This window comes from Actinomadura gamaensis, assembly GCF_042652125.1.
Lineage (GTDB): Bacteria > Actinomycetota > Actinomycetes > Streptosporangiales > Streptosporangiaceae > Spirillospora > Spirillospora gamaensis.
The window spans coordinates 1-43,752 of the sequence record NZ_JBHSIT010000024.1 but is presented as its reverse complement, the minus strand read 5'-3'; the positions used below and the strand labels follow the sequence as shown (position 1 = coordinate 43,752).

At 74.3% G+C, this 43,752-nt stretch carries 40 protein-coding genes, 1 rRNA gene and 1 pseudogene; 17 read left to right on the top strand and 25 right to left on the bottom strand.

Going from position 1 to position 43,752, the window contains the following annotated elements; all coding sequences use genetic code 11:
- Both ACFPCY_RS42810 and ACFPCY_RS42805 read left to right on the top strand, forming a co-directional pair.
- Positions 1–419 (top strand): preprotein translocase subunit SecY (locus tag ACFPCY_RS42810; RefSeq protein WP_378265630.1); only part of this gene is annotated, 419 nt, incomplete at its 5' end.
- Positions 420–631: 212 nt separating this feature from the next.
- The gene (locus tag ACFPCY_RS42805) at positions 632–2,809 is read left to right on the top strand and encodes an AAA family ATPase (protein WP_378265628.1); all 2,178 of its coding nucleotides are present in this window, start codon (positions 632–634) and stop codon (positions 2,807–2,809) included.
- Between the two features lie 315 nt (positions 2,810–3,124).
- On the opposite strand, the gene ACFPCY_RS42800 is transcribed toward ACFPCY_RS42805, so the two are convergent.
- The 4 genes from ACFPCY_RS42800 to ACFPCY_RS42785 all read right to left on the bottom strand — a co-directional run bounded on the left by ACFPCY_RS42800 (position 3,125) and on the right by ACFPCY_RS42785 (position 7,082).
- The gene (locus tag ACFPCY_RS42800; RefSeq protein ID WP_378265626.1) at positions 3,125–3,514 is read right to left on the bottom strand and encodes a hypothetical protein; all 390 of its coding nucleotides are present in this window, start codon (positions 3,512–3,514) and stop codon (positions 3,125–3,127) included.
- A gap of 170 nt (positions 3,515–3,684) precedes the next feature.
- Entirely contained in the window at positions 3,685–4,926 is a 1,242-nt protein-coding gene (locus ACFPCY_RS42795) for an alpha/beta hydrolase (RefSeq protein WP_378265624.1), read from the bottom strand.
- An 83-nt stretch (positions 4,927–5,009) separates the two neighbouring features.
- A complete protein-coding gene (locus ACFPCY_RS42790) occupies positions 5,010–5,876 on the bottom strand; it encodes an SCO6745 family protein (protein WP_378265622.1) in 867 nt (288 codons plus the stop codon).
- Between the two features lie 24 nt (positions 5,877–5,900).
- A complete protein-coding gene (locus ACFPCY_RS42785; RefSeq protein ID WP_378265620.1) occupies positions 5,901–7,082 on the bottom strand; it encodes a glycosyltransferase 87 family protein in 1,182 nt (393 codons plus the stop codon).
- Between the two features lie 133 nt (positions 7,083–7,215).
- Here ACFPCY_RS42785 and ACFPCY_RS42780 point away from each other — a divergent pair, with 133 nt between their 5' ends.
- From ACFPCY_RS42780 to ACFPCY_RS42760, 5 genes are all read left to right on the top strand, one after another.
- Positions 7,216–8,619, top strand: coding sequence for a sensor histidine kinase (locus tag ACFPCY_RS42780; protein ID WP_378265618.1), 1,404 nt, complete (start codon positions 7,216–7,218; stop codon positions 8,617–8,619).
- Complete coding sequence (locus ACFPCY_RS42775) at positions 8,616–9,392, top strand: response regulator (protein ID WP_378265616.1); 777 nt, start codon at positions 8,616–8,618, stop codon at positions 9,390–9,392. Before ACFPCY_RS42780 ends, ACFPCY_RS42775 begins: the two co-directional genes overlap by 4 nt.
- A gap of 175 nt (positions 9,393–9,567) precedes the next feature.
- Positions 9,568–10,653: an S-(hydroxymethyl)mycothiol dehydrogenase gene (locus ACFPCY_RS42770; RefSeq protein ID WP_378265614.1), complete on the top strand. Its 1,086-nt coding sequence runs from the start codon at positions 9,568–9,570 to the stop codon at positions 10,651–10,653.
- A complete protein-coding gene (locus tag ACFPCY_RS42765; RefSeq protein ID WP_378265612.1) occupies positions 10,653–11,282 on the top strand; it encodes an MBL fold metallo-hydrolase in 630 nt (209 codons plus the stop codon). The genes ACFPCY_RS42770 and ACFPCY_RS42765 overlap by 1 nt, the downstream gene beginning before the upstream one ends.
- Before the next feature lie 149 nt (positions 11,283–11,431).
- A complete protein-coding gene (locus ACFPCY_RS42760) occupies positions 11,432–12,187 on the top strand; it encodes a hypothetical protein (protein WP_378265610.1) in 756 nt (251 codons plus the stop codon).
- Between the two features lie 39 nt (positions 12,188–12,226).
- Here the strand turns inward: ACFPCY_RS42760 and ACFPCY_RS42755 are convergent, their stop codons facing one another.
- Positions 12,227–13,849: an adenylate/guanylate cyclase domain-containing protein gene (locus tag ACFPCY_RS42755; protein WP_378265608.1), complete on the bottom strand. Its 1,623-nt coding sequence runs from the start codon at positions 13,847–13,849 to the stop codon at positions 12,227–12,229.
- A 182-nt stretch (positions 13,850–14,031) separates the two neighbouring features.
- Between ACFPCY_RS42755 and ACFPCY_RS42750 the strand changes: the two genes are divergently transcribed.
- On the top strand, positions 14,032–14,361 hold the full coding sequence (locus ACFPCY_RS42750) for an SPW repeat protein (protein ID WP_378265606.1): 330 nt from the start codon (positions 14,032–14,034) through the stop codon (positions 14,359–14,361).
- Positions 14,362–14,443: 82 nt separating this feature from the next.
- On the top strand, positions 14,444–15,139 hold the full coding sequence (locus tag ACFPCY_RS42745; RefSeq protein ID WP_378265604.1) for a TetR/AcrR family transcriptional regulator: 696 nt from the start codon (positions 14,444–14,446) through the stop codon (positions 15,137–15,139).
- Here the strand turns inward: ACFPCY_RS42745 and ACFPCY_RS42740 are convergent.
- On the bottom strand, positions 15,117–15,644 hold the full coding sequence (locus ACFPCY_RS42740) for a winged helix-turn-helix transcriptional regulator (protein WP_378265602.1): 528 nt from the start codon (positions 15,642–15,644) through the stop codon (positions 15,117–15,119). The genes ACFPCY_RS42745 and ACFPCY_RS42740 overlap by 23 nt on opposite strands.
- A 105-nt stretch (positions 15,645–15,749) precedes the next feature.
- On the opposite strand from ACFPCY_RS42740, the gene ACFPCY_RS42735 reads away from it, so the two are divergent.
- The gene (locus ACFPCY_RS42735) at positions 15,750–17,180 is read left to right on the top strand and encodes an MFS transporter (protein ID WP_378265600.1); all 1,431 of its coding nucleotides are present in this window, start codon (positions 15,750–15,752) and stop codon (positions 17,178–17,180) included.
- Here the strand turns inward: ACFPCY_RS42735 and ACFPCY_RS42730 are convergent.
- Genes ACFPCY_RS42730 through ACFPCY_RS42720 form a run of 3 tightly spaced genes read right to left on the bottom strand, consistent with a single transcriptional unit; the run spans position 17,161 to position 19,936 of the window.
- Positions 17,161–18,552 (bottom strand): vWA domain-containing protein, encoded by a 1,392-nt coding sequence (locus ACFPCY_RS42730; RefSeq protein ID WP_378265598.1) that lies wholly within the window; start codon positions 18,550–18,552, stop codon positions 17,161–17,163. The genes ACFPCY_RS42735 and ACFPCY_RS42730 overlap by 20 nt on opposite strands.
- Positions 18,553–18,562: 10 nt before the next feature.
- Positions 18,563–19,435: an AAA family ATPase gene (locus ACFPCY_RS42725; protein WP_378265596.1), complete on the bottom strand. Its 873-nt coding sequence runs from the start codon at positions 19,433–19,435 to the stop codon at positions 18,563–18,565.
- Positions 19,436–19,936: a hypothetical protein gene (locus ACFPCY_RS42720; RefSeq protein ID WP_378265594.1), complete on the bottom strand. Its 501-nt coding sequence runs from the start codon at positions 19,934–19,936 to the stop codon at positions 19,436–19,438.
- Between the two features lie 167 nt (positions 19,937–20,103).
- Between ACFPCY_RS42720 and ACFPCY_RS42715 the strand changes: the two genes are divergently transcribed.
- Positions 20,104–20,448: a hypothetical protein gene (locus ACFPCY_RS42715; RefSeq protein ID WP_378265592.1), complete on the top strand. Its 345-nt coding sequence runs from the start codon at positions 20,104–20,106 to the stop codon at positions 20,446–20,448.
- A 62-nt stretch (positions 20,449–20,510) separates the two neighbouring features.
- On the opposite strand, the gene ACFPCY_RS42710 is transcribed toward ACFPCY_RS42715, so the two are convergent.
- The 11 genes and pseudogenes from ACFPCY_RS42710 to ACFPCY_RS42660 all read right to left on the bottom strand — a co-directional run bounded on the left by ACFPCY_RS42710 (position 20,511) and on the right by ACFPCY_RS42660 (position 34,355).
- Positions 20,511–22,709 carry an acyl-CoA dehydrogenase gene (locus tag ACFPCY_RS42710; protein WP_378265590.1) on the bottom strand — a complete coding sequence of 733 codons (2,199 nt, stop codon included), beginning with the start codon at positions 22,707–22,709 and terminating at the stop codon, positions 20,511–20,513.
- A gap of 78 nt (positions 22,710–22,787) precedes the next feature.
- Positions 22,788–23,762, bottom strand: a complete 975-nt coding sequence (locus ACFPCY_RS42705; protein WP_378265588.1) for a TerC family protein — start codon at positions 23,760–23,762, stop codon at positions 22,788–22,790.
- A gap of 208 nt (positions 23,763–23,970) precedes the next feature.
- Positions 23,971–25,119 (bottom strand): glycosyltransferase, encoded by a 1,149-nt coding sequence (locus ACFPCY_RS42700; RefSeq protein ID WP_378265632.1) that lies wholly within the window; start codon positions 25,117–25,119, stop codon positions 23,971–23,973.
- A 10-nt stretch (positions 25,120–25,129) separates the two neighbouring features.
- Positions 25,130–26,761, bottom strand: coding sequence for a murein biosynthesis integral membrane protein MurJ (gene murJ / locus ACFPCY_RS42695; protein WP_378265586.1), 1,632 nt, complete (start codon positions 26,759–26,761; stop codon positions 25,130–25,132).
- A gap of 121 nt (positions 26,762–26,882) precedes the next feature.
- Complete coding sequence (locus ACFPCY_RS42690; protein ID WP_378265584.1) at positions 26,883–27,806, bottom strand: hypothetical protein; 924 nt, start codon at positions 27,804–27,806, stop codon at positions 26,883–26,885.
- A gap of 42 nt (positions 27,807–27,848) precedes the next feature.
- Positions 27,849–28,808 (bottom strand): copper transporter, encoded by a 960-nt coding sequence (locus ACFPCY_RS42685; protein ID WP_378265582.1) that lies wholly within the window; start codon positions 28,806–28,808, stop codon positions 27,849–27,851.
- A complete protein-coding gene (gene steA, locus ACFPCY_RS42680; RefSeq protein ID WP_378265580.1) occupies positions 28,805–30,043 on the bottom strand; it encodes a putative cytokinetic ring protein SteA in 1,239 nt (412 codons plus the stop codon). Before steA ends, ACFPCY_RS42685 begins: the two co-directional genes overlap by 4 nt.
- Positions 30,044–30,252: 209 nt before the next feature.
- Positions 30,253–31,950, bottom strand: a complete 1,698-nt coding sequence (gene recN, locus ACFPCY_RS42675; protein ID WP_378265578.1) for a DNA repair protein RecN — start codon at positions 31,948–31,950, stop codon at positions 30,253–30,255.
- 236 nt (positions 31,951–32,186) lie between these two features.
- Positions 32,187–33,077: pseudogene (locus tag ACFPCY_RS42670) on the bottom strand (NAD kinase); the annotation flags it as partial.
- Positions 33,078–33,114: 37 nt separating this feature from the next.
- Positions 33,115–33,924, bottom strand: a complete 810-nt coding sequence (locus ACFPCY_RS42665; protein ID WP_378265576.1) for a TlyA family RNA methyltransferase — start codon at positions 33,922–33,924, stop codon at positions 33,115–33,117.
- Positions 33,921–34,355, bottom strand: coding sequence for a hypothetical protein (locus ACFPCY_RS42660; RefSeq protein ID WP_378265574.1), 435 nt, complete (start codon positions 34,353–34,355; stop codon positions 33,921–33,923). The genes ACFPCY_RS42665 and ACFPCY_RS42660 overlap by 4 nt, the downstream gene beginning before the upstream one ends.
- 115 nt (positions 34,356–34,470) lie before the next feature.
- Here ACFPCY_RS42660 and ACFPCY_RS42655 point away from each other — a divergent pair, with 115 nt between their 5' ends.
- Positions 34,471–34,812 carry an SCP2 sterol-binding domain-containing protein gene (locus tag ACFPCY_RS42655; RefSeq protein ID WP_378265572.1) on the top strand — a complete coding sequence of 114 codons (342 nt, stop codon included), beginning with the start codon at positions 34,471–34,473 and terminating at the stop codon, positions 34,810–34,812.
- Between the two features lie 43 nt (positions 34,813–34,855).
- Here ACFPCY_RS42655 and ACFPCY_RS42650 read toward each other — a convergent pair whose 3' ends face one another.
- Positions 34,856–35,869, bottom strand: a complete 1,014-nt coding sequence (locus ACFPCY_RS42650) for an HAD-IIA family hydrolase (protein WP_378265570.1) — start codon at positions 35,867–35,869, stop codon at positions 34,856–34,858.
- A 159-nt stretch (positions 35,870–36,028) separates the two neighbouring features.
- Positions 36,029–36,460 carry a tetratricopeptide repeat protein gene (locus ACFPCY_RS42645; RefSeq protein WP_378265568.1) on the bottom strand — a complete coding sequence of 144 codons (432 nt, stop codon included), beginning with the start codon at positions 36,458–36,460 and terminating at the stop codon, positions 36,029–36,031.
- 70 nt (positions 36,461–36,530) lie between these two features.
- Between ACFPCY_RS42645 and ACFPCY_RS42640 the strand changes: the two genes are divergently transcribed.
- From ACFPCY_RS42640 to ACFPCY_RS42630, 3 genes are all read left to right on the top strand, one after another.
- The gene (locus ACFPCY_RS42640; RefSeq protein ID WP_378265566.1) at positions 36,531–37,877 is read left to right on the top strand and encodes a DUF1015 family protein; all 1,347 of its coding nucleotides are present in this window, start codon (positions 36,531–36,533) and stop codon (positions 37,875–37,877) included.
- Between the two features lie 39 nt (positions 37,878–37,916).
- Entirely contained in the window at positions 37,917–38,318 is a 402-nt protein-coding gene (locus ACFPCY_RS42635; RefSeq protein ID WP_378265564.1) for an NUDIX hydrolase, read from the top strand.
- Between the two features lie 109 nt (positions 38,319–38,427).
- Positions 38,428–39,366 carry an MBL fold metallo-hydrolase gene (locus ACFPCY_RS42630; protein ID WP_378265562.1) on the top strand — a complete coding sequence of 313 codons (939 nt, stop codon included), beginning with the start codon at positions 38,428–38,430 and terminating at the stop codon, positions 39,364–39,366.
- A 54-nt stretch (positions 39,367–39,420) separates the two neighbouring features.
- On the opposite strand, the gene ACFPCY_RS42625 is transcribed toward ACFPCY_RS42630, so the two are convergent.
- Positions 39,421–40,161, bottom strand: coding sequence for an SDR family oxidoreductase (locus tag ACFPCY_RS42625; protein WP_378265560.1), 741 nt, complete (start codon positions 40,159–40,161; stop codon positions 39,421–39,423).
- A 28-nt stretch (positions 40,162–40,189) separates the two neighbouring features.
- On the opposite strand from ACFPCY_RS42625, the gene ACFPCY_RS42620 reads away from it, so the two are divergent.
- Positions 40,190–40,786 carry a TetR/AcrR family transcriptional regulator gene (locus tag ACFPCY_RS42620; protein WP_378265558.1) on the top strand — a complete coding sequence of 199 codons (597 nt, stop codon included), beginning with the start codon at positions 40,190–40,192 and terminating at the stop codon, positions 40,784–40,786.
- Between the two features lie 100 nt (positions 40,787–40,886).
- Here ACFPCY_RS42620 and ACFPCY_RS42615 read toward each other — a convergent pair whose 3' ends face one another.
- Positions 40,887–41,903: a tetratricopeptide repeat protein gene (locus tag ACFPCY_RS42615; RefSeq protein ID WP_378265556.1), complete on the bottom strand. Its 1,017-nt coding sequence runs from the start codon at positions 41,901–41,903 to the stop codon at positions 40,887–40,889.
- A 24-nt stretch (positions 41,904–41,927) separates the two neighbouring features.
- Here ACFPCY_RS42615 and ACFPCY_RS42610 point away from each other — a divergent pair, with 24 nt between their 5' ends.
- Complete coding sequence (locus ACFPCY_RS42610; protein ID WP_378265554.1) at positions 41,928–43,601, top strand: hypothetical protein; 1,674 nt, start codon at positions 41,928–41,930, stop codon at positions 43,599–43,601.
- 25 nt (positions 43,602–43,626) lie between these two features.
- Here ACFPCY_RS42610 and rrf read toward each other — a convergent pair.
- Positions 43,627–43,743 (bottom strand): 5S ribosomal RNA (gene rrf, locus ACFPCY_RS42605).
- Between the last annotated feature and the right edge of the window lie 9 nt (positions 43,744–43,752).

Sequence of the window (43,752 nt, the reverse complement as noted above, 5' to 3'; positions counted from 1 at the left end):
CCAACGTCAAGTGGCTGCAGAAGGTCCAGCCGTACCTCAAGCAGGACAACCCCTGGCACATGGCGATCTTCTTCGTCTTCATCATCTTCTTCACCTACTTCTACGTCGCGATCACCTTCAACCCCACCGAAGTCGCCGACAACATGAAGAAGTACGGCGGTTTCATCCCCGGCATCCGGCCCGGACGCCCGACCGCCGAGTACCTCGACTACGTCCTCACCCGCATCACGACGCCGGGCGCGCTCTACCTGGGCCTGGTGGCACTGATCCCGATGATCGCGTTCGCGCTGCTCAACGCGACCCAGAACTTCCCCTTCGGCGGGACGAGCATCCTGATCGTCGTCGGCGTCGGACTGGACACCGTGAAGCAGATCGAGTCCCAGCTCCAGCAGCGCAACTACGAAGGCTTCCTGCGCTGATCCGGCGGCTCCGGACCGCTGCGCGCACGGCGGCCGGGCCGCCCTTCGCCCGGTAGGTCCGGGCCACCGTTCGCGTGGCGCCCGAGGCGCCGGTCCCGCCCCCGCGACGGCTCGTCCGTCGCGGGGGCTCGTCCGTCGCGGGGGCGGCGCGTTTTCCGGCCTTTCCCGGCAAGCCGCTTCCTCGCCGGGACGCGCCGGTTCATGATGGCGGCGTGACCGCACGACTGGTGGACCGGCTCGACGAGGCCCGGCGGCGGGGGTTCGTGGGGCGGCGGGCGGAGCTGGCCCGGTTCCGGGCCGTGCTCGCGGGCGCGGACGACGCGCGCGTCCTGTTCGTCCACGGGCCGGGCGGGATCGGCAAGACCGCCCTGCTGCGCCAGTTCGCCTGGCTCGCCGGCCGCGCCGGACGGCGGACGATCTGGCTGGACGGCCGCGAGACGCCCGCCGACGCGTCCGCCGTCCTCGCCGCCCTCCCCACCGTCCCGCCCCGAGAACGGCACGCGGGTCATGTCGCCGCCCATCCGCCGATCAAGAAGCCCTACGCGGACGCGGCCCGAGACCCGGGCGAGCACGCGGGCTGGGGCGAGGACCTGAACCGGGGCCGGGACGGCGGCGAGGACGTGCTGCTGGTCGTCGACGCCTTCGAGGGGCTGCGCACGCTGGAGCGCTGGCTTCGCGACGAGCTGATCCCCTCGCTGCCGGATCGGTGGATCGTGGCGCTCGCGGGACGGGACCGTCCGTCGGCGGCGTGGCGCGCGGACCCCGGCTGGCGCGAGCTGCTGGCCGACCTGCCGCTGCGCAACCTCGACGCGGACGAGGCGGGCGAGCTCCTCGACCGGCGCGGCCTCGCCCCCGGGCGGCGGGACGCGGCGCTGGCGTTCACCCGAGGCCATCCGCTCGCGTTGGCGCTGGTCGCGGACCTGCCCGTCCGCGAGGGCCCGTCCTTCGCGGCCGAGCCGGAGGTGCTGGCGACGCTGCTCAAGGCGTTCGTGGACCGGGTGCCGTCCCCCGCGCACCGCCGGGCGCTGGAGACATGCGCCCTGGTCATGACGGTGACCGAGGCGTTGCTGGCCGCCGTCCTCGACGCCGGGCCGGGAACGGACCGTCCGGACGCTCCGCCGCCCGACGCGGCGGCGGTGTTCGACTGGCTGCGCGGTCTGTCGATCGTGGAGCACGGGCCGCGCGGGCTCGTCCCGCACGACCTGGTCCGCGAGGTGCTCGCCGCCGAGCTGGGCTGGCGGGACCCGGCCGGGCGCGAGGAGATCCGCCTCCGCGCGGCCGACCACCTGCGGGAGCGGTTGCGCACCGCGCCCCCGGCCGTCCGGCAGGCGCTGCTGCTCGACCTGGTGTACCTGCACCGCGACCGGTCGGTGCTCGGCCGGTTCCTGCCCGGCCCCACGGGCCTCGACCAGGGCCGGTTCGCGGTGACGCCGCCCGCGTCCGGCGACTGGGCGACGCTGCGGTCATGGGTCGTCCGGCATGAGGGCGAGGCGTCGGCCGCGTTGTTCGACCTGTGGCGGGAGCGTCAGCCGGAGGCGTTTCGGGTCGTCCGGAACGAGGACGGCGACCCGGCGGGATTCTTCACGGTGCTGAAGCTGGAGCGCGTCCCTCCGGGAGGACGGCGCGACGACCCGGCCGTGCTCGGCGCGTTCACCCGCCTCACCGGTGACGCCGCGCCCCGCGAGGACGAAACGGCCGAACTCGTCCGGTTCTGGATGGCGGCGGACACCCATCAGGCGCTGTCGCCCGTCCAGACGTTCATCACGCTGCACATGGCACGGGCGGCGCTGTCCACGCCGTTCCTCGCCGCGACGTTCCTGCCGTTCACCGATCCGGACTTCTGGGCGGAGGGCTGCGCGCGCCTCGGCTACGAGCGCCTGCCCGAGGCCGACTTCGAGGTCGGCGGACGCGTCCACGGCGTGTACTGGCACGACTGGCGGCGCGAGTCGCCGCTGGCCTGGCTGTCCGGACTGATCGAGCGCGAGACCGGCGAGAGCCTGCCCGGCGCCGGAGTGGAGCCGCTCGGCCGGACGGCGTTCGCCGAGGCCGTCCGGGAGGCGCTGCGCGGGCTCGGCCGCGCGGACGGCCTGCGCGGCAGTCCCCTGCTCGGCTCCGCCCTGGCCGCGCGTCCCGGGACGTCCCCGGAGGCGGCCCTGCGCGAAGCGATCGAGGACGCCGCCGCCGAACTGGCCGCCTCACCGCGCGACCTCCGCGCGCACCGCGCCCTGCACCACACCTACCTGCGTCCCGCGCCGACGCAACGCGACGCGGCCGAACTCCTGTCCCTGCCGACGAGCACCTACCGCCGCCACCTGGCCGCCGGCATCGACCGCCTCACCGACCTGCTGTGGCGCCGCGAACAGGACCTCCGCGCCACCCGCACCTCCTGAGTTCGCCTGCCGCCGCGCACGAATGCCGGCACGGGCCAGCGGGCGAGGCGCGGTGCGGAGGCGAGGGGCGCAGGCCGATGTATGCGAGGGCCGCGCGTTCGCAGGGGGCGGCGTGGGCGGGGCGGGCGTGGCCGCATTGGAGCGACTCGCAGGGCCCGCGCCCAGGGTGAGTGCTGGGCGCGGGCCGGCCGCGAGGTGGTTGCGGGGCGGGTCAATCCGCGGGGCGATCCGGGACGGGGCAATACGCGGGGCGGTTACGAGGCAGCGCGGGGCGATCCGCGGGGTGCGCCGGGCGGTCCGCGGGGCGGGGCCGGGTCAGCTGAACTCGTTGTCGCTGAGGATGATGATCTGCTTGACGTACACGCTGCCGGCGCTGTTGTTGTTCGCGCACAGCTGGTACTGGCCCGCGCCGAGGAAGGTGCCGAGGGAGGTGCGGCCCTCGCCGGCGAAGTCGGTCACCGGGCCCGGGGAGACGGCGACGGTGGAGCCGCCCGTCTTGCGGAGGCGGAAGGTGACGCCGGGCAGCTTCGCGTGGCCCTCGCCGCGCACCTGGTAGCTCGCGTTCTGGTAGACGCAGAGCTGGCCGTTCGGCGCGACCCAGCCGTAGGCCTGGGACGAGGCGTTGGCGGCGGACGCGGTCAGGAGCGCGCCTCCGGCGGTGGCCGCCGCCAGCGTTCCGACGGCGGCGATTCGCCTGATCTTCATGGGGTTCCCCCTTCGTGGACGGCCCTCCGAACGGGCCGATGCGAGGGAACGTACGAGCGCGGAAGTTCCGGCTGCGAGACCGTTCCGCGCTCACTCCGCGCCCGGTTCCGGGTCGCTGCTACCGCTGGGGCGGGTCTACCCGCAGGGGCAGGTCTACGGCTCGGGCGGGTCTACCGCTGGGGCAGGGACGCGAACCAGCGGACGATCTGCCCCGTCCCGGCGACGTTGGTGCCGAGGTGCAGGGAGCCCTGGTACAGGGGCCTGCCCAGGTTCACGACCTGCGGGGTCACGCCGCGCGCCCGGAGCGCGGTGACGCAGTGGTCGGTGTTGAGGGTCGTCGCCTGCTCGTCGGTCTCGGCCCGGTAGAGGCGGACGGGCATGCGCGGCGTCCAGGCGCCGCAGACCTCGCCGTCGGTGCGGAGCGCGGCGGAGAAGGTGCCGGACGGGTGCTTCAGGACGGTCCAGCCGCGCGGGGTCAGCAGGTCGGCGAGGCGGTCGGGCATGCCCTTGAACATCTCCGGGCCCGGGGTGGTGCCGTCGAAGTACTTCTCGACGTGTTCGGTGTAGGGGGACTTGAAGACCTCCTGCGGCGTCCGGTAGATGCCGCCGTGGATGCGCTGCCAGGACGTCAGCAGGTACGCGACGTAGAGGGTGCTCGACTTGCTTTCGAGCTTCCCGCCGAGGAGCGCGGGCAGTTCGGCGTTGGCGAAGTCGTAGCCGCCGCTGATCGGGGCGACGGCCTTCGGCACGAAGTGCGGGTCCGCGCCGTCCTGGAGGGCGCGGGCGAGGCCGAGCGCGGACGACGCGCCCTGCGAGAAGCCGGTGATCAGCACCTTCCGGTCGAGGGTGTGGCCGGTGCGCGGGGCGAACGCGCGGGCGGCGCGCAGCATGTCCAGGGAGGCCGACGTCTCGGACGGCACGTCCTTCCACGGGTGGACGCCCGGCCCCTTCCCGAGCCCGAGGTAGTCGGGCGCGACGGCGGCGAAGCCCGAGCCCGCGTAGGTGTAGGCGGGGCCGACGGCCCACGGGGTGGTGCTGACGGACGGCGCGTCCGGTTTGTAGCTCGTCGTCCCGTGCGTGTACGAGACGGCCGTCAGCCGCCCGGACTTCCCGCGCGGCACGGCGAACAGGCCGGTCGCGGTGGTGGAGCGTCCCTTCGTGTCGATCGTCCGGTAGGTCAGGCGGTAGGCGTCCACGCCGCGCCGCACCGTCGAGGCGTCGAACCCGCCCTGGCCGAGCGCCGTGCGGACCTCGCCGGCGGACAGCGTGCGCAGCCGCTCCGCCTTGACGAGGGAACCGCGGGCGTCGGCGTAGGCGAAGTGCGCGGAGACCGAGTGTCCCCCGGCGAGCGCGCCGAGACCGACGACGGTCGCGCCGGTGAGGGCGAGGGCGGTGACGTTCTTGGAGTCCATGCCGGTCAGCCTCGTCCGGGGGCCGCCGGACGCGCGTCCCGCGCCGCGGTGATCCTCGACCTCCCCCCTGAGGGGTAAGCGCGCTAGACCTTGCCGATGCCGAGGGTGGTCTCGGACGGCAGCAGGCCGCTGCCGACCGCGGCGACCCAGACGGGGGTGACGGCTTCGGCGAACCGCTCGGCGCCCTTCTCGCCGAGCGCGTTCCAGGGACGGGCGGCCAGTTCGTCCGTGCGCTCCTCGACGGAACGGCGCAGGTCGCGTCCGCGTTCGGTGGCGGTGCCGCCGGCGTCCAGGAGGCCGCGCGAGCGCAGGCGCTCGGCGGCGTCCGCCCATTCGCGGTCGCTCCATCCCCGGCTGTCGAAGGTCGCGCGGGGCGCGGCGCCGATCGCGGCGAAGGAGACGAGGGCCTCCGCCGCGTCGAGGCCGGAGGTGAGGAGCGCGGCGACATGGCCGTCGCCCCGGTGCTCGCGCAGCAGCGTGACGGCCTGCCAGAGGACGAGGTGCGGCTCGTCCGGCCAGGGCAGGTCGGCGTTCGCGGCGGCCAGCGGACGTCCGGACAGGTCGGCGGCCTCGGCGGCGGTCCGCGCGAGCTCGGCGGCCTCGGCCACGGCGGGCGAGCCGATGTCGTCGCCGAGCAGCGTCCGGTAGGCGGCGTCGATCGCGCGCAGCCGCGCGTCCAGGACGGCTTCCGGCGCGGCCACCGTCCAGGCCGCCGGGACGTGCTCGGCGACCATGGACGGGGCGAAGCTGTAGAACGCCGAGCCGACCGCCTTCGCGCCGGCCGGGCCGAGCGGGGCGGCGCGCCAGGCGAAGTAGGACGGCCAGCGCGTTTCGGTGTCGTAGCCGAGCGCGGCGGCCTCGGCGAACACCTCGGGGGCGTAGTACAGGACGGCGTGCACGGGCTCGGTCAGGTGCCAGAGCTTGCGGATCTCGGCGGCCGGCAGGTTCATCGGAGGCCCTTCGTCAGAATCTTGTCACTGACAAGATGCCTCGGGGACCGGCGTCTTGTCAATGGCAAGTTCGACCGGCCGGACCGGCGTGACGGAACCGACACGCGGACGGCGGACCTCCACCGCCGCGTACGCGAGGAACACGAACGCCGACACGAGGTAGCAGTTGGCCACCAGCGTGGTCGGGCCGTGGAAGCCCCACTCCCGCGAGGTGCTGTCGTGCGGCGTCCACCACAGCGGCGACAGGACGAACAGAACGTACACGCACACCGCGGGCACGCGCCGCCCGTTCCGGACGAGCAGGACGAGCACCGGCAGCACCCACACCCAGTGGTGCGCCCACGAGATCGGCGAGACGAGCAGGCCGGTCGTCCCGGTCACGGCCGTCGCGCCGAGCCAGTCGCCGCGCCGCGCCCACGCGGCCGCGATCGCGAGCCCCGCGACGGCGACGGCCACGGAGATGAGCGGGTACCAGCTCTCGACGCGCTCGGGATGGCCGCCGAGCATCCGGGAGAGCATCCCGAACGGCGACTGGTTGCTGATGTAGGTGACCCCGACGCGCGAGGTGTCACGGAACGTGCCCGACCAGTAGACGCGCGAGGCGTCCGGCGCGACGAGCCACGTGCCCGCGACGGCGGCGGCGAACGTCCCGGCGGCGACACAGGCGGCCCGGACGCGTCCGGTCACCAGCAGAAGGACGATGAAGATACCGGGAGTAAGTTTCACCGCCGCCGCGATACCGATGCCGATCCCGGCTGCTTTTCCGCCGCGCGCGACGGCCTTCATGTCGGCGACGACGAAGGCGAGCAGGAAAAGGTTGACCTGTCCCTGGAAAAAGGTGTGGTAGACGGGCGCGAGAGGCATCGCGATCGCCACGAGAACGGCGACCGTGTTCCGCGATACGGGCCGTCCGGCGAGTTCCAGGATGCCCGCGCAGGCCCACGCGAGCGCGGCGAGGGAGGCGAACTGCCAGGCCACACGCGCGGCCGTGAGGGGCAGCTCCGACAGCGGCGAGCAGATCAGCGCGAAGAACGGCGTATTGGTGTACCAGTGCTCGGCGAGCTTCTCGGTGTAGAGGCGCGTCCCTTCCGTGACGACTCCCCCACCCAACCGGTAGATGCGGAAGTCGAGCGAGTCCCAGACCAGGGACCAGACCGCGAGCGCCGCTATTTCGACGGCCAACAGAACACGGAAGAACATCTTCATGCGGCAAAGATCGCCTGTGCGGACACCGCACGTCGTCGGGCTCCCGGCCACACTTTCCCCGCGCCGGACCCGCTCGCGGGCGTACGCCCGGCGGCCAATACCCACCCGCACCCCGGACGGTTACGATCGCGACATGTCCCCCACCCCGTCCGACCAGCGCGCCGACACTTCGGGCCGCCCCGGCGACGCCCCGCGCGCCCCAGACGGGCACGCCTCGAACGCACGCGGCTCAGACGAGCGTGGCTCAAACGGGCGCGGCTCAGACAAGCGCGGGCCGGACGGGCGCGGCTCGGGCGAGGGCGGGCCGGACGGGCGCGGCTCGGGCGAGGGCGGGCCGGACGGGCGCGGGTCAGGCGGGCGGCGCGGGGGCGCGGGGGCGTTCTCGAAGCGGGCCGGCGGGTCGGTTCTGGCCTGGGCCGGGGCGGTGTTCTTCGCGGGGCTGCTGGATCTGGTGCTGCACCGGCCGACCGGGCAGTTCTCGCAGACGGTCGTGCTCCCGGCGGTGCTGATGGCGGTGCCCGGGCTCATGCTGCGCCGCCGCACCCCGGCGCTCGTCCTGCTGCTGGCACTGGGCTGGGTCGTCGCCGTCGCCGAGCACGTCGGCTGGAGCACCGGGTACACCAAGGTCCTCGTGGACGACGTGGTGCTCGCCTACATCGCGCTGTCCCGGCCGCGCCGGACCAGGACCGCGGCCTGCTCGATCATCTTCGCCGTCCAGCTGGCGGCGGCCGTGGTCCTGCCGCACGGACCGGACAGCCAGGTGCAGGCCGTCGCCGTCGTGGTCCTCGGCTTCGTCGCCGCGATGACGACCGCGCGGTCGATGCGCGAGCGCCGCGAGCACGCCGTCGAGCTGCGGACGCGCGAGACCGAGCGGGCGCTGGCCGCCGAGCGGCTCCGGATCGCCCGCGAGCTGCACGACATGGTCGCGCACAGCATCGGGATCGTCGCGATCCAGGCGGGCGTCGGCGGACGGGTGATCGACACCCAGCCGGACGAGGCGCGCAACGCGCTGGCCGCGATCGAGGCGACCAGCCGGGAGACCCTCGCCGGGCTCCGCCGGATGCTCGTGACGCTGCGCGAGTCCGGCACGGAGGCCGCGGACGGCGGTCCCGCGCCCGCGCCGCTCGACCCCGCGCCGGGTCTGGCCGACCTGGACCGGCTCGTCGCCGCCACGCGCGACGCGGACGTGCGGGTCGAGGTGCGCTGGGAGGGCGAGCGGCGTCCGCTGCCCCCGGAGATCGACCTGTCGGTGTTCCGGATCGTCCAGGAGGCGCTGACGAACGTCGTCCGGCACGCGCACGCCCGCGCCTGCCGGGTCACCATCGGGTTCGGGGAGGACGAGCTGACCGTTTCGATCGAGGACGACGGCACGGGCGGGACGCCCGGCGACGGCGGCGGGTTCGGCATCGTCGGGATGCGGGAACGGGCCGCCCTCCTGCGCGGCGAGCTGAGCGCCGGCCCGCGTCCCGAGGGGGGCTTCCGGGTCGCCGCGCGCATCCCGGTCCCGGCCACGGCGCAGATCCCGGTGCTGCGATGAGCACGCCGGACGCCCGGGGAAGCACCCGCGCCGAAGCGGCCAACCCGCCCGACGCGACCAACGCGCCCGACGCGACCAACGCGACCAACGCGGCCGAAGCGGCCAACGCGGTCGATGCGGCCGTCCGGGTGGTGCTCGCGGACGATCAGCCGCTGATCAGGGCCGGGCTGCGCGTCCTCATCGCCGACTGCCCCGACCTCGCGGTCGTCGGCGAGGCGGGCGACGGCGCGGAGGCCGTGCGGCTCGCCGGGGAGCGCCGTCCGGACGTCGTGGTCATGGACATCCGGATGCCGGGCATGGACGGCATCGAGGCGACCCGCCGCATCACCCGGGACGGGACCGCGCGCGTCCTGATGCTGACCACGTTCGACGACGACGAGTACGTCTACGGCGCGCTGCGCGCGGGCGCGAGCGGGTTCCTGGTGAAGGACATGGCGCTGGAGGACATCCTCGCGGCGGTCCGGGTGGTCGCGGCGGGCGAGGCGCTGCTCGCGCCGGGCGTGACCCGCCGCCTGATCGCGGACTTCGCGGCGCGGCCCGAGCCGTCCGCCGGGCGCCCGGTCACGCTGGCCGGCGTCACCGAGCGGGAGCGGGAGGTGCTGACGCTGGTCGGGCGCGGGATGTCGAACGCGGAGATCGCCGGACGGCTGTCGATCAGCGTCGCGACCGCGAAGGCGCACGTGGCGCGGCTGCTGACCAAGCTGGACGCGCGCGACCGGGTGCAGCTGGTGATCATCGCCTACGACGCCGGGCTCGTCGCCCCGTCCTCCTGACGGCATTGCGGCCCACCCCGGCCGTTTCCGGCCCCGGCCGCTCTCGACCCCGACCGCCTCCCCGCGACCGTCACCAGCCCGGACCAGCGCGGACGGGGCGAGCGCCGGCGCGTCGCCGGTGCCGGTTTTTGTAGGGTCTGACCGACAGGATCACACCCGACAGGAGGCGGCGACGATGGCGCAGCAGGTACGCGGGGTCATCGCACCGGGCAAGGGGCAGCCGGTGCGGATCGAGACCATCACGATCCCGGACCCGGGGCCGGGCGAGGCGGTGGTCCAGGTCCAGGCGTGCGGGGTGTGCCACACCGACCTGCACTACCGGGAGGGCGGCATCAACGACGACTTCCCGTTCCTGCTCGGCCACGAGGCGGCCGGGGTGGTCGAGTCGGTCGGCGAGGGCGTCACCGAGGTCGCGCCCGGCGACTTCGTGGTCCTGAACTGGCGGGCCGTCTGCGGGCAGTGCCGCGCCTGCCTGCGCGGGCGCCCCTGGTACTGCTTCGACACGCACAACGCCAAGCAGAAGATGACCCTCGCGGACGGCACGGAGCTGTCCCCCGCGCTCGGCATCGGCGCGTTCGCCGACAAGACCCTCGTCGCCGCCGGGCAGTGCACGCGCGTGGACCCGGCCGCGAAGCCCGAGGTCGCGGGCCTGCTCGGCTGCGGCGTGATGGCGGGCCTCGGCGCGGCGCTCAACACCGGTAACGTCGGACGCGGCGACAGCGTGGCGGTGATCGGCTGCGGCGGCGTCGGCGCGGCGGCCGTGCTCGGCGCGCGGCTGGCGGGCGCGGCGCGGATCATCGCCGTCGACCTGGACGAGCGCAAGCTCGCCACCGCCAAGCGGCTCGGCGCGACGCACGCCGTGAACGCGAAGGACGGCGATGTCGTCGAGGCCGTCCAGGAGCTGACCGGCGGGTTCGGCGCGGACGTCGTGATCGACGCGGTCGGCCTCCCCGAGACCTACAAGCAGGCGTTCTACGCCCGCGACCTCGCCGGGACGGTGGTGCTCGTCGGCGTCCCGACGCCCGAGATGACGCTCGAACTGCCGCTGCTGGACGTGTTCGGGCGCGGCGGGGCGCTCAAGTCGTCCTGGTACGGCGACTGCCTGCCGTCCCGCGACTTCCCGATGCTGATCGACCTGTACCTCCAGGGCCGCCTGGACCTGGAGGCGTTCGTGTCCGAGACCATCCCGCTGGACGGCGTGGAGGCCGCGTTCGAGAAGATGGACCACGGCGACGTGCTGCGCTCGGTGGTGGTGTTCTGATGGCGGCGCGGATCGGCCATGTCGTCACCTCCGGCACGTTCTCCCTGGACGGCGGCACCTGGGAGGTCGACAACAACGTCTGGATCGTCGGGGACGACGCGGAGTGCGTGGTCATCGACGCCGCGCACGACGCGGACGCGATCGCCGCGGCGGTCGGCGACCGGCGGCTCGTCGCGATCGTGTCCACGCACGGGCACGACGACCACATCGACGCCGCGCCCGCGCTCGCGGACCGCACCGGCGCGCCCGTCCTGCTGCACCCGGCCGACCTGATGCTGTGGAAGCAGCGGCACCCGGACCGCTCGCCCGACGGCGAGCTCGCCGACGGCCAGGTCGTCACGGTCGCCGGAACCGACCTGACCGTCCTGCACACGCCCGGCCACTCCCCCGGCGCGGTCTGCCTGCACGCGCCGTCGCTCGGCACGGTGTTCTCCGGCGACACGCTGTTCCAGGGCGGGCCGGGCGCGACCGGCCGGTCCTACTCGGACTTCCCGACGATCATCACCTCGATCCGGGAGCGGCTGCTGGCGCTGCCGCCCGGGACGACCGTCCGGACCGGGCACGGCGACACCACCACGATCGGCGCCGAGGCCCCGCACCTGGACGAGTGGATCGCGCGCGGCCACTGATCCGGATCTTCGTGGAGACGGCGGCCCGCGCCGCGGCGCCGCCGTCTTGACGAACCCCGGACCGACCGGCCATGGTGCGGGATAGTGTCCCTCGGGCGGACGGGCCGTGACGCGCCTCCGCGAACGACCGGTGACTCCGGGGAGGTGCGATGCGGGTGCGGCACGCTGCGGTCGCGACGCTCGGTCTGCTCTCGCTCGGCCCGCTCGCGGCGGCCTGCGGGACGTCCAGCGCGTCGACCGGCAAGTTCAACCCGCCTGCCGAGGCCGTCCAGCCGCCGGTGGCGTCCGGAACGCCGGGGCAGCCGGTCCCGCCGGCGCCGTCCGCGACGGTGCGCGCGCTGCCGGAGTCGGATCCGCTGAACCTCACCCCGCTCGGCAAGCCCGGCTCGTGGCGCGTCACGACGTACTACACGGCCGTGGAGAGCCTGCACGGCGGCGCGATGACGGCGGTGAAGGGCTGCACGTCCGTGCGCTGCTCCAACGGGAGCACGCCGCTCGGCTCGTACCCGGCCGACTTCCTGCGCGTGATCCGCACCGAGGGCAGCGGACGGATCACCTCCGGCCCGCAGAAGGGCCGCTTCCTCAACTGGTCGCACAGCACCGGCTACTGGCTGGACGACAGCACGCGCGACCCGGCGGGCCGTCCGCTGAAGGCGTGGGAGTCGGCCGCGGCCGACCGCGACGTCCTGGCGCGCGGGCAGCGCTTCGTGATCACCGCCTGCGGGGCGGGCGTCCCGGCGGCCGTCTGCGCGCGCTTCCGCAAGGCCCGCTGGACCGTCACCGACCTGTTCCGGCCGGGCTACGGCGGCCGGCACCACACCGACGTCTACCTGGGCGAAGAGACCGACCCGGACTTCAGGCGGTACGCCACGACCCTGAACGGCGCGTCCCTCGCCTCCTTCTGAGCCGGCTTCCGCGTCCGCCTCCCCGAGGCGGAGGGGGCGTCAGTTGGAGCTCGGGGTGGGAAGCGGAGGGTTCGCCGCGCGGTCGGGCGGGCGCGGGGAGGCCAGGCGGGTGGGACGGATCCGGCCGCGCAGCAGGATCTCGTCGCCGAGCTCCCAGCGGGCGGCCTCGGCGGGGTCGGCGCCCTCGACGACCGTCGCGGCGGCGAGGACGCGGTCGGGCCGTCCCTTGGCCAGGTCGGTGAGGCGGGCGGCCTCGTTCACCGGGTCGCCGATGACGGTGTACTCGAACCGCTCCTCGGCGCCGATGTGCCCGGCGACGGCCTCGCCCGCCGACACGCCCACGGCGGCCGACAGGCCCGGCACCTCGTCCCGGAGGCGGGCGGCCAGCTCGCGCCCGGCGGCGAGCGCGCGGCCCGCCGCGCCGGGCAGGTCCAGCGGCGCGCCGAAGATCGCGAGCGCGGCGTCGCCCTCGAACTTGTTGATCCAGCCGCCGTGCCGCCCGACCACCTCGACGACGACCGCGAAGAAGTCGTTCAGCAGCCCGACGACCTCGGTCGGCGGGCGCTCGGCGGCCAGCCGGGTGGAGCCGATGACGTCCACGAACAGCACCGCGACCTCGCGCAGCTCGCCGCCGAGGTCCACGCCGTGCTCCAGCGCGACCTTCGCGGCGTCCTCGCCGACCTGGCGGCCGAACAGGTCCTGGAGCCGCTCGTGCTCGCGCAGCCCGGCGGCCATGTGGTTGAACCCGGCCTGGAGCAGCCCGACCTCGCTCGCGTCGTAGACGGGCACCTCGACGTCCAGCTCGCCCCGCTCGACCCGGGCGAGGCCGAGCCGCACCGACTCGACCGGGTCGGCGATCGCGCGCGCCGCGCCGTAGGTGACGCCGAGGCCGACGACCAGGGCCGTCCCGCCGAGGGCGAGCACGGCGGTCGCGAACGAGTGGACGGTCACCCGGTTCAGCACGAACGACCCGACCGCGAGGACGATCAGCCCGAGGATCGGCACGGCGGTGCCGAGCGCCCAGGCCAGCACCGAGCGCGCGACGACGCCGGGCAGGCCGGTGCGGCGCGGCATCCCGGCGCGCAGCGCGGTGGTCACCGAGCGGCGCAGCAGCCGCTCGGCGAGCAGGTAGACGACCGTGCAGGTGGTGAGCCCGCCGAGCAGGCTGGTCAGGCCGAGCTTCACCGCGAGCAGCGCGGAGAACGGCAGGTTGATCAGCACCCAGCCGACCGTCCCGACCGCCCAGAGCGTCAGGTGGACGGCCATCAGCCGCAGCGGGCCGTACAGCAGCAGCGCCCGCTCCCGCCGGTCCGGCTCGTCGTGCCTGTCGACCAGGCGGCGGACGCGGCGGAAGAACCGGTTGCCGAGCACCAGCCCGACCGGCACCGCGAGCACGACGTAGGCGGTGAACACCCAGACGTTGACGGCCTGCATCCGGTGCGGGAAGTGGCCGCCGGGGTTCGGCACGATCAGCGTGAAGACCAGGACGACCAGCGCGCCGCCGAGGTTGGCGAGGCCGGTCGCGAGGGTGACCAGGATGCGCGCGCGGCGGGCGACCTGGGCGCGGGAGTCCTCCGGACGGCCGTCGATCAGCCGCCACAGGATGCCGAAGGGCGCGCGGGCGCGCCGCTCGGCGCCCTCGTCCACCACTTCGGTCCCCACGAAGGTGGAGCGTATCCGGTCGTCTCAGGTGTTCCGTACATCACAGTCGTCCCATGGTCTCCGTCACACCTTCCTGACCTCCCGGGGAGGGAGGTGTGACGGCATGGTCCGATTGACCGGCCGGTCAGTCAGGGCACTCTTCAAATCAGACAAACACCCCATCTCTCCCCTGAGAGGTTCCCATGGGAAAGTTCGCCTGGGAGGACGCGGTCGCCTTCGCCGCCGGACTCGCCGCCCTCGTCGCCCCCGACCTGTGGACCGACGGCTACGGCCGCCTGCCGCTGATGGTCCTCGGCGCGCTGCTGCTGGTCGCGGGCCTGTTCCCGCTGCTCGGCACGCCCGGCGCGACGGCCTGGACGACCACCGCGTTCGCCCTGCTGATCTTCATCTCGCCGTGGGCCTGGCAGTACGACGGCCGCCACGCCGCCGCCTGGACGGCATGGATCGCGGGCGGCGTCGCGACTATCGTCGGCCTGTGGGTCGCCTACCGCACCCGCGCGGCCAGGGCCTGACCGCCACCGGGACCTGACCGCCGAGAGACCGACGACGTACGAGCACCGGCCGGCGACCGGGCGGCCATCGGGGAGGACGGAGATGCACGCACCCACGCCTCCACCCCGCCCGGCCTCCGCGCCGGACGCCCCCGTCACCGACGCCGGGGCGCACGACAGCGCCGGCACCCCGAACGTTCCCGTCGCGAACGCTCCGGTCCCGGACGCTCCCATCCCGGACATCCCGGTCCCGGACGCGCGGACGCGGATTCTGGACGCCGCCGAGAAGCTGTTCGCCGAAGGCGGCTACGAGGGGACGTCCACCGCGCGCATCGCGCGCTGCGCGCAGGTCCCCAAGGGCCTGGTGTTCCACTACTTCCCGCAGAAGATCGACGTGCTGCTGACGCTGGTCGCCGAGCGCACGCGGATCGAGCAGGCGGCCGACCCGGCCGCGCTGGAGGCCGTCCCCGGCGATCCGGCGGGCACGCTCGCCCGCCTGGTGGACGGCTTCCCCCTGCACGCCTCCCCCGCCATGCGGCGCATCCTGTTCCGCGAGGCCGACACGCACACGACCGTCCGGGAGCGCCTGCGGCTGCTGAACGGGGAGGTCGTCAGGCGGGCCCGCCTCGCCCTGGAGATGGCCCTGCCCGGCGCGCGGGGCGATCAGGCGCGGCTGGAGGTCGCCGCCGCCACGTTCGCGGCCGTCCTGCTCTACCAGGAGCACCTGGCGCAGCTCAGCGGCCACCACGTGGACCCGGACGCCGTCGCCGAGCTGATCACGCGCGCGCTGGGGTCCTGAAGCCGTCGGTCTCGACGGGCGTCAGCATCCGGTGCGGCTTGCGCAGGGCCTTGCTCACCGCGTCCTGGCGCAGCCCGGCGGCCGGGCCGGGGTGGATCTCCAGGTCGGCCGGAGGGACCGGCGCGCCGCCGCAGGCCGGGCACGTGCCGTCCAGCCCGATGCGGGTGCCGCACGCGCCGTGCACGAACCACCGGCAGGAGCCGTGCTCGCCGAAGTTCTGCTCGCCCCAGCGGGCGAGGCCGTGCACGACCGGCCAGAGCGAGAGGCCCGCCTCGGTGAGCACGTACTCGTGCCCCTCCTTGGCGAGGACGCCGTGCTCGACCAGCGTGGACAGCCGCGCCGACAGCACGGCGCGCGGAATGTCCAGGTGGACGAGGAAGTCGCTGAACCTGCGGACGCCGTAGAACGCGTCCCGGACGATCAGCAGCGTCCAGCGCTCGCCGACCACCTCCAGCGCCCGGGCCAGGGTGCAGTCCTGCCCGGAGTAGTCCTTCCCGAGTGCCATGCCCCGCAGGATACCCGCCCTCCGGTTCATTCACCGAACTCGCCGTGTTAGAGTCGCCGCCATGGTTCGGTCATTGAACTCCCCACCACGGAACCTGGAGGCGGCATGACGACCCTGGCTACCCCCGGCGCCCGCCGCGAGGCCCGCGCGCCGGGCGCGACCGCGGCGATCGTCCTGCCCGGCGCCGCGACGCTGCTCGGCCTGATGAACTACACCGCGCCGATCGCGACCCTCACCGACACCGCGAACGGCCTGCACGCCGGGACCACGGCGCGGATCTGGGTGATGAGCTCGATCAGCCTCGGCCTCGCCGCCTCGCTGCTGGTCGTCGGCGCGCTCGCCGACGACCACGGACGCCGCCGGCTGTTCTCGCTCGGCGGCGGCCTGCTCGCGCTGTCCAGCGTCGGCTGCGCGCTCGCCCCCGACTCCCTCACCTTCGTGGCCGGACGGATCGTCCAGGGCGTCGCGACCGCCGCGCTCCTCGCCACCGGCCTCGGCATCATCGGCCACACGTTCACCGGGGCCGCCCGCGCCCGCGCCGCCGGGATCTGGGGCGCGATGCTCGGCCTCGGCATCGCGCTCGGCCCGATCGCCGCCGCCTGGCTCACGCAGCTCGCCGGCTGGCGGCTCTGGTACTGGGTCACGGTCGCGGCGTCCGTCGCCCTGACCGCCGCCGCGCGCGCCCTGCCGGAGTCCCGCGCCGAGCAGCGCCGGGGCCTGGACCTGCCCGGCCTGGTCACGATGGTCGGCGGCGTCTCCGCGCTGCTCGCCGCCGTCACCCTCGGCCGCACCGGCTGGACGCGGCCGTCCGTGCTGGTCCTGCTGGCGGTCGCGGTCGTCCTGCTGGCCGCGTTCGTGGCCGTCGAGTCGCGGCGGACGTCCCCGATGCTGGACCTGGGGCTGTTCCGCCGTCCGGCGTTCCTGCTCTCGGTCGGCGGCGCCCTGGTCACCGGCCTCGGCGTGATCGGCCTGATGAGCAACCTCGTGACGATCATGGTGAGCGCCCTGCGGCTGTCGGCGCTGGACGCCTCGCTCGTCCTCGGCGTCTGGTCCGGCGTCTCGTACGTCGCGGCGCTCCAGGCCCGCCGCCTGCCCGCGCGCTGGTCCTCCGGGCTGCTGCTCGGCGCGGGCCTGGCGCTCAGCGCGGTCGGCGAGCTGGCGATGCTCGGCATCGACCCCGGCACGGGGTGGGAACGCCTGGTCCCCGGCCTCCTCATCGCCGGAGTCGGCAGCGGCCTCGCCAACGCGATGCTCGCGCGCCTGGCCGTGGACAGCGTCCCGCCGCAGCGGGCGAGCATGGGCTCGGGCGCGAACAACACCGCCCGCTACGCCGGGGCCGCGCTGGGCGTGGCCATGGTCTTCGCGATCAACACCAGCTCCGGGACGACCCCGCACGCGGTGACCGAGGGCCTCAACCTCTCCCTGATCGTCTCCGCCGTGGTCTGCGCCCTGGGCGCGGTCGCCGCCGTCCCCCTCACCCGGCGCGTCACGCTCGCGGCCGAGGGCGAGCGGACGGTCACGCGAGTTCTTCGATGAACGCCGCGAGCTGGGCCAGGTTGCGGCACTCGAACATCGGGAGCAACTCGGCGTACCGGGACGCGGCGGAGTCGCCGGTGTCCCACTGGGCGCGCGGCTCGGGGTTGAGCCAGTACGCGTGCCGCGCCCGGTCCACCAGGGTCCTCAGGACGGGAAGCGAGAGGTCGCCGTAGTTGGAGCGGGCGTCGCCGAGCACGAGCAGGGAGGTCCTGGACGTCACGGCGTCGCCCCACCGGTCGGCGAACACCTTGATCGCGTTGCCGTAGTTCGAGCGCCCGGTGATCCAGACGAGGTCGGCCTCCTCGGCCATGCGGGTCATGGCGTCGGCGACGTCCGCGCCGGGCGCGAAGTACCTGGTGATCTCGTCGGTGCCGTCGATGAAGGCGAACGCGCGGACCTTGGTGAACTGCTCGCGCAGCGCGAAGGTCAGCAGGAGCGTGAAGTGCGCGAACGAGGAGACCGAGTCGCTGGCGTCGCAGAGGATCACCAGCTCGGGCTTGTGCGGTCTGCGCGGCCGGTGGTGGGTCGTCAGGGGGACGCCGCCGCTCGCCAGGGACGCCCGGACCGTCCGGCGGAAGTCCAGCCGTCCGCGGTTGCCCGCCCGCTGCTTCTGGACGAGCCGGGACGCCAGGCGGCGGGCCAGCGGATAGACCTCGCGGCGCAGGGCGGCCATCTCCGCGCGGCTCGCGCGGTTGAAGTCGAGGTGCTCGATCGGCGGGCGCGTCGAGATGCGCGCGGTGCGCTCGACGCCGGTGTCCTCGGCGATGCGGCGGCGGACCTCGGTCGCGACGAGGTCCTGGAACCGGGCGATGCGGTCGTTGATCGTCCGGCGGGCGACGCGTTCGGCCATGCCGCCGCGCTCCTGCCCGTTCAGGACGGCGTTGAGCAGGTTCGCCATCAGCGTCTCGGGCGACAGCGCCCGCGTGACGCCCGAGGCGAACCACGACTGCTGTCCCTCGGCCTGGCCGTACTCGGCGACGGCCGTGCGGGCGAACCGGCGCAGTCCCGCGTCGTCGCCGGCCAGGAGCAGGTCGAAGAGCGCGCGGCGCCGCTCCTGGACGGCCGGGTCGAGCGGCGGCGGCAGCGGACGGCCGTCCTCGCCCTTCGTCCGCGCCGGCCGGCCGGAGGCCGGGGTCGAGCCGTCGCCCAGCGCGGCCGGGTACCAGAGGTCGAAGAGGGTGTCGAAGACCGGACGGTGCGTCGGGCGCTTCACCAGCGTCGCGGCGTAGGCGGCGCGCAGGGTCTCGCGGTCGAGGAGGTCCACGGACCGCAGGGCGCGGACGGCGTCCAGCCCCTCGGCGACCGACACCGGCAGGCCCGCCTCGCGGAGCGCCGCGACGAACGCGGTGTGCCGGTCGATGAGGGAGCCCATATCAGCCACGTCAGCCCTTCAGGCCGAGTTCCTTGCGGGCGCGCTCCTGGTCGGAGACGTGCTTGAGGACGACCCCGAGCGTGCGGGCGACGGCGGACTCGTCCAGCTCGTCCAGGCCGAGGGCGAGCAGCGTGCGGGCCCAGTCGACGGTCTCTGCGATGGACGGCGCCTTCTTGACCTCCAGCGCGCGCAGCGTGCCGACCGTCCGGACGAGCTGCTCGGCCAGCTCCGCCTCGATCCCCGGCACCTGCGCGAGGACGATGTCGCGCTCGCGGTCGGCGGCCGGGTAGTCCAGGTGCAGGTAGAGGCAGCGCCGCTTGAGCGCCTCGGACAGCTCCCGCGCCGCGTTCGAGGTGATCACGACGAACGGCCGCCGGGTCGCCGCGACCGTGCCCAGCTCGGGGATGGTGACCTGGAAGTCCGACAGCACCTCCAGCAGCATCCCCTCCATCTCGACGTCCGCCTTGTCGGCCTCGTCGATCAGCAGGACGGTCGGGCCGGTGCGCCGGATCGCCGCGAGCAGCGGGCGCTCCAGCAGGAAGTCCTCGGAGAAGATGTCGTCGTGCGTCTCCTGCCAGCCCCGGTCGGACGGCGCGGCCTGGATCGCGAGGAGCTGCTTCTTGTAGTTGAACTCGTAGAGCGCGCGGGCCTCGTCCAGCCCCTCGTAGCACTGGAGGCGGATGAGCTCCGCCTCGCACGCGCGCGCGACGGCCTTGGCCAGCTCCGTCTTGCCGACCCCGGCGGGCCCCTCGACGAGCAGCGGCTTGCCGAGCGCCTGCGCCAGGAACACCGTCGTCGCGATGGACTCGTCGGTCAGGTAGCCGCCCTCGGCGAGCCGCGCCGCGACGTCGGCGGGTGAGGCGAACAGGGCGTGGACCGTCATTCAGTGGCCTTTCGGGGTGGTCGGTTTGCCGCTGGGCGACGTCCCTCCGGACGGCTTGTCACCCGTCGGCTTGTCGCCCGTCGCCTTGCCGCCGGACGCCTTGGTGTAGGTCTGCCCGGTACCGGAGAACGTCATCTTCGTCCCGTCGTCGCTGACGGTCGCACCCCAGTAGTTGCTGCTCTTGGGGTCGCCGCCCTGCCAGGAGAACCGGAACCGGGACCTGCCCTGGCCGTCCGGGATGGCGAGGCCGCTCCAGAGGGTCTGGCCCTCCTTCTTCCACACGCCGGTGCCGTCGGCCTTGAACTGGAAGTAGTCCCTGCCCGCGCCGTCCCAGCGTCCGACCAGCGCCTTCACGTCGGCGGGCCTCACCTTCGGCAGCGGCGCGAGCTTGACGGGCGCGTTGTCGCCCGCGCTCTTCGCCTTGTCGCCGCCTCCCCCGCAGGCGCCGAGCGCGCCGGCGCCGAGGACCGCGACGAGCGCGGCGCGACCGAGCCGAGACACGGCGCGTGTCCGCATGCTCACCTGGACCTCCGGATGATCTCTCGGGGACGGGACCGGCAGTGTACCGGCGGGTAGACCCCGGTCGCGGACCTCACCCCGGGGAGCCAGCCGCGGGTTGGCTCCCGGGTGTGACGACGGCCGAGGCGCCGCCGCCCTACAACTGGACCATGACCCTTCCACGTGAGGACGTCGCCGCCGGCATCGCCGCCCGCCGCGAGCTCGGCCCCGACTACGACGCGGCGTTCGCGGACGCGATCGTGGCGCGCATCGAGGAGCATCTCGCGGTGCGCCAGGCGGCGCGCGCGGACGCCGCGCTCCCGCCTCCGCCGGGCCGCCGCGCCCACCGGGCCGGACGCGACCGCACGTTCGCGCTGGTCCTGGTCAGCCTGGCCCTGTCGGTGCCGCTCACGGCCGTCAGCGCCACGCTGGCGGGGCCGGGGGCGGTCCTGCTGGTCTGGCTGGGTCTGGTCGTCCTCAACGTGTCGTACATGCACCGTCCCCGGCGCGACTGACGTCCGGCCGCCGCTCCCGCGGCCGGAGCGCCACCCGCCGGGGACGGCACGGGGTCAGGCCGTCACTTCCCCGGCTCGGGGTCGCGGGGCAGGCCGAGCAGCCGCTCGGCGATGATGTTGAGCTGCACCTCGGTGGTGCCGCCGTAGATCGTCATCGCGCGGCTGAACAGCATGGCGCGGGCGACGATGCCGGCCTCGGTCAGCGGCACCTCGGTGGCCGCGGTCGCGCCCTGCGAGCCCCAGCAGTAGTCGGCGACCTCCTGGTTGAACTGGACGCCGAGCAGCTTGCGGACGCTCGACTCCGCGCCCGGCTCGACGCCGTTCAGCTGCTTCAGCGTGGTGCGCAGCCCGAGCAGGTCGATGGACTGGCCCTGCGCGACCAGCGCGCCGACCTCGGCCGTGGCGACCGCGTCCAGCTCCTTGCCCTCGAAGAAGTCCAGCAGCTCCGGGACGCCCATGCCGAGGCCGCCGCCGGTGGACAGCGACACCCGCTCGTTCGACAGGGTGTTGCGGGCGACCTGCCAGCCCTGGTTCACCTCGCCGACCACGCAGTCGTCCGGGACGAACACCCCGTCGAGGAACACCTCGTTGAAGATGGCCTCGCCGGTCAGCTCGCGCAGCGGCCGGACGTCCACGCCCTCGGCCTTCATGTCCACCAGGAAGTAGGTGATGCCGTCGTGCTTGGGCGCGTCCGGGTCGGTGCGGGCGATGCAGAAGCCCCACTGCGCGAACTGCGCGACCGACGTCCAGATCTTCTGCCCGGTGAGCCGGAAGCCGCCCTCGACCCGCTCGGCCTTCATCGACAGCGAGGCGAGGTCGGAGCCCGCGCCCGGCTCGGAGAACAGCTGGCACCACACCAGCTCGCCGCGCAGCGTCGGGCGCAGGAAGCGCTCCTTCTGCTCCTCGGTGCCGTACCGGACGAGCGAGGGCACCAGCCACGCGCCGATGACGAGGTTCGGGGCCTTGACCTTGGCGGCGCGCAGCTCCTGCTGGATGAGGATCTGCTCGACCGGGCCCGCGCCGCGTCCCCACGGCTTCGGGAAGTGCGGGACGGTCCAGCCGTCGTCGCCCATCCGCCGGTTCCGCTCGCTCTTGTCCTCGATCGCGGCGAGCTCGGCGATCTCGGCGCGGATGCGCTCGCGCAGCGGCTCGGTGTCGTCGGACAGTTCGAGCTCGACCTCGCGGCGGCCTCCGGCCAGCGCCAGCTCGGCGACCCGCGAGGCCCACTGCTTGGACGACCCGAGCAGCGCCCGCAGCGTCAGCGCGCGGCGCAGGTACACGTGCGCGTTGTGCTCCCACGTGAACCCGATGCCGCCGAGGATCTGGATCGCGTCGCGGGCGGTCTTCACGCCCGCATCGGCCGCGATCACGGCGGAGACGGCGGCCGCGAACTGCGCTTCCGCCGCCCCGGCCCCCTCGGCGCCCTCGTCGAGCGCGCGGGCGGCGTCCCAGGCGGCGGCGCGGGCCTGCTCGGCGGCGATGAGCATCCGCGCGGCCTTGTGCTTGACGCCCTGGAACTGCCCGATCGGACGGCCGAACTGCTCGCGGACCTTCGCGTACTCGGCGGCCGTCTCGACCAGCCAGCCGGACAGCCCGGCCGCTTCGGCGCCGAACAGCGCGGCGGCGAGGTCGGCGACGCGCCGGCCGGTCACGCCGTCCAGGACGCGGTCGGCGGCGACCTGCACGCCGTCCGCCTCGACCTTGGCGACGCGGCGCACCTTGTCCAGCGACTCGACCGGGGTGACGGTCAGGGCGGCGGCGTCGACCGCGACCCACTCGTCCCCGGCGGGCAGCACGATCACGTCGGCGAGGGACGCGCCGAGCACGGTGTCGGCGGAGCCGGTCACCTTCAGCGCGTCGCCGTCGCGGACGGCCGACAGGTTCCCGCCGAGCGCGACGGCCGCGGTGGTGGAGCCGTCCGCGAGGCCGGGCAGCAGCTCGGCGCGGACCTTGGCGTTGCTGGACGCCGCGATCACCGAGCTCGCGAGGACGGTCGGCAGGAACGGGCCGGGCGCGGCGGCGCGGCCGAGCTCCTCCAGCACCACCGCGAGCTCCAGCAGGCCGTACCCCTGCCCGCCCTGCTCCTCCGGCAGGTGCAGGCCGAGCAGGCCCTGCTCGGCGAGGGCCGACCAGAAGGGCGGCCGGGTCTCCGCGTCCGCCTCCAGCGCCGCCCGTACCACCGCCTCGGGGACGTAGCGCTCGGCGAAGCCGCGTACCGACTCGGCGAGGGCCTCATGCTCTTCGGTCAGCCCGATGGCCATGCGTCACCTTCTCTCAGACCGCTGGTCGACTCCGATTCTAGAACGGAGTTCTGGTGTGTGGCGGCTGTGACCCTACTCTCACCCGTTGCCGGACTCCACCGGCTCCCGGGCGTCCTTGCGCCGCTGCGCGACCAGGCTCGCGACCGTGACCGCGGCGAGGGTGCCGACGATCACCGACAGGGACAGCCAGATCGGGACCTCCGGGGCCCAGTGGGCGCCGTACTCGTGCAGCGCGTGCAGGACCAGCTTCACACCGATGAACCCGAGGATGAACGCCAGCCCCTTGCCGAGGTACACCAGCCGCGCGGCGAGGCCCTCCAGCAGGAAGTAGAGCTGGACGAGGCCCATGAGCGCGAACGCGTTGGCGGTGAAGACCAGGTACGGCTCGGTGGTGAGGCCGAAGATCGCGGGGATGGAGTCGAGCGCGAACAGGACGTCGGTGCTCCCTATGGCGACCATGACCACCATCAGCGGGGTGACGACCCAGCGTCCGCCGCTGCGCACGACCATCCTGTTCCCGGCGTAGTCCTCGCGGACGGGGACGACCTTGCGGAACCAGCGCAGGAGGGCGTTCTCCTTGAACTCGGCGTCCTCGTCCTTCTCGCGGGCCAGGCCCCAGGCGGTCCAGATCAGGAACCCGCCGAAGATGAAGAAGACCCAGGTGAACTGGGCGATGGCGGCGGCGCCGACCGCGATGAAGATGCCGCGCAGCACCAGCGCGATGACGATCCCGGCCATCAGGACGGTGTGCTGGGCGTTCCTCGGCACCGCGAACCGGGCGAGGATCACCATGAAGACGAAGAGGTTGTCGACGCTGAGGCTCTTCTCGGTGACGAACCCGCCGAAGTACTGCGCCGCGTACGTCCCGCCGGAGAAGGCCCAGACGCCGAGACCGAAAAGGACGGCGATCCCGATGTAGACGCAGGACCAGAACGCCGCCCGGCGGGTCGTGAACTCCTTGGTGTGGTCGCGGTTGATGACGAACAGGTCGACCGCGATGATCGCGACGAGACCGACCAGTGTCAGGGCCCAGACCCACGAGGACACGTGCATTTCGGGGTTCCTCCGGCATGCTTGACTGCCGGAGGTCTCTCCCGCCGGGCGCCCGAGGCGCCGGACCGCGGAACCCGGGACGGTGTGGACCGCCCGTACTGACGGGAACCGCGCGCAGGGATACTCCCCTCCACCTGGTACCAACCGTACATGACGGGCTCCCTGTTCCCGAACCCCACCGCGCGGAAAACCGCCGTGTGAGCAGGATTTACGGACGGACGAGTTCGCGGTAGAGGTCCGCGAGCTGTGCCACGGCGTCGTCCTCGGTCGGCAGGACGGTCGCGCGCTGCGCCGCCGCCGCGCCGAGCCGCACCGCGAGAGCGGGATCGTCCAGGACGCGTCCGACCGCTTCTTCCAGGGCGGGCGCGTCGTCCACCGGGACGAGCAGCGCCGCGTCGCCGACCATGCCCGGAATCCCGCCGACCCGCGTCGCGACGAGCGGCCGTCCGGCGCGCAGGATCTCCTGGACGGCCAGCGGCTGCCCCTCCCACACGCTCGGCACCACGGCGACGTCGGCGGCGGCGAGCAGCGCGGGGACATCGGAGCGGCGGCCGAGCAGCCGCACGGGCAGTTTCCCGGCGTCGATGCGGGCGCGCAGGGAGTCTTCCAGCGGGCCGTCCCCGGCGATCGCGACGAGCGGCGGGTCGGCGCGGCGGGCCCATCCGGCGGACGCGTCGAGCAGCGTGGGCAGGCCCTTCTGGTCCGCCAGCCGTCCCACGGTCACGATCAGGGGCCGCTCCCCCACGCCCAGCTCGGTGCGGACTCCTTCGCGAGCCTCCGGGCCCGGCACCGGTCCACGCGCGGGCGCGGGTACGAGGGCGTGGCCGACGCGACGGGCGCCGAGTGCCTCCATCCGCTCTTCGAGGTCGGGTGAAACGCCGAGGACGACGCTCGCGCCGCGCGCGACGACGCGTTCGAGCGCGCCGTAGATGGCGGCGGTCCGTCCGCCCGCAATGACGGCGTTGTGCAGCGTCACGACGATGGGGACCGGCCCGCGGCCCATGTGCAGCGGACCGGTCGCGACGTGCGCGCACGAGGCGACCGTCAGCGCGCCCGCGCGGAGGCCGTGCGCGTGCACCACGTCGGCGTCGCGGAGCAACCCGCGCAGCCGCCTGACCGCGCGCGCGTCGCTCAACGGACGCGGCCGGTCGGCGAGATCCACCTCGGCGAACCGCGCGCCCGCCTCGCTGAACCCGAACAGCTCCTCGGTGGCGGCCGGGCCGAACACCGCGACGCGCGCGCCGCGTTCCACCAAGCCCGCCGCGACCGACCGGACGTGCCGCCCGACGCCGCCCGCGCTCGTCCCGAGCACCAGCGCCACCCGCGTCCCGGCCAGGCCCTCCGAGCCGTCCTCCATGGCGGACCGTTCACTCCCCACTACGCACGACCCTCCGGCTCAGGACGGCCCGCAGGTCACGGCCGTCGATCACGAACACCACCGCCACGAAAACCACGACCGCGAGCAGCGCGGACAGCGCGCCGACGCCCACGTCCATCAGCCGGTGGCCGGTGCCGAACCACGACGAGAGCGCGTACCCGGCCGCCGCGCCCGCACCGCCCCCGGACAATCCCGCTAGCAGGACGCGGGACGCGCCGCTCAGCGCGGCCACCCCACGCGCGCGCACGAGCGTCCCCAACAGCAGGACGCCCGCGATCGTCATCCCGATCGTGTTGCCCACGCCGAGCGCCGCCACGACCCACGCGCGATCGACCACGACCACCAGCACGACGTCGGCGACCATCACGGCCAGCCAGCCCGTGACGGTCGCGATCGCGGCCATGCGTCCTCGATGGCACGCGTACAGGACGCGTCCCAGATGCGCGACGAGGCCGTAGCCGAGCAGGCCCGGCGCGAACGCCAGCACCGCCCGCGCCATCACGATCCGCTGCTGCGGATCGGACGCGGCGACCTTCCACGTGAACACGGCCGACGCGGGCAGCGCGACGGCCGCGAGCACGGCCGCTCCCGCGCACGACACGAGGATCACCGCGCGCGTGGTCTGCGCGGTGATCCGGTCGAACTCGGCCCGGTGCTCCTCGTCCGTCCGCGCCGACAGCATCGGGAACGCGCTCGTCGCGATCGGCACCGCGAGGATCGCCCACGGCAGCAGGTAGATCGCCCACGTGTACTGGTACAGGTTCAGCGCGCCGCGCGTCCCCTCGTAGCTCAGCCGGACGACCAGCAGCGCCGACACCTGCTGCGCGGCGACGGTGGCGAGCCCGGCCGCCGCGAGCCGGACGACCCGGCGCGCCACCCCGTCCGGGAACCGCAGCGACGGCCGCAGCCCGAGCCTCAGCCGCCACGCGGCGACCGCGGCGGTGGCGGCCATCGCGACGCCGCCCAAAGCCGTCCCGACGGCGAGGACGAGCTCGGCCGAGACCGGCAGGTGCGCCAGATCGTTCTGGTGCCCCCGGCCCAGCGGCGCGAAGGCGACGTACGCGCCGATCACCACGACGCTCGACACGAGCGGGGCCAGCGCGGGAGCGACGAACCGCCGGTGCGACTGGAGCAGCCCGTACAGCACCACCGCGATCCCGTACATCACCATCTGCGGCGCCATGATCGCGAGCATCTGCCCGCCGACCCGCACGATGTCGGCCCGCGCGCAACCGTCGCCGGTGCCGCCGACCAGCAGCTCCATCACCGGCCTCGCGGTCGCCGCGAGCAGCGCCGACAGCGGCACCATCGCCAGCACCACCCAGGTCAGCAGCGCCGACCCGATCCGCCGCACCTGCTCGGTGTCGCCGCGCTCGGCGGGCCCCGCCAGCACCGGCACGACCATGCTCGCGAGCGCCCCGCCCGCGACGATCTCGTACACGATGCTCGGGAACTGCGTGGACGTCGAGTACGCCTGCCCGAGGCACGTCGGCCCGACCGCCTGCGACTGCGCGAACGTCCGCGCGAACCCCGCCAGCCGCGACAGGACGGTCAGCACCCCGATCAGCACCGCCGCCCCGGCGAGCCCGGACGCCACCCTCCGCTTGGTCGTCAGGCTCACCCCGCACCGCCGGGCACGGGGTCGGACAAGTCAGCAGGAGCGGCGAGAGCGAACATCAGGCGGTGACAGATCCACTAGGTCGGCGAAGCGAGCGGCGTCACGGCGCGGGGCCGTGCCCGGCTCAGGCGGGGGTGGCCGGGGCGGGGGCCGGCTCGGGGACGGGGGCGGGCTGCGGGGGGCGGCGGCCGAGCATGTCGAGGCGGTTCAGCACCGGGTTGGCCGCGATGACCTTGGTGAAGCTCACGAACTCGCTCGCCGCGTTCAGCCCGGCCAGGCCCGCGAGGACGGCCAGGCGCGGCGCGAGCGGCAGCCGCGTCGCGGCGAGGCCGAGGAGCGCGCCGAGCGCGTTCGCGCCGGTGTCGCCGAGCATCGCGCGCTCGCCGAGGTCCTCGGGGAGCAGCGCGGCGGCGGCGCCGAGCGGCGCGGCGACCACCGCCGACCCGGACGCGGTGAGCGCGAGCGGCGTCCCGGCGAGCAGGCCCACCTTGATCGCGCGGCCCGGCCGCAGGTCGAACAGGTTCATCAGGTTCGCCGACGCGGCGACGATCGCGCCGTTCAGCAGCGTGTCGGCGGCGCGTCCGGTGCGGGTGCGGGCGGGCGAGCCGGCCAGCGCGGCGGCGGCCAGGCCGGTCGCGCCGATCCCGAGGATCTTGACCGCGCCGGTGGTGACCTCGCCCCTCGCCAGCGCGGCCAGGTGGCCCTTGAAGCCGCGCGAGGAGCCCGAGCCCGCCAGGTCGTCGTAGCCGCCGAGGACGCCGGAGCCCGTCCCGGCGAGCAGCGCCGCCGCGCGGACCCGCGCCGGGACGCCGGGCAGCAGCAGCCCGGCCGCCGCCGCGCCCGCGACGAACGCCGGGCCCTCCAGCAGCGTCACCGGCTCGCCGCGGTGGTTCGTGCGGTCCCACAGTTCGGTGCCGGCACGTCCGGCGACGCCGGGCGGACGGCGGGTCAGCGCCGTGTAGGCGGCGCGGGCCGCGGCCGCGCCGAGGACGGCACCGGCGAGCGCGCGCGACGCGCCCCGCCTCTGCCGCGCTCGGCCAGGCCGCATGACCGGGTCAGTACTCATGACTGGGGCAGTGCTCACGAGGGGTCATCCGTTCTTCCCGGCGGCGGGCGGCGGCGACGGCAGGTACCCGCCGTTCGCGCCCGGGCCGACGCCGTACTGCCCGGACTTGCCGCCCAGCTCGTTCTGAAGGGCCAGGATCGCGACCACCTGCCCGGACCCGGTGTCCAGCACGTCCACCGAGGAGACGCGCTTGCTCACGGCCGAGTCGTCGCGCAGCGCGGTGATGAGGCCGCCCTGCTGCGCGGCGGTGTTCGGGCCGCCCAGCACGGTGCCGCGGTCGGCGGCGTCGAGCTGCGCGGTGAGCGTCACCAGGGCGCGGGTGCCGTCGGCGGTGTCGGAGCCGTACGGGGTGGCGGGCGCGATCACGACCGCGAGTGTCGCATGCTGGCCGGGCTTCCCGCTGGTGGTCACGTAACCCGCCGTCCGGAAACCGGTGAGGATGCCCGCGCCGGTCGCGTCCTCGCGGCCCGCCTTGGCCGGGTCGTTGGTCACGATCGCGCTGGCCAGGACGGCGCCCGCCTTCGCGTAGGCGTCCGCGCCGGCCGGGAACACGGTGCCGGCGGGCTTCAGCTGCGTGGCCAGCTCGTCCAGGGTGTGGCTCTCGTCCGGGTCGAGGGCCTTCTTCTGCACCGCGACGCGTCCGGTGACGGTCGCCCCGGCCTTGGTGGCCAGGTCGATGACCTGCGAGACGCCCTCCTCGCCCGCGCCGGGCGTCTCGACCAGCACGACCGACTGGCCCTTCAGCCGTCCCGCGACGTACTGCGGGCCGGTCGTGGACGCGAACTGCTCCTCGCCCTTGAGCTGGGCCTCCTGCTTCTGCTGGGTGCGGCGCAGGTCGTCGGCGCGCCGGGTGGCCCGGTTCGCCTCCTGCTTCAGGCCGTTGGTCACCGACTGCGACAGCGTCGTGGAGCCCAGCACGATGCCGAGCGCCAGCGCCAGGAAGATCGCGACGATGGAGACGAGGTGGTAGCGGAAGTCGATCACGTGAACAGTCCGGTCAGCCAGAAGAGGAAGGCGTGCCAGCGGTCGGCCAGCAGGGGACGGATGACGTCCCCGGCGGGCGACATGAACACGGCCGTGGTCATGGCGATGAACGCCACCAGCACCAGCAGGAGCAGCGACCAGCCCGAGATGCGGCTGCGGTACAGGCGGGAGACGCCCTTGGCGTCCACGAGCTTGCTGCCGACGCGCAGCCGGGTCAGGAACGTGCTGGACATCCCGGCCCGGCCCTTGTCGAAGAACTCGACCATGTTGAAGTGCGTGCCGACCGCGACGATCAGGGTGGCGCCCTTCTCGTCGGCCAGCAGCATGGCGATGTCCTCGCTGGTGGCGGTGGCCGGGAACACCACGGCCTCGCGGCCGAGCTCCTCGACCCGCTTCAGGCCGGGCGCGCGGCCGTCCCGGTAGGCGTGCACGACGATCTCCGCGCCGCTGGTGAGCGCGGCGTCCGACACCGAGTCCATGTCCCCGACGATCATGTCGGGGCGGTAGCCCGCCTCCAGCAGCGCGTCCGCGCCGCCGTCCACCCCGATCAGCACCGGCCGGTACTCGCGGATGTAGGGGCGCAGGGTCGCGATGTCCTCGCGGTAGTGGTAGCCGCGGACGACGATCAGCGCGTGCCGGCCGTCCAGCCGGGTCGCCACGTCCGGGACGCCGACGCCGTCGATGAGCAGGTCGCGCTCGCGCTTGACGTACTCCATCGTGTTGGCGACGAACGCCTCCAGCTGGTGGCCGAGGTTCGCCTTCGCCTCGGTGATGGACGCCTCGAGCGTCTCCGCGGTCTGCTCGATGCCCTTGGCGACGACCTCGCTGCCCCGGTGCACGGCGCCGCCGTCCACCCGGACCTCGTCGCCCTCCTTGAGCTTGGTGAAGATCTCCGGGCCGACGTCGTCCACCAGCGGGATCCCGGCGTCGACCAGGATCTGCGGGCCGAGGTTCGGGTACCGCCCCGAGATCGACGGCGCGACGTTCACCACCGCGCCGACCTGGCAGGACACCAGCGCCTCGGCGCTGACGCGGTCCAGGTCGACGTGGTCGATCACCGCGACGTCACCGGGCTGGAGCCGCTTGGTGAGGTTCTTGGTGCGGCGGTCGAGCCGCACCGTGGCGGACACGCCCGGCCGGCCGTCACCCCGCCCGCGGCCGAGCGCGAGCACCCGCCGGGGCCGCTTCTTCGCGGCCCGGACGGCACGGTCGGTGGTCGGAGACGGGTCGTTCATCGCTTGACATCCTGCCAGAGGGCCGGGGGAGACACCTGCAACGACGAGCTTCGGGGCGTGTTCGTTCGCGTACTGTCCGCCGCTTTGCGCGGGTCGGGGCGGGGGTCCGGCGCGGCGCCCCGGTGAGATCATTCTCGCCGGGCCGGCCCCTCACGTCACCGGGCCGCCGCCGGCCGCCGTCCGGATTCCGGACGCCGGACTCCGGACGGTCACCGGTCCTTCGCGGCGAGGTCGAGGAGCTCCTCGGCGTGCGCGCGGCCGAGTTCGGAATCGGCGAGACCAGCGAGCATCCGGGACAGCTCGCGCACCCGGCCCTCGCGGTCGAGGGCGGTGACGCCGCTGCGGGTGACCAGGCCGTCGCTGGACTTCTCCACCAGCAGGTGCTGGTCGGCGAACGCGGCGACCTGCGGCAGGTGGGTGACCACGATCACCTGGGCGTTGCGCGCGAGCTTGGCCAGCCGGCGTCCGATCTCGACCGCGGCCTTGCCGCCGACGCCCGCGTCCACCTCGTCGAACACGAACGTGGGGACGGGGTCGGCGCCCGCGAACACCACCTCGATCGCCAGCATCACGCGGGACAGCTCGCCCCCGGACGCGCCCTTGTGCAGCGGCAGCGCCGGCGACCCCGGATGCGGCGCGAGCCTCACCTCGATCTCGTCCGCGCCGTGCGGGCCGTACTCGCCGGTGGGCGTGACCGCGACCTCGACCCGCGCGTGCGGCATCGCCAGCGCGGCCAGCTCCGCGGTGACGGCCTTGGAGAACCGCTCGGCCGCGCGCGACCGGACGGCCGTCAGCTCCGCCGCGTCGGTCTCCAGCCGCCCGGTCAGCTCGGCGTGCTCGGCGCGCAGCTCCTCGATGCGGTCGTCGTCGGAGTCGAGCTCGGTGAGCCGCACGGCGGACGTCCGGGCCCACTCCAGCACCTCGTCCACCGACTGGCCGTACTTGCGGACGAGCCCGGTCAGGTCGGCGCGCCGCTCCTGGACGGCCGCCAGCCGCGCCGGGTCGGCGTCCACCGACTCGGCGTAGGCGGCGAGGTCGGTCGCGACGTCGGAGACGAGGTAGCCGGCCTCGGCGAGCCGGTCGGCGAGCGCGGCCAGCTCGGGATCGTGCTCCCGGACGGCCTCCAGCGCGTTGCGCGCCGAGCCGAGCAGGCTGACCACGTTCGCCGCCTCGAACGCGGCGGCCGGGTCGCCGAGCAGCGCCTCGTGCGCGGTGTCGGCCGCGCCGCGCAGCGCGTCGGCGTGGCCGAGGCGCTCCTCCTCGGCGGCGAGCTCGACGTCCTCGCCGGGGCGGGGATCGACCTTCTCGATCTCCTCCAGCCCGAACCGCAGGATGTCGGCCTCCTGCGCGCGCTCGCGCGACCGGGTGGTCAGCTCCTCCAGCAGCGCGCTGACCTGGCGGTGCCGCTGGTAGGTGCGGGTGTAGGCGCGCATCGGCTTGGTCAGCGCCGACCCGGCGTAACGGTCCAGCGCGGCGCGCTGGCGGCCCGCCTGCAGCAGCCGCTGCTGGTCGGACTGGCCGTGCACGGCGACCAGGTCGTCGGCCATGTTGATGAGGACGCTCACCGGCACCGACCGGCCGCCCACGTAGGCGCGCGACCGGCCCTCCGACGACACCGACCGCTGGACGATCAGCGTCCCGTCGTCGAGCTCGCCGCCCGCCTCCTCGACCCGCTCGACCACCCGGCCGCCGGGGTCCACCACGATGCGGCCCTCGACCGTGGCGCGCTCGGCGCCCGGCCGGACCCGCTGCGGGTCGGCGCGCCCGCCGAACAGCAGGCCGAGGCTCGTGACCACCATGGTCTTGCCCGCGCCGGTCTCGCCGGTGACGACGTTGAACCCGGGCGACAGCTCCAGCACCGCCTCGTCGATCACGCCGAGGCCCTGGATCCGCACCTCATCGACCATGGGACGCACCCGCGTCACAACCCCTCGCAATCCAGCCCGCTCTCCGCGTCTCGCTGGTGAGATTATCGCCCCTCGACGGCGCCGGTGGAGGGACCGCCGGCCGCCGGGCCCGCTCCGCCGCCCGCCGCGGCGTCCGCCGCGGGGTGCCCGTCGCCGGCCTCCGGCGGCTCGCAGCGCGGCGGGCCCTCGCCCCCGACCTGTGCCTCCGCGGCGGGTTCGAGATGCTGCACGGACGCGCGGGACCGTCCCCGCCATCCGGTCACCGGAAGGCCGAACTTGGTGACCAGCCGGTCGGTGAACGGCGTCAGGTGCAGGCGCGCCAGCCGGACCGGCTCGGCCCCGCGACGCACCTCGATCCGCGCGCCGGGTGGGAGGTCGAGGGTGCGCGCGCCGTCGCACCACAGCACGGCGCGCGGTGTGTCCGGAAGCACCTCGATCGCGACCGCCGACCGCGGCGACACCACCAGCGGACGGGAGAACAGCGCGTGCGCGCTGATCGGGACGACCAGCATCGCCTCGACCTCGGGCCACACCACCGGGCCGCCCGCCGAGAACGCGTACGCGGTCGAGCCGGTCGGGGTGGCCATCACCACGCCGTCGCAGCCCCAGTGGGACAGCGGACGGCCGTCGATCTCCACGACCAGCTCCAGCATCCGCTGCCGCTCGGCCTTCTCGACGGTCGCCTCGTTCAGCGCCCAGGTCGTGCCGGTGACCGCCCCGTTCCGGCGGACGATCACGTCGATGGTCATCCGCTCCTCGACGTCGTAGCGGCGCTCGATGACCCGGTCGACGGTGGTGGCGAGGTCCTCGCGCTCGGCCTCGGCGAGGAAGCCGACGTGCCCGAGGTTGACGCCGAGCAGCGGCGCGCCCGCCGGGCGGGCCAGGTCGGCGGCGCGCAGCAGCGTGCCGTCGCCGCCGAGGACGATCACGACCTCGACGCCCTCGGCGGCGGCCGGGGTGCGCGGCCACACCTCCACCAGGTTCGGGCAGGCGAGGTCCTCGGCCTCGCCCGCCAGGGCGCGGACGGAGATCCCCGCCTCGGCGAGGCGGCCGATCACCAGCTGCGCGCTGCGGACCGCCTCGGACCGTCCGGTGTGCGCGACGACCAGCACCGTCCTGTCGCTCATCGGCGGCTCTCCCGGGGGGCGGTCGGTCGGCTCGTGGTCACTGGGGTCCCTCCGCGACGGCGCGCTCGAGATCGGCCTCGGCCAGCGGCGGCGCGCCCGCCCGCAGCCACAGGAAGTACTCCACGTTCCCGGACGGCCCGGGCAGCGGCGACGCCGTCACGCCGAGCGCGCCCAGGCCGAGCGTCGCGGCGTGCGCGGCCACGTCCCGCACCGCCTCGGCGCGCAGGGCCGGATCGCGCACGACCCCGCCGGCGCCGACGCGGTGCCTGCCGACCTCGAACTGCGGCTTCACCATGATCGCGTAATCGGCGTCCGGCGTCACGCAGCGCTGGACCGGCCCGAGCACCAGCTTCAGCGAGATGAACGACAGGTCGCCGACGACCAGGCTCGGCCGCTCGGCGCCGGGGCCGCCGAGCTGGTCGGGTTCCAGGTCGCGGATGTTCACCCGCTCCAGGACGCTCACCCGGTCGTCGGTGCGCAGCGACCAGGCGATCTGGCCGTAGCCGACGTCGACCGCGTACACGCGCGCCGCGCCCGCGCGCAGCAGCACGTCGGTGAACCCGCCGGTGGACGCGCCCGCGTCGAGCGCGACACGGCCCTTGACGTCCAGGGCGTCGAACGCCTTGAGCGCGCCCGCGAGCTTGTGCCCGCCGCGCGACACGTAGTCGGGGCCGTTCTCGTCGTCGGCGACCAGGATCGCCGCGCCCGCGTCGACCTGCCTCGCCGCCTTGGCCGCGACCTGCCCGGCGACCTTGACCCGGCCGTCCGCGATCAGCTGGCCCGCGTGCTCGCGGGACCGCGCCAGCTTCCGCCGCACCAGCTCGGCGTCCAGCCTCCGCCGGCTCACCCCGCACCCCCCGTCCCCGGGAAGCCCTGCGAGCCGCCGGTGCGCTGCGGACGGCTCTCAAAGCGCTGTGGGCCGCCCGTACCCGGCGGCCGGTTCCCCATGGCCGCCGGGCCGTCCGGGCCGACCTGCATGCTCTGCGGGCCGTGCTGCGGGCGGTGCGGGGCGCCCGGACGCGGCATGCCGCCGAGCGACGGGACGGTGCCGGCGGCGGACGCGGCGGCGGACGCGTCGCCGTCGGCGTCCGCGTCGGCGGAGACCAGCAGCTCCTGGAGCCGCTGGTGGACGTCGGCGAACACCTCGACGTGCGCGGGCACGGGCAGCCCGGCCAGCTCGTCCAGCCGGGCGACGACGGCGTCCACGCGCGGGTCGCCGGACGGCGCGGACCCGCCGGCTCCCCCCGGCGCCGGCCCCCCGGCCTCGTCGGACCTCACCCTTTTACCTCCAAGAAACACCCCGAACCGCGCGCCCCGGGTCGCCCGGGGTCCGGTCCGAACGCTACCGTCCCTGGACGACATCGTTGTCGACCGAACGGGGAACGGCCTGACCATGGCCAACGAGGAGGAGTGCCGCGCCGCGCTGGACAAGATCGCAGAGCGGCTGGCCGAGGTGGACGCCGACAAGCTCGCCCGGCACGTGGTGGAGCGCACCATCAGCTGCCGCGTGCCCGATCTCGGGCTGGCGTTCCGCACCCGGCTGCACGCGGGCGGCCTGGATCCCTTCCACACCACCGACGATCCGAAGTCGGCGCAGGTGCGGCTCACCGCGAGCAGCGACGACCTGGTCGCGCTCGCCTACGACGAGCTGAACCCGGCGAAGGCGTGGGCGGCCGGACGGCTGAAGATCGAGGCGAGCATCTTCGACCTGCTCCGGCTGCGCAAGTTCATGTGACGTCCCGCCGCTCGCGCCGCGCTGCATGGCGTCGTGCGCGACATCAGTGCGGCGAGGGGAGGTCCAGCCTCTCCAGCGCGCCGGAGACCGCTTCCGGGCGGACGGGCTCGTCCGAGCGCCACGACGCGGCGGCCAGCGCCCGGAGCCCGTCGTAGGGGTCTCCGTGGCCGTCCAGCTCGATCGTGTCGCCGCTCGGGCGCGCCGTCCAGCCGCCGCAGCGGTCGGCGTCGCCGTCCCGCGCGGTCTCCGGGTGCGGGACGAGCAGGCCCGTCAGGTCCGGCGCGATGTACGTCGGACGGTGGATCGGCGGCGCGGTGAGCAGCCGGAGCGGGTCGGTGACGCCGGTCAGGACGAGCAGGCTGTCGGCCTCGCCGTTGTGCGCGCCCTCGATGTCGGTGTCCAGCCGGTCCCCGACCACGAGCGGACGTTCGGCCTTCGTGCGCAGGACCGCCTCGCGGTGCAGCGGACGTTCCGGTTTGCCCGTCACGATCGGCGCCACGCCCGTCGCGGTCCGGATGACGCTCAGCAGCGCGCCGTTGCCCGGCTTCGGCGGCCCGAAATCGGCCGGGATGGTCGTGTCGCCGTTGGTCCCGACGAACAGCGCGCCGCGCGCGACCGCCTTGCCCCCCTCGGCGAGCAGGCCGTACCCGACGTCCGGGGCGAATCCCTGCACGACGGCCGCCGGGTCGTCCGAGGCCAGCGACACCGGACGCAGCCCGCGGTCGTACAGCGCGGCCCGCAGCGCCGTCCCGCCGACGACCAGCACCTTCGCCCCGGCGGGCAGCCGCTCGGCGAGCAGCCGCGCCGCCGCCTGCGCCGAGGTCACCACGTCCTCCGCCGTCGCGGGCACGCCGACCTCGGCGAGCAGCGCGACGACCGCCGACGGCGTCCGCGACGCGTTGTTGGTCACGAACGCGAGCCGCTGGCCCGCCGCGCGCGCCTTGTCCAGGGACTCGGCCGCCCTCGGCACCGGCCTGCGCCCGACGTACACGACGCCGTCCAGATCGAGCAGGGCGACGTCGTACGCCTCGCTGAGCGGCCTGTCCGAACCGTTCACGGCACCCTCTCCCGAACCTCGACCGGGCATACCGGCCCGACCTCGACCGGGCGTACCGCCCGGCCCGTCCCGTCCCGCCGCCGCCCTTGAGCGGCGGCCCTGGCCTGTCTTCGCGTAAGTCCTGTATCCCACACGTCGTCCCTCGCCCGCGCCCAGGGGTCAGCGACGGGAGTCGAGGGTGGCCCTGGCGTGGCGGAGCGCGTTCGCGTAGTCCTTGTTATCGGGACGCATCGCCACGGCGAGGGCCAGGTGTTCCACCGCACCGGAGAAATCGCCGACGCGGCTCAGGGAGAGACCGAGGCCGAACAGTGCGTAGTCCTCGGCCGGGTCCTCCTCCACGATGCTGCGGAAAGTCTCGGCGGCCTGCTCGAAGAGGCGGGCGCCGAACTGCGCGCGGGCCAGGGCCTCGCGGATGCTCCGCGACGACGGCTCGGCCTCGGCCGCCCGCGTGAGCAGCTGCACCGCCGCGGCCGCGCTGCCCGACCTCAGCAGCGCCAGGCCGCGGGTGTACCAGTCGTAGACGCCGCCCTCCGGGGCGGCGGGATCCTCCCCGGTCTCGTCCGGTCTCCGCTCCGCCCCTTCACCGCGCATCTGGCCTCCCTCGGACTGCGATCATCTCGACCGTACCCGGCCGCCGGGCGAATCCCCTTCGGCGGTTACCATGCCCACAGTGGAACGAGACGTCCCCTCCGGACCGACGACGACCTCGGAGGAGTTCAGCGCGCGCATCTTCGGCGCCACCGGGCCCGCGGCCGGTGCGGGACTGGAGCTGGCGCCGTTCCGCGGCGTCCGGTTCGATCCGGCCGTGGTCGGCGACCTGGCCTCGGTCACCACGCCGCCCTACGACCTCATCGACGACGCCGAGCGGCGGCGGCTGCTGTCGGAGGGCGGGCACAACTTCGTCCGGCTGATCCTGCCGAGCCAGCCCGGCGGCGGGTACCGGGAGGCCGGGGAGACGCTGCGCCGCTGGCTGGACGAGGGCGTGCTCACCGTCGACCCCGAACCCGCGCTCTACGTGTACGAGGCCGCCGACCGGCAGGCCGTGCGGCAGCGCGGGCTGCTCGGCGCGGTCGGGCTGCGCGCCGAGTCGCAGGGCGTGATCCTGCCGCACGAGGACGTCTACCCCGGCCCGGTCCGGGACCGGCTCGCCCTGATGAGCGAGGCGCGCGCCAACCTGGAGCCGATCTTCCTGATCCACGAGGGCGGCGGGGACGCGGCCCGGATCGTGGACGAGACCGCCGAGGCCGCCCCGCTGATGGAGTTCCCCGCCTCCGACGGCCTCGTGCACCGGGTGTGGCGCATCACCGACCCCGTCCGGATCGCCCGGATAGCCGCCGACCTGCGCGGACGCCAGGCGCTCATCGCCGACGGGCACCACCGCTACGCCACCTACCGCGCGCTCCAGGCCCGCTACCACCGCTCCGGTTTCGGCGACGGTCCCTGGGACCACGGGCTCGCGCTGCTGGTCGACTCGACCCGGTACCCGCCGCGGCTCGGCGCCATCCACCGCGTCCTGCCGGGACTCGCGCCGCACCGGGTGCTGGAACGGGCCAAGGCCGTGATGGAGGTCACCCCGCTGCCCGGCTCGCTGCCCGTCGCGCTCGCCGCCCTCGCCGACGCCGGGGACCGCCCCGCGTTCCTGCTCGGCGGCGGCGACGGCCTGCACCTGCTCACCGACCCCGACCCGGCGCGGCTGGCCGCCGTGATGCCCCCCGACCGCTCCCCGCGCTGGCGGCGGCTCGACACCGCCGTCCTGGACCACCTGCTCATCGCGGGCGTCTGGGGCGTCCCGGAGAACGAGCGCAGCGTCGAGGTCGTGCACGACGACCCGGCCGCCGCGCTCGCCCGCGCCCGCCGCACCGGCGGCACCGCCGTGATCCTCAACCCGCTGCGGATCTCGGACGTGCTGGCCGTCGCGGGCGGCGGCGAGCGCGTCCCGCGCAAATCGACGTCGTTCGGGCCGAAACCCCGCATGGGGATGGTGCTGCGGCTGCTCGACCCGTCCTGACGCACCGTCCGGTTCCGGGCGTCCGGTACGGTCGGGGCCGTGGCACGAACGATCGACAAGGTGGCGTGGATCCGGATCGAGGACGGCCGGATCCTCGGCACCCGCTCCCACGGCAAGGACGCCTACTACCTGCCCGGCGGCAAGCGCGAGCCCGGCGAGAGCGACGAGCGGACCCTGCTGCGCGAGATCTCCGAGGAGCTGACCGTCGCGCTGGACCCGGCGTCCGTACGGCACGTCGGGACGTGGGAGGCGCAGGCGCACGGCAAGGCCGAGGGCGTGGTCGTCCGCATGACCTGCTACGCCGCCGACTACACCGGCACGCTCACCCCGGCCAACGAGATCGCCGAGACGGTCTGGCTCGGCTACGCCGACCGCGACCGGGTCTCCCCGGTGGACCAGCTGATCTTCGACGACCTGCACGCCGCGGGCGACCTGCGCTGACCGCGCACCGCGAACCGACGGCCGCGCGCCGACGCCCTGGTGACCGACGGCGGGGAACTGTCGGCCGGGGGGCTGGAGAAACCGGCGGTCCCGGCGCGATGATCGGGACATGGACACCAAGACCACGATCACCCCGCTGGGCGGCGACGTCTACGAGATCGACACGCGGATGGCGGGCTACACCGGTATCACCGCCGGTTACCTGATCCTGTCCGACCGGCCATGCCTGGTCGAGCCCGGCACGGCCGGCTCCGCGCCGGTCGTCAAGCGGGCCCTGGACGAGCTCGGCGTCTCCGCGTCCGACCTGGCGACCGTCGTGGTCACCCACATCCACCTCGACCACGCCGGGGGCGTCGGCGACATCGCCGAGCTCTACCCCGACGCGGAAGTCGTCGTCCACGAGAAGGGCGCGCGGCACCTCGCCGGCCCCGAACGGCTCATGCGCAGCGCCCGCATGGTCTACGGCGACCTGCTCGACACGCTCTTCGGCGAGCTGAAGCCCACCGAGGCCGCCCGCATCCGCGCCGTGGAGGACACCGGCGTGATCGACCTCGGCGGCGGACGGCGGCTGGAGTCGCACTACTCCCCCGGCCACGCCAAGCACCACGTCGGCCTGGTCGACTCGGCCACCGGCGACCTGTACGTCGGGGACGCCGCCGGGATCTACATCCCCGAGACCGCCGACGTCCGGCCCGCGACGCCGCCGCCGGACTTCGACCTCGACACCGCGCTCGGCTCCCTGGACAAGTTCAAGGCGCTCCAGCCGTCGCGGCTCCTGTTCGCGCACTACGGCCCGGTCACGGAGGTCGAGGACACCCTCGACCGGTCCGCCGAGGAACTGCGCGTGTGGGTGGACGCCGTCCGCGCCGCCCAGGCCGAGAGCCCGGAGCTCGACCACGCCGTCGCGATGGTCCGCGACCGCACCGACGGCCGCTACCGGATCACCGCCGACGACGTCGATCCGGACCTCGCCCACAAGTACGAGGTCCTCAACAGCACCGAGAGCAACGTCGCGGGCATCATCCACGCCCTCAACCGCCACGCCTGACCCCTTCCTCACCCGACCACCGTGCCGCCCTCGTTCCCGAGTCAGCGGTGCCGGTCAGCCTTGGCGGGTCGGTCGAATGGTCAGGTCCCCGATCTCGACGTCCTCGGGTTGGTCGATCGCGAAGGCGATCGCCCGGGCCACGGCCGAGGGCTCGATACCGAGCTCGGCCATGTTCCGCTTGGCCTGCTCGCGCGCGGCCGGGTCGTCGACGGCGTTGTCGACGAACTCCGTCCGGACGTAGCCGGGGGAGATCGACGTCGTCCGCAGCACCCCGTCGGTGCTCTCCTGGCGCAGCCCCTCCAGAAGAGTGCGCACCGCGTTCTTCGTCCCGGCGTACACCGCCTGGGTGGGGACGATCTTCAGGCCGGAGGTCGAGACGACGGTGACGAGATGCCCGCCGCCCTGGCGGCGGAACACCGGCAGGGCGGCGGCGATCCCGTGCAGCACCCCTTTGACGTTCACATCGACCATCGCCGACCAGCCCTCGACGTCCAGATCGGCAACGGGGCTGATCTTGCTGATCCCGGCGTTGCCCACCAGCACGTCCAGCCGGCCGAAGCGCTCGACACCGAGGTTCACGAGCGAGTGGAGGTCGTCGGGATCGGTGACGTCCACACGCGTGGCGACCGCCTCGCCGCCGGCGGCCTCGATCTCGCCGACCAGCCGGTCCAGCCGCTCGGTACGGCGGGCGCCGAGGACCACGGCCGCGCCGAGCGAGGCGAGGTGGCGAGCCGTCGCCTCGCCGATCCCGCTGCTGGCGCCGGTGATGGCGATGACCTTGCCCTGAACGGTCATGAAGAACCTCTCGCCTAGAATAGGACACATGTCCGTTTACCCTGACGACCCTACCGGACACGTGTCCGCTTCTGTGCGCGGGACGCGACGCGCGGACGCCCAGCGCAACCGGGAGCGGATCCTCCAAGTGGCACGCGACCTCGTCCACGAGCCGGGAGAGCTGAAACTCAACGCGGTGGCGAAGGCCTGCGGCATCGGCCAGGGCACCCTGTACCGGCACTTCCCCACACGCGAGGACCTCCTTGCCGAGGTGTACCGCAGCGAGGTGGAGGACCTGGTCGCCGAGGCCCCGCGCCTGCTGGCGATTCACCGACCGCTGGACGCGCTGGCGGCGTGGTTCGACCGCGTGGCCGCCTACGCCCGGGTCAAGCGCGACGTGTTCGCCGCCATCGAGGCGGCGACATGGCGGGACCTCGCCGCGCACAGCCTCGGCCCGATCGGCGAGGCGGTGGAGCTGCTGCTGGCCGCCGGCCGCTCGGCCGGAAGCATCCGCGCCGACGCCGAGGCCCGCGACGTCATCGTGCTCATCAGCTGGCTGTCACGCCTGGACGACGCCGAACTCGACACGCGAGGACCACGATTGCTCTCCATCCTCGTCGACGGCCTCCGCGCAACCCGACCCTGAGCTGGAACGTCCGATGACGAACAGGCCGGTGAACGCGTGAGCGGGCCCGACGACGGTCGGTTCCGTCGTGGGGCCCGCTCGGTGCGGTCAGCGACCTCGATCAGGCGGAGGGCTCGCCCTTGTCACCCTTCGGCTCGTCGTGGTCGGCCTTGGACTCGTCGTCGGCCTTAGGCTCGTCTCCGGCCTCCTCGTCCGCGTCCTCGTCGGCGTCCTCGGCCTCGCCGAGGTTCTCGGCGTTCTCGGCCTTCGGCTCCAGGAAGACCGGGGCCGGTGCCACGGCCGCGTCGGCGACGGCGTCGTCCCCCTCGTAGACCTCGGGGGCGTCCGGCTCCTCCTCGGCGCGCGGGTCGTCCTCGACCGGGACCTCGGCGGACGCCTCGTCCACTTCGACGGCCTCGGCGGCGTCGACCGCCTCGGGCGCGGACTCGTCCCCGCTCTCGGTGATCTCGTCGCCCTCCTCGGTGTCGAGGATGTCGAGGCCCTCCAGCTCGGCGTACCGCTCGGCCGCGTCGGTCTCGGCGTCGCGGTCAGCGGCGGCCGAGCGGGCGAACCACTCCGACGCCTCCTCCTCGCGTCCCGCGTCCACCAGCGCGTCCGCGTAGGCGTAGAACAGCCGCGCCGACCACGGCCGCAACCTGCGGTCGCGCAGCTCCGGCACCTGGAGCGTCACCACGGCCGCGTCGAACTGGCCGAGGTCCCGGCGGACGCCGGACTCCACGATCCGCAGCTCGACCGCGCCCATCTGGTCCAGGCGCGCCGCCTCCGGCGACTTGATCAGGTCGAGCGCCCGCTCCGGACGGCCCAGACCGCGCTCCGCGTCGGCCATCACCGGCAGGTACGCCTCGTCGCCCGCGCCCAGCCGCCGCGCCGCGCGCAGCTCGGCCAGCGCGTCGGCCCACTCGCCCGCCGCGTACGCCGCGAGCCCGGCCGCCTCCCGGACGATCCCGACCCGCGACGCCAGTCGCCGCGCGGCCCGCGCGTGCCTGTACGCCAGCTCGGGGTCCTCCTCGGCGAGCCGGCCCGCCATCACCAGATGCCGCGCCACCCGGGCCGCGAGGTCCTTGGGCAGCGTGCGGAGCTCCTCGCGGGCCTCCTCGTCCAGCTCGGCACCGGTCACGTCGTCCGGCAGCAGCGGATCGTCGTGCTTGGGCGCCGGCCGCTCCTGCGACTCGTCCCGGCGGCGGGACGGCCCGTACGAGCGCCGCTCCCCGTCCTGAGGACGACGCCCGCCGCGTCCCTGGAAGCCCTCACGCCGGTCGTCCCGGCCCTGGTATCCACCGCGACGGTCGTCCCGGCCGGGGCCTCCGCGCCGGTCATCGCGACCGCGGAAGCCCCCGCGGCGGTCATCCCGCCCCTGGAAGCCACCACGGCGCTCGCCACGGTCCTGGAACCCGCCGCGACGGTCGTCCCGGCCCTGGAATCCGCCTCGGCGGTCGTCCCGGTCCTGAGACCCACCGGACCGCTCGTCGCGATCCCGGTATCCGCCGCGCCGATCATCGCGGCCCTGGTACCCGCCGCGACGCTCGCCACGGTCCTGGAACCCGCCGGAACGCTCACCGCGCCCCTGGTAACCCCCGGAACGGTCGTCCCGCCCCTGGAAGCCACCGCGCCGATCATCGCGGTCCTGGCCACCGGGACGCCGGTCATCCCCGCGTCCCTGGTAACCGCCACGCCGGTCGTCCCTGTTCTGGAACCCGCCGCGACGGTCGTCACGTCCCTGGTATCCACCACGCCGCTCGTCGCGGTCATGCTGGCCCCCGCGACGGTCGTCCCGTCCCTGGAACCCGCCACGACGATCGTCGCGGCCCTGGAAGCCACCCGGACGGTCGCCACGGCTCTGGAAACCACTCGAACGCTCGTCACGCCCCTGAGGGCCATCACGCCGATCATCCCGGCCCTGGAACCCGCCTCGGCGGTCATCCCGGCCCTGGAAGCCACCACGACGGTCGTCACGGCTCTGGAAGCCACCTGGCCGGGCGCCCCGGTCCTCGTAACGCCCGCCGCCACGACGGTCGTCGCGGTCGCGGAAACCGCCGCCGCGGTCGTCGCGGTCCTGGCGGAAGCCGCCGCCAGGACGCCGGTCATCGCGGAAGCCGCCCTCGGATCGGCGGTCGTCCCGCCGGCCCTCGAACCGCCCGCCCTGGCGGAAGCCTCCGCCACCTGCCCCGCGGTCGCCACGTCCCTCGAAGCGCCGGCCACCGCGGTCATCGCGACCGCCCCGGTCCTCGAAACGCCGCTCGCCCCGGTCCTCGAAGCGCCGGCCGTCGTCGTTTCCGGGACGGCGCTCACCGCGCTCCTCGAAACGACGGCCCTGGCCACCGCTCTGGAAGCGCTTGTCGCCGCCGTAACGGTTCTCGCGGCGGTCATCGCCGCCGGGACCACGCCGGTCGTCGGAGCCACGGAACGGACGTCCCTGACCTCGATCGTCGCGCTGCCCGCCCGGCCGGTCACGCCACCCGCCGCCCGCGTTGCCGCGGCCACCGGAGAACGAACGCCCGTGAGAGCCCTGACCACCCGGCCGACCGCGGTCCCCGCCGTTGCCGCCGAAGCGGCCGCGTTCACCGCCGGAGCGAGGCGCGCCTCCGCGCGGTCCCCCGTCGCGCCGGGGACCGTTGCCCCCGAAGCCGCCGCGGGCACCGCCCGCACGACGGCCGGGTTCCCCCTGACCGCCGTTCTTGCCCCGCCGCTCGCGGCCTTCTTCGCTGCGGCCGTCCTCTTCCGCGCTCATCACGTCCGTCACTGTTCTCGGTACTTCGATGGACCCTTGCAGCCTACTTTGACAGGTCCTATACATGAGTCGAGGGCCGCCCCCTAATCGGGGCGACCCTCGACCAATTATAGTCCGGCGGTGTCCTACTCTCCCACACAGTCTCCCATGCAGTACCATCGGCGCTGAGGGGCTTAACTACCGGGTTCGGGATGGGACCGGGTGTTTCCCCCTCGCCATAACCACCGAACGACCAACG

Excerpts from the sequence above, each read along its gene's own strand:
- ACFPCY_RS42800 (WP_378265626.1), bottom strand. The coding sequence starts at position 3,514 with ATGAAGATCAGGCGAATCGCCGCCGTCGGAACGCTGGCGGCGGCCACC.
- ACFPCY_RS42795 (WP_378265624.1), bottom strand. The coding sequence starts at position 4,926 with ATGGACTCCAAGAACGTCACCGCCCTCGCCCTCACCGGCGCGACCGTC.
- ACFPCY_RS42790 (WP_378265622.1), bottom strand. The coding sequence starts at position 5,876 with ATGAACCTGCCGGCCGCCGAGATCCGCAAGCTCTGGCACCTGACCGAG.
- ACFPCY_RS42785 (WP_378265620.1), bottom strand. The coding sequence starts at position 7,082 with ATGAAGATGTTCTTCCGTGTTCTGTTGGCCGTCGAAATAGCGGCGCTC.
- ACFPCY_RS42780 (WP_378265618.1), top strand. The coding sequence starts at position 7,216 with ATGTCCCCCACCCCGTCCGACCAGCGCGCCGACACTTCGGGCCGCCCC.
- ACFPCY_RS42775 (WP_378265616.1), top strand. The coding sequence starts at position 8,616 with ATGAGCACGCCGGACGCCCGGGGAAGCACCCGCGCCGAAGCGGCCAAC.
- ACFPCY_RS42770 (WP_378265614.1), top strand. The coding sequence starts at position 9,568 with ATGGCGCAGCAGGTACGCGGGGTCATCGCACCGGGCAAGGGGCAGCCG.
- ACFPCY_RS42765 (WP_378265612.1), top strand. The coding sequence starts at position 10,653 with ATGGCGGCGCGGATCGGCCATGTCGTCACCTCCGGCACGTTCTCCCTG.
- ACFPCY_RS42760 (WP_378265610.1), top strand. The coding sequence starts at position 11,432 with ATGCGGGTGCGGCACGCTGCGGTCGCGACGCTCGGTCTGCTCTCGCTC.
- ACFPCY_RS42750 (WP_378265606.1), top strand. The coding sequence starts at position 14,032 with ATGGGAAAGTTCGCCTGGGAGGACGCGGTCGCCTTCGCCGCCGGACTC.
- ACFPCY_RS42745 (WP_378265604.1), top strand. The coding sequence starts at position 14,444 with ATGCACGCACCCACGCCTCCACCCCGCCCGGCCTCCGCGCCGGACGCC.
- ACFPCY_RS42740 (WP_378265602.1), bottom strand. The coding sequence starts at position 15,644 with ATGGCACTCGGGAAGGACTACTCCGGGCAGGACTGCACCCTGGCCCGG.
- ACFPCY_RS42735 (WP_378265600.1), top strand. The coding sequence starts at position 15,750 with ATGACGACCCTGGCTACCCCCGGCGCCCGCCGCGAGGCCCGCGCGCCG.
- ACFPCY_RS42730 (WP_378265598.1), bottom strand. The coding sequence starts at position 18,552 with ATGGGCTCCCTCATCGACCGGCACACCGCGTTCGTCGCGGCGCTCCGC.
- ACFPCY_RS42725 (WP_378265596.1), bottom strand. The coding sequence starts at position 19,435 with ATGACGGTCCACGCCCTGTTCGCCTCACCCGCCGACGTCGCGGCGCGG.
- ACFPCY_RS42715 (WP_378265592.1), top strand. The coding sequence starts at position 20,104 with ATGACCCTTCCACGTGAGGACGTCGCCGCCGGCATCGCCGCCCGCCGC.
- ACFPCY_RS42710 (WP_378265590.1), bottom strand. The coding sequence starts at position 22,709 with ATGGCCATCGGGCTGACCGAAGAGCATGAGGCCCTCGCCGAGTCGGTA.
- ACFPCY_RS42705 (WP_378265588.1), bottom strand. The coding sequence starts at position 23,762 with ATGCACGTGTCCTCGTGGGTCTGGGCCCTGACACTGGTCGGTCTCGTC.
- ACFPCY_RS42700 (WP_378265632.1), bottom strand. The coding sequence starts at position 25,119 with ATGGAGGACGGCTCGGAGGGCCTGGCCGGGACGCGGGTGGCGCTGGTG.
- ACFPCY_RS42690 (WP_378265584.1), bottom strand. The coding sequence starts at position 27,806 with ATGCGGCCTGGCCGAGCGCGGCAGAGGCGGGGCGCGTCGCGCGCGCTC.
- steA (WP_378265580.1), bottom strand. The coding sequence starts at position 30,043 with ATGAACGACCCGTCTCCGACCACCGACCGTGCCGTCCGGGCCGCGAAG.
- recN (WP_378265578.1), bottom strand. The coding sequence starts at position 31,950 with ATGGTCGATGAGGTGCGGATCCAGGGCCTCGGCGTGATCGACGAGGCG.
- ACFPCY_RS42655 (WP_378265572.1), top strand. The coding sequence starts at position 34,471 with ATGGCCAACGAGGAGGAGTGCCGCGCCGCGCTGGACAAGATCGCAGAG.
- ACFPCY_RS42645 (WP_378265568.1), bottom strand. The coding sequence starts at position 36,460 with ATGCGCGGTGAAGGGGCGGAGCGGAGACCGGACGAGACCGGGGAGGAT.
- ACFPCY_RS42640 (WP_378265566.1), top strand. The coding sequence starts at position 36,531 with ATGCCCACAGTGGAACGAGACGTCCCCTCCGGACCGACGACGACCTCG.
- ACFPCY_RS42630 (WP_378265562.1), top strand. The coding sequence starts at position 38,428 with ATGGACACCAAGACCACGATCACCCCGCTGGGCGGCGACGTCTACGAG.
- ACFPCY_RS42625 (WP_378265560.1), bottom strand. The coding sequence starts at position 40,161 with ATGACCGTTCAGGGCAAGGTCATCGCCATCACCGGCGCCAGCAGCGGG.
- ACFPCY_RS42620 (WP_378265558.1), top strand. The coding sequence starts at position 40,190 with ATGTCCGTTTACCCTGACGACCCTACCGGACACGTGTCCGCTTCTGTG.